The organism is Streptomyces sp. NRRL F-5126 (genome assembly GCF_000721265.1).
Lineage (GTDB): Bacteria > Actinomycetota > Actinomycetes > Streptomycetales > Streptomycetaceae > Streptomyces.
The window spans coordinates 1-57,671 of record NZ_JOFZ01000015.1 but is presented as its reverse complement, the minus strand read 5'-3'; the positions used below and the strand labels follow the sequence as shown (position 1 = coordinate 57,671).

General features: G+C 72.0%; 47 protein-coding genes, 2 tRNA genes and 1 pseudogene (1 of these 50 running past the window's edge). 38 read left to right on the top strand and 12 right to left on the bottom strand.

Annotated elements, in window-relative coordinates; translation table 11 throughout:
• A protein-coding gene (locus tag IH48_RS0129765) for a M48 family metallopeptidase (protein ID WP_030911481.1) crosses the window boundary here: on the bottom strand, nucleotides 1–434 show its 5' end (the start). The gene continues 664 nt to the left of window position 1, outside the view; 434 of the gene's 1,098 nt are visible here — the first part of the coding sequence; the start codon lies at nucleotides 432–434; its stop codon lies beyond the left edge, outside the window.
• Between the two features lie 176 nt (nucleotides 435–610).
• On the opposite strand from IH48_RS0129765, the gene IH48_RS36710 reads away from it, so the two are divergent.
• The 16 genes from IH48_RS36710 (at nucleotide 611) to IH48_RS0129685 (ending at nucleotide 15,685) form a co-directional block, all read left to right on the top strand.
• Complete coding sequence (locus tag IH48_RS36710) at nucleotides 611–778, top strand: hypothetical protein (RefSeq protein ID WP_037843707.1); 168 nt, start codon at nucleotides 611–613, stop codon at nucleotides 776–778.
• Between the two features lie 83 nt (nucleotides 779–861).
• Nucleotides 862–1,011, top strand: coding sequence for a hypothetical protein (locus IH48_RS36705; RefSeq protein ID WP_199810030.1), 150 nt, complete (start codon nucleotides 862–864; stop codon nucleotides 1,009–1,011).
• 38 nt (nucleotides 1,012–1,049) lie between these two features.
• Nucleotides 1,050–1,664, top strand: a complete 615-nt coding sequence (gene nadD, locus IH48_RS0129750) for a nicotinate-nucleotide adenylyltransferase (RefSeq protein WP_030911479.1) — start codon at nucleotides 1,050–1,052, stop codon at nucleotides 1,662–1,664.
• 52 nt (nucleotides 1,665–1,716) lie between these two features.
• Entirely contained in the window at nucleotides 1,717–3,510 is a 1,794-nt protein-coding gene (locus IH48_RS0129745) for an LCP family protein (RefSeq protein ID WP_030911476.1), read from the top strand.
• A gap of 76 nt (nucleotides 3,511–3,586) precedes the next feature.
• Complete coding sequence (gene rsfS / locus IH48_RS0129740) at nucleotides 3,587–4,018, top strand: ribosome silencing factor (RefSeq protein WP_030911473.1); 432 nt, start codon at nucleotides 3,587–3,589, stop codon at nucleotides 4,016–4,018.
• Nucleotides 4,019–4,062: 44 nt separating this feature from the next.
• Nucleotides 4,063–4,698, top strand: a complete 636-nt coding sequence (locus IH48_RS0129735) for a histidine phosphatase family protein (protein WP_030911470.1) — start codon at nucleotides 4,063–4,065, stop codon at nucleotides 4,696–4,698.
• 67 nt (nucleotides 4,699–4,765) lie between these two features.
• A tRNA-Ala gene (locus tag IH48_RS0129730) sits at nucleotides 4,766–4,838 on the top strand.
• 387 nt (nucleotides 4,839–5,225) lie between these two features.
• Nucleotides 5,226–5,459, top strand: coding sequence for a hypothetical protein (locus IH48_RS0129725; protein ID WP_030911466.1), 234 nt, complete (start codon nucleotides 5,226–5,228; stop codon nucleotides 5,457–5,459).
• An 80-nt stretch (nucleotides 5,460–5,539) separates the two neighbouring features.
• Nucleotides 5,540–5,612, top strand: a tRNA-Ala gene (locus tag IH48_RS0129720).
• 265 nt (nucleotides 5,613–5,877) lie between these two features.
• Nucleotides 5,878–8,763, top strand: a complete 2,886-nt coding sequence (gene leuS, locus IH48_RS0129715; protein ID WP_030911463.1) for a leucine--tRNA ligase — start codon at nucleotides 5,878–5,880, stop codon at nucleotides 8,761–8,763.
• A gap of 165 nt (nucleotides 8,764–8,928) precedes the next feature.
• Nucleotides 8,929–9,657 (top strand): hypothetical protein, encoded by a 729-nt coding sequence (locus tag IH48_RS0129710; RefSeq protein WP_030911460.1) that lies wholly within the window; start codon nucleotides 8,929–8,931, stop codon nucleotides 9,655–9,657.
• 99 nt (nucleotides 9,658–9,756) lie between these two features.
• Entirely contained in the window at nucleotides 9,757–10,602 is an 846-nt protein-coding gene (locus tag IH48_RS0129705; protein ID WP_030911457.1) for a DegV family protein, read from the top strand.
• Nucleotides 10,603–10,815: 213 nt separating this feature from the next.
• Complete coding sequence (locus IH48_RS0129700; RefSeq protein ID WP_234434426.1) at nucleotides 10,816–11,862, top strand: ComEA family DNA-binding protein; 1,047 nt, start codon at nucleotides 10,816–10,818, stop codon at nucleotides 11,860–11,862.
• The gene (locus tag IH48_RS0129695; protein ID WP_030911452.1) at nucleotides 11,859–14,333 is read left to right on the top strand and encodes a ComEC/Rec2 family competence protein; all 2,475 of its coding nucleotides are present in this window, start codon (nucleotides 11,859–11,861) and stop codon (nucleotides 14,331–14,333) included. Before IH48_RS0129700 ends, IH48_RS0129695 begins: the two co-directional genes overlap by 4 nt.
• A gap of 160 nt (nucleotides 14,334–14,493) precedes the next feature.
• A complete protein-coding gene (locus IH48_RS0129690; RefSeq protein ID WP_030911449.1) occupies nucleotides 14,494–15,393 on the top strand; it encodes a YceI family protein in 900 nt (299 codons plus the stop codon).
• Between the two features lie 46 nt (nucleotides 15,394–15,439).
• Nucleotides 15,440–15,685, top strand: coding sequence for a hypothetical protein (locus tag IH48_RS0129685; RefSeq protein ID WP_030911446.1), 246 nt, complete (start codon nucleotides 15,440–15,442; stop codon nucleotides 15,683–15,685).
• Nucleotides 15,686–15,714: 29 nt separating this feature from the next.
• Here the strand turns inward: IH48_RS0129685 and IH48_RS0129680 are convergent, their stop codons facing one another.
• The 3 genes from IH48_RS0129680 to sigJ all read right to left on the bottom strand — a co-directional run bounded on the left by IH48_RS0129680 (nucleotide 15,715) and on the right by sigJ (nucleotide 18,453).
• Entirely contained in the window at nucleotides 15,715–16,332 is a 618-nt protein-coding gene (locus IH48_RS0129680) for a helix-turn-helix transcriptional regulator (protein WP_037843702.1), read from the bottom strand.
• A gap of 80 nt (nucleotides 16,333–16,412) precedes the next feature.
• Nucleotides 16,413–17,333 carry an NADP-dependent oxidoreductase gene (locus IH48_RS0129675; protein ID WP_030911441.1) on the bottom strand — a complete coding sequence of 307 codons (921 nt, stop codon included), beginning with the start codon at nucleotides 17,331–17,333 and terminating at the stop codon, nucleotides 16,413–16,415.
• A 223-nt stretch (nucleotides 17,334–17,556) separates the two neighbouring features.
• Entirely contained in the window at nucleotides 17,557–18,453 is an 897-nt protein-coding gene (gene sigJ / locus IH48_RS0129670) for an RNA polymerase sigma factor SigJ (protein WP_030911947.1), read from the bottom strand.
• Between the two features lie 132 nt (nucleotides 18,454–18,585).
• Between sigJ and holA the strand changes: the two genes are divergently transcribed.
• Entirely contained in the window at nucleotides 18,586–19,581 is a 996-nt protein-coding gene (gene holA / locus IH48_RS0129665; protein ID WP_030911438.1) for a DNA polymerase III subunit delta, read from the top strand.
• Nucleotides 19,582–19,805: 224 nt separating this feature from the next.
• Here holA and rpsT read toward each other — a convergent pair whose 3' ends face one another.
• Nucleotides 19,806–20,072: a 30S ribosomal protein S20 gene (gene rpsT / locus IH48_RS0129660; protein ID WP_030911435.1), complete on the bottom strand. Its 267-nt coding sequence runs from the start codon at nucleotides 20,070–20,072 to the stop codon at nucleotides 19,806–19,808.
• 270 nt (nucleotides 20,073–20,342) lie between these two features.
• On the opposite strand from rpsT, the gene lepA reads away from it, so the two are divergent.
• From lepA to hemW, 4 genes are all read left to right on the top strand, one after another.
• Nucleotides 20,343–22,214: a translation elongation factor 4 gene (lepA, locus tag IH48_RS0129655; protein ID WP_030911432.1), complete on the top strand. Its 1,872-nt coding sequence runs from the start codon at nucleotides 20,343–20,345 to the stop codon at nucleotides 22,212–22,214.
• Between the two features lie 927 nt (nucleotides 22,215–23,141).
• Complete coding sequence (locus IH48_RS0129650; protein ID WP_030911430.1) at nucleotides 23,142–25,031, top strand: AMP-dependent synthetase/ligase; 1,890 nt, start codon at nucleotides 23,142–23,144, stop codon at nucleotides 25,029–25,031.
• Nucleotides 25,032–25,247: 216 nt separating this feature from the next.
• Nucleotides 25,248–27,329: a SpoIIE family protein phosphatase gene (locus tag IH48_RS0129645; protein ID WP_030911427.1), complete on the top strand. Its 2,082-nt coding sequence runs from the start codon at nucleotides 25,248–25,250 to the stop codon at nucleotides 27,327–27,329.
• 664 nt (nucleotides 27,330–27,993) lie between these two features.
• Nucleotides 27,994–29,226 (top strand): radical SAM family heme chaperone HemW, encoded by a 1,233-nt coding sequence (gene hemW / locus IH48_RS0129640; protein ID WP_030911424.1) that lies wholly within the window; start codon nucleotides 27,994–27,996, stop codon nucleotides 29,224–29,226.
• 54 nt (nucleotides 29,227–29,280) lie between these two features.
• Here the strand turns inward: hemW and IH48_RS0129635 are convergent, their stop codons facing one another.
• A complete protein-coding gene (locus IH48_RS0129635) occupies nucleotides 29,281–30,111 on the bottom strand; it encodes a DUF3097 domain-containing protein (RefSeq protein ID WP_030911421.1) in 831 nt (276 codons plus the stop codon).
• Between the two features lie 9 nt (nucleotides 30,112–30,120).
• Nucleotides 30,121–30,879, bottom strand: coding sequence for an MBL fold metallo-hydrolase (locus IH48_RS0129630; RefSeq protein ID WP_051840858.1), 759 nt, complete (start codon nucleotides 30,877–30,879; stop codon nucleotides 30,121–30,123).
• A 183-nt stretch (nucleotides 30,880–31,062) separates the two neighbouring features.
• Between IH48_RS0129630 and hrcA the strand changes: the two genes are divergently transcribed.
• The 11 genes from hrcA (at nucleotide 31,063) to IH48_RS0129575 (ending at nucleotide 41,791) form a co-directional block, all read left to right on the top strand.
• Complete coding sequence (gene hrcA / locus IH48_RS0129625) at nucleotides 31,063–32,079, top strand: heat-inducible transcriptional repressor HrcA (protein WP_030911416.1); 1,017 nt, start codon at nucleotides 31,063–31,065, stop codon at nucleotides 32,077–32,079.
• Nucleotides 32,080–33,213, top strand: coding sequence for a molecular chaperone DnaJ (gene dnaJ / locus IH48_RS0129620; protein ID WP_030911413.1), 1,134 nt, complete (start codon nucleotides 32,080–32,082; stop codon nucleotides 33,211–33,213). It abuts the gene before it with no gap.
• 225 nt (nucleotides 33,214–33,438) lie between these two features.
• Nucleotides 33,439–34,512, top strand: coding sequence for a nitronate monooxygenase (locus tag IH48_RS0129615; RefSeq protein ID WP_030911410.1), 1,074 nt, complete (start codon nucleotides 33,439–33,441; stop codon nucleotides 34,510–34,512).
• Nucleotides 34,509–35,255: a 16S rRNA (uracil(1498)-N(3))-methyltransferase gene (locus IH48_RS0129610; protein ID WP_030911407.1), complete on the top strand. Its 747-nt coding sequence runs from the start codon at nucleotides 34,509–34,511 to the stop codon at nucleotides 35,253–35,255. The genes IH48_RS0129615 and IH48_RS0129610 overlap by 4 nt, the downstream gene beginning before the upstream one ends.
• Before the next feature lie 637 nt (nucleotides 35,256–35,892).
• Nucleotides 35,893–36,252, top strand: a complete 360-nt coding sequence (locus IH48_RS0129605; protein WP_030911405.1) for a histidine triad nucleotide-binding protein — start codon at nucleotides 35,893–35,895, stop codon at nucleotides 36,250–36,252.
• A 24-nt stretch (nucleotides 36,253–36,276) separates the two neighbouring features.
• A complete protein-coding gene (locus IH48_RS0129600) occupies nucleotides 36,277–37,188 on the top strand; it encodes a ribonuclease Z (protein WP_030911402.1) in 912 nt (303 codons plus the stop codon).
• Between the two features lie 104 nt (nucleotides 37,189–37,292).
• A complete protein-coding gene (locus tag IH48_RS0129595) occupies nucleotides 37,293–38,423 on the top strand; it encodes a carbohydrate kinase family protein (protein ID WP_030911399.1) in 1,131 nt (376 codons plus the stop codon).
• A 141-nt stretch (nucleotides 38,424–38,564) separates the two neighbouring features.
• Entirely contained in the window at nucleotides 38,565–39,596 is a 1,032-nt protein-coding gene (locus tag IH48_RS0129590) for a PhoH family protein (RefSeq protein WP_051840856.1), read from the top strand.
• Between the two features lie 22 nt (nucleotides 39,597–39,618).
• A complete protein-coding gene (ybeY, locus tag IH48_RS0129585) occupies nucleotides 39,619–40,116 on the top strand; it encodes an rRNA maturation RNase YbeY (RefSeq protein ID WP_030911393.1) in 498 nt (165 codons plus the stop codon).
• Nucleotides 40,113–41,417, top strand: a complete 1,305-nt coding sequence (locus tag IH48_RS0129580) for a hemolysin family protein (RefSeq protein WP_030911390.1) — start codon at nucleotides 40,113–40,115, stop codon at nucleotides 41,415–41,417. Before ybeY ends, IH48_RS0129580 begins: the two co-directional genes overlap by 4 nt.
• Nucleotides 41,418–41,431: 14 nt before the next feature.
• The gene (locus IH48_RS0129575) at nucleotides 41,432–41,791 is read left to right on the top strand and encodes an MmcQ/YjbR family DNA-binding protein (protein ID WP_030911387.1); all 360 of its coding nucleotides are present in this window, start codon (nucleotides 41,432–41,434) and stop codon (nucleotides 41,789–41,791) included.
• Between the two features lie 36 nt (nucleotides 41,792–41,827).
• On the opposite strand, the gene IH48_RS0129570 is transcribed toward IH48_RS0129575, so the two are convergent.
• Nucleotides 41,828–42,247 (bottom strand): MarR family winged helix-turn-helix transcriptional regulator, encoded by a 420-nt coding sequence (locus IH48_RS0129570; protein ID WP_030911384.1) that lies wholly within the window; start codon nucleotides 42,245–42,247, stop codon nucleotides 41,828–41,830.
• Nucleotides 42,248–42,303: 56 nt separating this feature from the next.
• Here IH48_RS0129570 and IH48_RS0129565 point away from each other — a divergent pair, with 56 nt between their 5' ends.
• On the top strand, nucleotides 42,304–42,843 hold the full coding sequence (locus IH48_RS0129565; protein ID WP_051840855.1) for a DUF6790 family protein: 540 nt from the start codon (nucleotides 42,304–42,306) through the stop codon (nucleotides 42,841–42,843).
• Here IH48_RS0129565 and IH48_RS0129560 read toward each other — a convergent pair.
• Together IH48_RS0129560 and IH48_RS0129555 are read right to left on the bottom strand one after the other, a co-directional pair.
• Nucleotides 42,816–43,586 (bottom strand): class I SAM-dependent methyltransferase, encoded by a 771-nt coding sequence (locus IH48_RS0129560; protein WP_037843698.1) that lies wholly within the window; start codon nucleotides 43,584–43,586, stop codon nucleotides 42,816–42,818. The two genes, IH48_RS0129565 and IH48_RS0129560, sit on opposite strands and share 28 nt — an antisense overlap.
• Nucleotides 43,587–43,908: 322 nt before the next feature.
• On the bottom strand, nucleotides 43,909–44,748 hold the full coding sequence (locus IH48_RS0129555; protein WP_030911375.1) for a helix-turn-helix transcriptional regulator: 840 nt from the start codon (nucleotides 44,746–44,748) through the stop codon (nucleotides 43,909–43,911).
• Nucleotides 44,749–44,913: 165 nt separating this feature from the next.
• Here IH48_RS0129555 and IH48_RS0129550 point away from each other — a divergent pair, with 165 nt between their 5' ends.
• Both IH48_RS0129550 and IH48_RS0129545 read left to right on the top strand, forming a co-directional pair.
• Complete coding sequence (locus tag IH48_RS0129550; RefSeq protein ID WP_030911372.1) at nucleotides 44,914–45,666, top strand: SDR family NAD(P)-dependent oxidoreductase; 753 nt, start codon at nucleotides 44,914–44,916, stop codon at nucleotides 45,664–45,666.
• Between the two features lie 102 nt (nucleotides 45,667–45,768).
• A complete protein-coding gene (locus IH48_RS0129545) occupies nucleotides 45,769–46,905 on the top strand; it encodes an FAD-dependent oxidoreductase (protein WP_030911369.1) in 1,137 nt (378 codons plus the stop codon).
• 25 nt (nucleotides 46,906–46,930) lie between these two features.
• Here IH48_RS0129545 and IH48_RS0129540 read toward each other — a convergent pair whose 3' ends face one another.
• The gene (locus IH48_RS0129540; protein ID WP_030911366.1) at nucleotides 46,931–47,374 is read right to left on the bottom strand and encodes a winged helix-turn-helix transcriptional regulator; all 444 of its coding nucleotides are present in this window, start codon (nucleotides 47,372–47,374) and stop codon (nucleotides 46,931–46,933) included.
• A 133-nt stretch (nucleotides 47,375–47,507) separates the two neighbouring features.
• Between IH48_RS0129540 and IH48_RS0129535 the strand changes: the two genes are divergently transcribed.
• Both IH48_RS0129535 and IH48_RS0129530 read left to right on the top strand, forming a co-directional pair.
• Nucleotides 47,508–48,380, top strand: coding sequence for an aldo/keto reductase family oxidoreductase (locus IH48_RS0129535; RefSeq protein WP_030911363.1), 873 nt, complete (start codon nucleotides 47,508–47,510; stop codon nucleotides 48,378–48,380).
• A 46-nt stretch (nucleotides 48,381–48,426) separates the two neighbouring features.
• The gene (locus IH48_RS0129530) at nucleotides 48,427–49,299 is read left to right on the top strand and encodes an aminoglycoside phosphotransferase family protein (protein ID WP_037843696.1); all 873 of its coding nucleotides are present in this window, start codon (nucleotides 48,427–48,429) and stop codon (nucleotides 49,297–49,299) included.
• A 46-nt stretch (nucleotides 49,300–49,345) separates the two neighbouring features.
• Here the strand turns inward: IH48_RS0129530 and IH48_RS0129525 are convergent, their stop codons facing one another.
• A complete protein-coding gene (locus tag IH48_RS0129525) occupies nucleotides 49,346–49,861 on the bottom strand; it encodes a hypothetical protein (RefSeq protein WP_234434425.1) in 516 nt (171 codons plus the stop codon).
• Between the two features lie 367 nt (nucleotides 49,862–50,228).
• Between IH48_RS0129525 and IH48_RS37700 the strand changes: the two are divergent.
• Nucleotides 50,229–57,671, top strand: a pseudogene (locus IH48_RS37700) (DNRLRE domain-containing protein); the annotation flags it as partial.

The following is a 57,671-nucleotide window of genomic DNA, read 5'->3' as shown; positions in this document are numbered from 1 at the left end:
AGCGCGTGGCCCGTCTCGTGGCCCACGACCGCCCGCATCTCCTCCTCGTCGAGCAGCTCGACCAGGCCCGTGGAGACGACGATGATCGGCTCGTCGAGCCCGACACACATGGCGCTCGGCTGCGGGTTCTGCGTGACGTACATCGTCGGGACCTTCTTCAGGTCGAGGACGTACGACGCGTCGAGGAGCATCTCGTGCAGGTGCGGGAACTGCGCCTCGCTCACCCGCACCGAGTCGGAGAGGAACAGCAGCCGCAGGCTGCGCTCGGGCAGCAGGCCGCTGAGCGCCTTGAAGACGGTGTCGAAGCCGCTCAGCTTCCGCAGCGCGACCAGCGCGGAGCGGTCGGCGGGGTGCTCGTAGGCCCGCGAGGAGATGCCGGGGAAGCGCCTGCGCTTCCGCATCGGAACGCCGCTGTGGTCGCTGTCGTCGGTCATGGCCCGTCCCCTTGCTGCGTCACCTGTCCCGTACGGGATCCCGCACGGGATGCCGGCTCGTCCCCCTGCCGGAGAACAGCCTAGGCGCTGGGGCTACCGTGTGGGTGGGGGCAACAGCCGCTTCCCGGTACGTTTCCGGTGCGGCGGTCAGCGAGAGATCGAGGAGCGCACTCGTCATGCAGGCAGCCACCACACTCGCCGCGGCGTTGGCCACCGCGGGCCAGCAGGGCGCCGGTACGGTCCTGCGTGTCGTGATCGTCGTCATGGTTCTCGGCGCGGTCTTCCTCGCCTGGTTCCTGCTGCGCGGCTACGGCGACAACGGCGACAATGGGGGCAACGACTGAGTCGGCATGTGCCCGCCGCGCGGGCCCGCATACGATGTGCCCGAAGTCACCGACCCACCGTCGATCGATAGGTCCTGTTGAAGATGATCGCCTCCGGTACCACCGCACATCTCGCCACCCTCGCCGAGGGCAGCGGCCACGACAGCCTGAGCCCCTACCTGACCGGTGGCGGGGCCCTGTTCGTCCTGTTGTTGCTGCTGTGGGTCACCACGCGCTTCAACCGGGACCGCTGAGCGACGGCCGAAACCACGTGCCAGTAGGCTCTGCGGGCATGGAAGAGCAGCGAGGACCCGCCGCCCCCGGCAGGCGCCGACTCGGCGTGATGGGCGGGACATTCGATCCTGTCCACCACGGCCACCTGGTGGCGGCCAGCGAGGTGGCGGCGCTTTTCCACCTCGACGAGGTGGTCTTCGTGCCGACGGGCGAGCCGTGGCAGAAGAGCCACAAGGCGGTGTCCCCCGCGGAGGACCGCTACCTGATGACGGTCATCGCCACGGCCTCCAACCCGCAGTTCTCGGTCAGCCGTATCGACATCGACCGCGGCGGCCCGACGTACACCATCGACACCCTGCGTGACCTGCGCGAGCTCAACCCGGACGCCGACCTCTTCTTCATCACCGGCGCCGATGCGCTGTCGCAGATCCTCACGTGGCGGGACGCCGAGGAGCTCTTCGCGCTCTCGCATTTCATCGGGGTCACCCGTCCGGGGCATGATCTGACGGACGACGGGCTGCCCAAGGGCGGTGTCTCCCTGGTCGAGGTGCCCGCGCTGGCCATCTCGTCCACGGACTGCCGGGAGCGCGTCGTCAAGGGCAACCCCGTCTGGTACCTGGTGCCGGACGGCGTCGTGCGGTACATCGACAAGCGCCAGCTGTACCGCGCGTGAGCGATCGGGCGCGCGAGCGCCCACGGCAGTCACCCACCGAAGAGGGGCACCGGTGAACGACCAGCAGCAGCCGCCGTACGGTCCTGGTCCATACGACCCGTACAACGGCGGCCCGCGGGTCGTCGGGTACGACGCGTACGGCCGGCCCGTGTACGAGCAGCCCGGCGACGAGCAGCAGGGGTACGGCTACGGATACGACACCGGGCAGCAGCCGACGGTGCCGGGCCAGGACCCCGCAGCCGGCGCCGGAAGCGGGCAGCCCTACGGGTACGGCCCCTACGGGCAGCAGCCGGGGGCTCAGGGGCAGCCGCAGCAGGGCCGTCCGCCCGGGTACGGCGACCCCTACGGGCAGCAGCAGGGCTACGGGTACGGCGGCTACGGCCAGGCAGGCGACTACGGCACGGGGCAGCAGCCCGCCGCTGTCGACACCACCCAGCAGTGGAACATCCCGCAGCAGCAGCAGCAGCAGCAACAACAACAACAGCCGCCGCAGCAGCACGGCACGGGGCAGCGGGAATTCCCCGACCAGGCCGGCGCGGACACCGGGAGCCGGGCGGCCGTGCCCGGCCAGCGCCCCGCACCCGAACAGGAGTACCGCACCGAGCAGTTCTCGTTCATCGAGGAGCCCGACGATGACTCCGAGGACGTCATCGACTGGCTGAAGTTCACCGAGAGCCGCTCCGAGCGGCGCGAGGAGGCCAGGCGGCGCGGCAAGCACCGGTTCGTCGCGCTGCTCGTCGTCCTCGCCGTCGTGGTGGTCGGCGGTGCCGGCTACCTCTGGTACGCGGGCAAGCTGCCGGGCGTGGGCGCGACGGCGAAGAAGCAGTCGGCGGCGTCAGGCGGCCCGCAGAAGCGCGACGTCATCGTGGTGCACCTGCACAACACGGCCGACAAGAGCACCTCGACGGCCCTGCTGGTCAACAACGAGACGACGGGGGAGGGCAGCACGGTCCTGCTGCCGAACTCCCTGGCCGTGACCAACGACGACGGCACGGTCACCACCCTCGGCAAGTCCGTGGACGAGGACGGCTCCGACGGCACGCGCACGGCACTCGGCAACCTGCTCGGCACCAAGGTCGCCGGCACGTGGCGGCTCGACACCCCGTACCTGGAGAACCTCGTCGACCTGGTCGGCAACATCGGCGTCACCACCGACACCGACGTGCCCGACACGAAGAAGGGCACCGCGCCCCTCGTCCACAAGGGCGCCGACCAGACCCTCAGCGGCAAGGCGGCCGTCGCGTACGCCACTTACCGTGCGCCGGGCGAGAGCGACGACAAGCAGCTCGAACGGTTCGGCGAGGTCATGCAGGCCACGCTGCGGAAGATGTCGAGCGACCCGAAGGCCGCGACCGTCACCGTGCAGACGCTTGCGCAGATCCTCGACCCGTCGCTGACCGACAGCGATCTCGGCGCGGCCCTCGCGAAACTCGCCGACCACGCGAAGAAGGACCGGTACAAGACCGTGGTCCTGCCCGTCGGGACCGACGGGCAGCTCGACTCGCGGGGCGAGAGCGAGGTCAAGCAGATCCTCGGCGGCTCGGTGAAGGCCTCGGACCCGTCGGGCTTCCTGCGGGTCGGTGTGAAGAACGCCACGGGCGGGAAGTCGGCCACGGAGACCGCACGCGTGAAGCTCGTGAACGCGGGCTACACCGTGGTCGACAGCGGCACGGGCGCCACGGCCGCCTCGTCCTCGGTCACGTACGCGGACCCGAAGGAGAAGGCGAAGGCCGCCGGGGTCGCCAAGACGCTGGGGCTGCCGGCGGGCGCTGTCAGGAAGGGCTCCGCGGGCAACGCCGATGTCGCCGTCGTCCTCGGCGAGGACTTCAAGCAGAAGCTCGGCTGAGACGGTCGCGGGGCGCGGCCTGTCAGTGGTCCGTGAGACCCTGGACTTCTCCACGACCACCGACGAAAGCCTGCTTGTGACCGCTACCGACCGTGCCGTCCAGCTCGTCGAGACCGCCGCCCAGGCGGCCGCCGACCGTCTCGCGCACGACATCATCGCCTACGACGTCAGTGACGTCCTGTCGATCACCGATGCCTTCCTGCTCGCCTCCGCGCCCAACGACCGGCAGGTCAAGTCGATCGTGGACGAGATCGAGGCGCGGCTCCAGAAGGAGTGCGGTGCCAAGCCCGTACGCCGCGAGGGCGACCGCGACGCGCGCTGGATCCTGCTCGACTACGTGGATGTCGTCGTCCACGTCCAGCACAACGAGGAGCGGGTCTTCTACGCCCTCGAGCGGCTCTGGAAGGACTGCCCCGAGCTGCCGCTCCCCGAGGACGCGGCGAAGACGAAGGGCAGGCGCGAGGAGCACGCGGCGCTGTCCGCGGAGGCCGACGGGGACGCGAGCTGAGCGCGTACGGCGCCAGCCCGCCCGCGTCCGCCGCGGAGGCGCCCCTGCGCGACCGCAGGATCGTGCTGTGGCGGCACGGGCAGACCCGGTGGAACGTCGAGGGCAGGTTCCAGGGCTCCACGGACATCGAGCTGACGGACGTCGGGATCCAGCAGGCCAGGCGTGCCGCGGGGCAGCTCGCGCAGCTGAAGCCGCACGCGATCGTCTCGTCCGACCTGCGCCGCGCCGCCGCGACGGCCGCGTGGCTCGCCGCCGAGACGGGCCTCCATGTGACGCACGACGCCGGCCTGCGTGAGACGTACGCGGGCGACTGGCAGGGCCTCACGCACACCGAGATCAACGAGCGGTACGGCGACGAGTACCTGGCGTGGAAGCGCGGCGAGCCCGTGCGCCGCGGCGGCGGGGAGCTGGAGACCGAAGTCGCCGACCGGGCCGCACCGGTCGTGCTGCGCCACGCGGACGCGCTGCCGGACGGCGGCACGCTCGTCGTGGTCAGCCACGGCGGCGCGATCCGCACCACGATCGGCCGGCTGCTCGGCATCGAGGCCCGCCACTGGGAGGGCCTCGGCGGGCTGACCAACTGCTTCTGGTCGGTGCTCGGCGAAGGGGTGCGCGGCTGGCGCCTGCTTGAGCACAACGCGGGCTCGCTGCCCGAGCCGGTCCTGGGCGACGACGACTGATTTCACTTTCCGGCGGCCCGCAGGCTAAGGTTCTTCTTGTCCGCGGCGCGCAGCGCACAGGACACACGGGGCTATAGCTCAGTTGGTAGAGCGCCTGCATGGCATGCAGGAGGTCAGGAGTTCAATTCTCCTTAGCTCCACGGTTCCTACGCAGACAGCGCCCCCGATCCGTTCACGGTTCGGGGGCGCTGCGCGTTTCCCCTCCCGGTGTTCCGCCCGTCCCGCGGCCGAGCGTGGCCGTGCGTATAACGACCCGGCTGTCAGCGGCGTGAGGGGGGCCGATTGCGGCTGCCCCACGCGGCCCCGCCATGGCAGAATCGGACCGCCGGAGGGGACGGTCGGCCGGGACGGGAGGAGAGCACGATGTCCGCCAGCAGCATCGACGATGATGCACTGCGTGCCGGAACGGACGGGTCCGCCCGTCTCAACTGCCCCTCCTGCGGCTCGTCCCATGTGGCACAGGTGCTCGGTGACAACGGTGGAGTCTCATACGTGTGCACGGCCTGCGGCCACAGCTGGAGCTAGTGATGGGCGCACACAGGCGTACCTGCGACTGGTGCGGCAGCGGCACGCCCATTGTCAGGGACATGGACCCGCTGAACCTCGCCTACCAGTACTGGTGCGAGGAGTGCGCGCGGGCACTGATCATAAAGGGCGACCCGATCGAGACGTACCGCGAGCTGGAGGGCGAGCCGATCTACGGACGGCTGCTCGACGAGCACTGCACGCTGAAGCGCTTCTACTCGTTCGCGCGGGCCTGACGCCGTTCGCGCGGGCCTGACGCCGGGGCCGACGAATTGGTGATCCAGCCTGGTCACCGTGTACTGTTGCCCCATCGCACGGGGCTATAGCTCAGTTGGTAGAGCGCCTGCATGGCATGCAGGAGGTCAGGAGTTCAATTCTCCTTAGCTCCACAATCGGTGTACTCGGCGTGAGGGCCCGCCCCCCAGGGGACGGGCCCTCACGCATGCGCCGTGCGGCCCTTGCGGCGGCTGCGGTAACCTGTGCGCATGCGTGCCGTACGCCTTCTGCTTAGCGAGCCGCGCTGATCAGTACCGGCGGATGAGAGATCCCGTCAAAATCAGCGCGGCGTCCCCTCCTGTGCGAGGGGTTTTTTCGTTCCCGCGGCAGAAACGACTGGGACCCGCGGCAGAGACGACCGATGGAGCTTCTGAGGACATGAGCGAGACGAACCCGGCTGCCGCCGGCGCGGAGAACACCGCGCCCCACCGCTACACGGCCGCCATGGCCGCCGACATCGAGGCGCGCTGGCAGGACTTCTGGGACGCCGACGGCACGTACGAAGCGCCCAACCCGAGCGGTGACCTGGCCGGCGACCCGGCGATCGTGGCCAGGCCCAAGCGGTACGTCATGGACATGTTCCCGTACCCGTCGGGCGTCGGCCTGCACGTAGGGCACCCCCTCGGCTTCATCGCCACCGACGTGTACGCGCGCCACCAGCGGATGACGGGCCACAACGTGCTGCACACGCTGGGCTTCGACGCCTTCGGCCTGCCCGCTGAGCAGCACGCCGTCGCCACCGGCACCCACCCCAGGGTCTCCACCGAGGCCGCCATGGAGAACATGACGCGGCAGTTGCGCCGCCTGGGTCTCGGCCACGACAAGCGGCGCGCGGTCGCGACGATCGACCCGGAGTTCTACCGCTGGACGCAGTGGATCTTCGTGCAGATCTTCCATTCCTGGTACGACCCGGCCGCGGGCAAGGCGCGGCCCGTCGAGACGCTCGTCGCCCAGTTCGAGCGGGGGCAGCGGCCGACTCCCGACGGGCGGCCCTGGTCGGCGCTCGGTGACGCCGAGCGCGCCGACGTGCTGGGGCGGTACCGGCTGGCGTACGCCTCGGACGCGCCGGTCAACTGGTGCCCCGGGCTCGGCACCGTGCTGGCCAACGAGGAGGTCACCGCGGACGGCCGCTCCGAGCGCGGCAACTACCCGGTGTTCAAGAAGAAGCTGCGCCAGTGGAACATGCGGATCACCGCGTACGCCGACCGGCTGATCGACGACCTGGACGCCCTGGACTGGCCCGAGGCCATCAAGCTCCAGCAGCGCAACTGGATCGGCCGCAGCGAGGGCGCGCGCGTCGACTTCCCGGTGGGCGGCGCGGGCGACGCGATCACCGTCTTCACCACGCGCCAGGACACGCTGTTCGGCGCCACGTACATGGTGCTCGCGCCCGAGCACGACCTGGTCGACAAGATCGTGCCCGCCGCCTGGCCCGCCGACACGCACGAGGTATGGACGGGCGGCCACGCGACCCCGGCCGACGCCGTCGACGCCTACCGCAAGCAGGCGGCCTCGAAGTCGGACGTCGAGCGTCAGGCGGAGGCCAAGGACAAGACGGGCGTCTTCACCGGCGCGTTCGCAACCAACCCCGTCAGCGGCGACCAGGTGCCCGTCTTCATCGCCGACTACGTCCTGATGGGCTACGGCACCGGCGCGATCATGGCCGTGCCCGCCCACGACAGCCGCGACTTCGCCTTCGCGCGCGCCTTCGAGCTCCCGATGCGCTGCGTCGTGCAGCCGACCGACGGCCGCTCCACCGACCCGGCCGCATGGGACGACGCGTTCGCCTCCTACGACGCCGTGCTGGTCAACTCCACGGGCACGGACATCGCCCTCGACGGCCTCGGCGTCGTCGAGGCCAAGGCCCGCATCACCGCCTGGCTCGCCGAGACCGGCATCGGCGAGGGCACAGTCAACTACCGGCTGCGCGACTGGCTGTTCAGCCGCCAGCGGTACTGGGGCGAGCCCTTCCCGATCGTCTACGACGAGGAGGGCACCGCGCACGCGCTGCCCGAGTCGATGCTGCCGCTCGAACTGCCCGAGGTCGACGACTACTCGCCGCGCACGTTCGACGCGGACGACGCCGACACCGAGCCCGAGACGCCGCTGTCGCGCAACGAGGACTGGGTCGAAGTCGACCTGGACCTGGGCGACGGACGGGGCGTCAGGCGCTACCGCCGCGAGACGAACACCATGCCCAACTGGGCGGGTTCCTGCTGGTACATGCTGCGCTACCTGGACCCGACCAACACCGCCGAGGCCGTCGACCCCGCCGTCGAGCGGTACTGGATGGGGCCGCGTGAGGGCATGCCGCACGGCGGCGTCGACCTGTACGTGGGCGGGGCGGAGCACGCCGTGCTCCACCTGCTGTACTCCCGCATGTGGATCAAGGTGCTGTTCGACCTGGGGCACATCTCGGCCTCCGAGCCGTTCCACAAGCTGTACAACCAGGGCATGATCCAGGCGTTCGTCCACCGCGACAAGCGCGGCATCGCCGTACCCGCGGCCGAGGTCGAGGAGCGCGACGGCGCCTACTACTACGAGGGCGAGAAGGTCAGCCGGCTGCTCGGCAAGATGGGCAAGTCGCTGAAGAACGCCGTCACGCCCGACGAGATCAGCGCCGAGTACGGCACGGACACGCTGCGCCTCTACGAGATGGCCATGGGCCCGCTCGACGTGTCCAGGCCCTGGGACACGCGCGCGGTCGTCGGCCAGTACCGGCTGCTGCAGCGGCTGTGGCGCAACGTCGTGGACGAGGCGACCGGCGACGTCACCGTGGTGGACGCCGAAGCCGGCGAGGAGACCCTGCGCGCGCTGCACAAGGCGATCGACGGGGTCACCCAGGACCTGGAGGCGCTGCGGTTCAACACCGCGGTCGCCAAGATCACCGAGCTGAACAACCACCTGACGAAGACGGCGGCCCCGGTCGCACGGTCCGTGGCCGAGCGGCTCGTGCTGCTCGTCGCGCCGTTCGCCCCGCACATCGCCGAGGAGCTGTGGCACCGGCTCGGCCACACCGACACCGTCGTCCACCAGGACTTCCCCGTCGCGGACCCGGCGTACGTCGTGGACGAGACGGTGACGTGCGTGGTGCAGGTCAAGGGCAAGGTGAAGGCGCGCCTCGACGTGCCGCCCTCGGTGTCCGACGCCGATCTCGAGGCGCTGGCGCTCGCCCAGCCCGGGGTGGTGGCGGCGCTGGGCGGCGCGGGGATCAGGAAGGTGATCGTCCGCGCGCCGAAGCTCGTGAACATCGTGCCGGCGTAGGCCCTTCGCCTCTGCCGGGCGGCCCCTGCGCCCGGCTCGTCAGGGGCCTCCCCTACGGGGCGGTTGGGGGTTCTGGAGGAACCCGCGGCCGCCCCGCTGCGTTTACCGTGGAAGGGGCCGCTGAGGCCCGGACCGACCGGGCCGCGACCGTTTCGGAGGGCACCCATGGAAGCCGTGCTGCTCATCGTGGTGCTGCTCTTCGTCGCCGCGGTCGTGGTGGGTGCGTACGCGACGGTGAAGGCGGTCGGGGCCGCCAAGCGGGGCGTGGACCGCACGATCGCGCAGGCGCGCCGTTCCGTCGAGGACACGACGCTGCGCGCCAAGAGCTTCGGGCAACCCGGCATGGCCGGCGAGCTCGCGCAGCTCAGGCTGCGGCTGCGGACGTCCATGCGGTCGACGCAGGAGGCGCTGTACGCGGGCGTCGCCGCCGACGCGTCGCTTGAGGAGTCGGCACGCCTCTTCGAACGGCTCAGCGCCCACGGACACGAGCTCGAGGGTCACCTCAAACACGCCGAGCGCGACCCGGACCGCGCGACGGTCGGCGCCCACCTTCAGGAGCTGCGGGAGCGCACGGAGCAGATCACGCGCGCCGCGGACTCGCTGCGGTGGGCGATCAGGGACAGGGCCAGGAAGTTCGCGGACGACGACCTGGCGGCACTGAGCGCGGACATCGATGTGGAGTCGGGAGCGCTGCGCCACTGGGCGCCCGTCGAGGAGCACGAGGGCCCACGGGAGTGGGGCCCGGCCGGCGCGGGGAGCACCGAGGCGGTGGAGGCGGCGGACGCCGCCGGGCCCGAGGCGATCGGCCCTTCCGACCCCCGGCGCTTCGCAGCCGGGAATCCGTTGCGCAAGGAGGCGTGGCGCACGCGGAAACGGCCGGAGGCGTCCGGCTGAGCCCGGGGCGGGGGGTTCGTACGGATACTGGTAGCGATGGTTCCGGTTCTCCGAGGCCCCGGCTGCCTGAGCAGCGCCGCTGCGGGTAACCTCCGGAGCATGTCCCGCCATGTCGCCATCGTCACCGATTCCACGGCCTACCTGCCGCCGCTGACGTCGCGGCACTACGGCATCACGGCGGTGCCCCTGACCGTCGTGCTCGGCGACAAGGCGTTCGAGGACGGCAGCGAGATCTCCGCGACGGCCGTGGCGGAGGCGTTGCGCAAGCGCAGGTCGGTGACCACTTCGCGGCCGAGCCCCGAGGCGTTCGCGGTCGCGTACCGCAAGGCGGCCGAGGCCGGGGCGAGCGGCATAGTGTCGCTGCACCTGTCGGCGGAGTTCTCCGGCACGTACGACGCGGCCGTGCTCGCGGCGCGCGACGCGCCCGTGCCCGTGCGGGTGGTGGACACGGGGATGGTGGCCATGGCACTCGGCTTCTGCGCCGTGGCCGCGGCCGAGGCCGCCGAGGGCGACGGCGGTCTCGAAGAGGCCGTCGCGGCCGCCGAGAGGCGCGCGAAGGCGACCTCCGCGTACTTCTACGTCGACACGCTCGACTATCTGCGCAGGGGCGGCAGGATCGGCGCCGCGCAGGCACTGCTGGGATCGGCGCTCGCGGTGAAGCCGCTGCTGCACCTGGACGGCGGGCGCATCGAGCTGCTGGAGAAGGTGCGCACCGCGTCCAAGGCGCTCGGGCGGCTCCGGGACATCGTGGTGGAGCGGGCCGGCGGGGGAGAGGTGGACATCGCCGTGCACCATCTCGCGGCTCCCGAGCGCGCCGCCGCGCTCGCCGAGCAGCTCGCCGACCGCGTGCCGGGCCTCGTGGAGCTGCACGTCAGCGAGGTGGGAGCGGTGATCGGCGCGCACACGGGGCCGGGGCTGCTCGGAGCGGTGGTCTCGCCCCGGTAGGGCGCTGCGGCGGGGCGGGCGCGTCACCCGCCGGGGTGGCCGAGTTGTCCACAACGGGCTGGTCGTCCACAGATCTCGACCAAGATCATCGCGAGCCGCGGCGGATACCTAACGTGTTGAGGCATGACCCTCCGTGTGCGGCCCCGCGCCCAGCCCCGACCTCTGCCCGCTCGTCCCGCGGCCACCCGTTCCGCCGGCGGTGGCTCCGGCCGGGTGCCTCGCTCTTCCCGGGCGCTCGTGCGTGCGCGCGAGAGGCAGGCGCGCGCGAGCGGGGAAGAGGCGGACACGGCGCTGATGCCCCCGCTGAAGCCGCCTGCCGGGCCGGACAGCGCGCGCCGCCGCGCGGACGCGCTGCTGGGAGGGGGCGCGGCAGCCGCATCGGCAGCTGCGCCCGGCGCCGAGTCCGACGCCGCGTGCGAGCCCGAGCCCGAGCCCCCGCCACTGGCGCGGGACGGTGGCGCGTCCTTCGGCGCGCTGGGCCGCCGCGAGCGCTTCACGCTCGCGCTGCGGGACCGGCTGCCGGTGTGGGTGAGGCTGCGGTTCGGGATCGAGCCGAGGGCACTGGCGGCGCTCGGCGCCGTGCTCGCGGTGGCGGCGCTGCTGGCCGTCCACCACTTCTGGGTGGCGCGGCCGAAAGCCGTCAGCGCCCCGCGGACGGTGGGCAGCGTGCGCGAGGCGGCGCCGTCCCCGGCCACCGCCGCCTCCAACGCGCCCCCGGCCTTGTCCGAGGGCGGCGGCCGGGGCGGGGCCCTGCCGTCGGCCGCCGCGGGGCCCGCGTCATCGGCGGGACCGCCCGCCAGGATTGTGGTGGACGTGGCGGGCGAGGTCCGCCACCCCGGCGTGTTCCGGCTGCCCACCGGCTCGCGGGTGGAGGACGCGCTGCGCGAGGCCGGAGGGGCGAAGAAGGGCACGGACCTCACGGGCATCAACAGGGCCCGCCTGCTGACGGACGGAGAGCAGGTCGTCGTCGGCGGCCCCGGCGGCGCCCCGGCCGTCTCGTCCGGTGGCGCGGGCGCGGGCGCGGGCGGTGGCGCGGGCGGGGGCGCCGCGCCACCGGGGGCCTCCACCGGACCCGTCAGCCTGAACTCCGCCACGAAGGACCAGCTCGACACGCTGCCGGGCGTGGGGCCCGTGCTGGCGCAGCACATCCTCGACTACCGCGCGCAGAACGGCGGGTTCCGTTCCGTCGACGAACTGCGCGAGGTCGATGGGATCGGTGACAAGCGCTTCGCCGATCTGGAACCGCTGGTGCGCCTGTGAAGCGTCGCGAGGGCCCGACCGCAGCGGACGGGCAGGGTCCCGGCCGCCTCGATCGCCTCGGCGAGGGCCCGGCCGACGCGCGGCTCGTGCCGCCCGCGCTCGCCGCATGGGGAGCTGCTGCCCTCGCCGTCGGCCTGCCGGCGCGCTGGACGGCCGCCGCCGTGGCCGGCTGCCTCGCGGCGGCGGCTGCGCTCTGGGCCCGGCGCTCCCGCACCTGGTGTCCCGTACTCGTGGCCGTGCTCTGCTGCGCGGCGGCGGGCGCGGTGTCGGCGGGACTGCACGCGGCGGACGTCCACCGCGGGCCGGTGCCCGCCCTCGCGGAGCGCTACGGGAGCGCCGCCGTCGAGGTGACCGTCTCGTCCGACCCGCGGCCGGTGCGGCAGAAGGTCACGGGCGACCATCTGGCGGCCGCGTCGCTGATGTTCGACGCGCGCGTCGTCAAGGTGTCCCCGCGCGCCGGGCCCGCCGTCGAGGTCGCCACGCCCGTCCTCGTGTTCGTGACGCCCGGCGGCCACACGGCGGCATGGCAGCGGCTGCTGCCGTCGACACGGCTGCGCCTCACGGCGCGGTTCGAGCCGCCGTTCCCGGACGACGCCACCCATGCGGCGATCCTGAGGCCCGCGCGCTCGGGGGCGCCGCCGGCCGTGGCCGGGCGGCCGACCTGGGCGCAACGCACCGCGGGCGGACTGCGGGCCGGGCTCAGGAAGGCCACGGCCCCGCTCCCGTCCGACGCGCGTGCGCTGCTGCCAGGACTGGTGGTCGGCGACACCTCAAGGATCACGGCGGAACTCGACGCCGCGTTCCAAGCCACCGACCTCACGCACCTCACCGCCGTCTCGGGAAGCAACCTCAGCCTTGTGCTGTCGCTGCTCATCGGCCCGCCCGCGCTCGCGCTGCGGGCGGAAAGACGGGGCCTCGCCGCCCGGTTGGGCATCCCCCTGCGGGTGACGGCACTGCTCGGCGGGGCGGTGGCCCTGGCGTTCGTCGTGGTCTGCCGTCCGGACCCGAGCGTGCTGCGGGCCGCCGCCTGCGGTCTTGTGACGCTGCTCGCCATCGCCACCGGCCGGCGCAGGTCGCTGATCCCGGCGCTGGCCGCGGCCGTACTGGCACTCGTGCTGTACGACCCGTGGCTGGCGCGCAGCTACGGCTTCGCGCTGTCGGTGCTGGCCACGGGTGCGCTGCTGACGATCGGGCCGCGGTGGAGCGCCGCGCTCGTGCGGCGCGGCGTGCCGGAGCGGCTCGCGGAGGTGCTCGCGGCGGCAGGCGCCGCGCAGGCCGTGTGCGCTCCGGTGGTCGCGGTGTTCGCCGCACGCGTCGGCCTGGTGGCGGTGCCGTGCAACCTCGCGGCCGAGCCGGCCGTGGCGTCCGCGACGGTGCTGGGGTTCGCGGCCCTGGCCACCGCGCCCGTCGCGATGCCGCTCGCCCACGTGCTGGCCCGGTGCGCGGGGTGGCCCGCCGGCTGGATCGCCGGGGTCGCACGAGCCGGGGCCGCGCTGCCCGGCGCGCAGCTGGCGTGGCCGGGCGGCTGGGCGAGTGGTGCGCTGCTGGCCGGGGTGACGGTCGCGCTGCTGCTGGTGGCGCGCGGGCTCAGGCACCGGCCCTGGACGGCGGCGGTGTGCGCGGTGCTGCTGCTCCTGGCGCTGCTTCGGCCGCCGGCGGTCACCCGGCTCGTGACGGGCTGGCCGCCGCCCGGCTGGTCCTACGCGATGTGCGACGTGGGCCAGGGGGACGCGACGGTACTCGCCGCCGGGCCGGGCAGCGCCGTCGTCGTGGACGCGGGCCCCGACGCGGCGCTCGTGGATCGCTGCCTGCGGCAACTCGGGGTGGAGCGGATTCCGCTGCTGGTACTCACCCACTTCCACGCCGACCATGTGACCGGGCTGCCCGGGGTGTTGCACGGGCGCTCCGTCGGGCAGATCGAGACGACGACGTTTTACGAGCCCGCGGGTGAGGCGGCGTTCGTCCGGCGCACGGCGGCCGCGGCCGGGGTGCCGGTGGCGCCCGCGGTGGCCGGGGAGCGGCGCGAGGTGGGGCCGCTGTCCTGGCGGGTGCTCTGGCCGCGCGCCGGTCCTGGGCCCGTGACGGAGGAGCCCAACGACTCCAGCGTCACCATGCTGGTGACCGTCGATCGCGGCCCCACGCTGCTGCTGCCTGGAGACCTCGAGCCGTTCGCGCAGCGGGCGCTGCTGAGGTCGTACCCCGCTCTGCCGCGTGTGGACGTCCTGAAAGTCGCCCACCACGGCTCCGCCCACCAGGACGCGCGTCTGATGCGCGTGCTGAGCCCGCGTCTCGCGCTGATCTCGTGCGGCACGGGCAACCCGTACGGGCATCCGTCACCGCGTACGGTGGGTGCGCTGCGGGCCTGGGGCGCGACGGTTCTGCGGACCGACAAGGACGGCGAGATCGCCGTCACGGGAAGCGGGAGGACGCTGCGCGCGGTGTCCCGGACAGCGGACCGGCCGACGGGATGAAGGACGCGTCTGCCATCATCGGCCGGACGGGAAACCGAACGACGGGCTTCCGTTCCTGCCGCCGGGTTTGCCCGGTACAGCACAACAGTGATCGAATGCCTATTCGTTCAGGAGCCGTGGGCGGGCTCCTGGCCAGTCAAGAGCCCAGGGGTATCACGACATGATCAGCCGCTTGTTCGGCCGGCGGACGTCCGCGGACCAGAAGAACCCGTTCTCGGGACTCTCGGTGCCACCGGGAGCCGGGCTGCTGACCTGCCGTGTCCTCAGCCCCGTGCGCGAGCCCGTCGTGAACGCCGAGTTCACGGTCACCGACGCCGGGGGCCGCAAGGTCGTCAGCGGCGAGACCGACCCGTTCGGCGGCGTGACGGCCATGGTGCCCAAGGGCGAGTACCGGCTCGCCATCACCGCCGACAGCTACAGCCCCTACCGGGCGAGCGCGTCGATCACCGAGGACGTCCAGCTGGCGTCGCTCGGGGACATCACGCTGCAGGACGCGCCGCCGCAGCCTCAGCCCACGCCCGGCGACTGGGAGATCGAACCGGCCCACTCGCGCGTCGGCTTCGTGGCACGGCACATCGGACTCGCCCGCGTCTACGGCCGGTTCGACAACTTCGCCGGCGCGATACGCATCGGCGAGTCGATGGAGGACTCGGCGATGCACGTCGTCATCGACGCCTCGTCGATCGACACCAACGTGCGGATGCGCGACGACCACCTGCGCTCGGGGGACTTCCTCGACGTCGAGAACTACCCGACGATGGAGTTCTACAGCGACCGCTTCCAGCACCGCGGCGGCGACAACTGGCTCATCACCGGCGCCCTGACGCTGCACGGCGTCACCCGCACGGTCACCCTCGACGCCGTGTACGGCGGTGTCCGCGTCGGCATGGAGAACGAGACGCGCGCGGCCGTGCGCGCCACCGCGGAGCTGCACCGCGAGGACTACACCATCAACTGGCAGACCATGCTGGCCCGTGGTATCGCCGCCGTCGGTTCGAGCATCAAGGTCGAGCTGGAGATCCAGATCGTGCCCAAGGGCACCGAGCTGCAGTTCAAGTAGGGGACGGGCGGGACGGCCCGGCGGACGGGAGCGCGGGGCACGGCACATGGACGACGTGACACACCTGCTGGTGCTGCCCGACCGCGAGTCGGCCGACGAGGCGGCTGAGCAGCTGGCGGACCGCTTCGGCACCACCCGGGAACCGCAGGTCGTACGCGACGCCCTGGCCGGCGAGGACGACGCCGAGGACGCGCAGTGGCTCGTCGTCGTGGCCGACCCCGAGGGCCGCATCGACCGGGCCGAACTGGAGGCGTACGCCGCGGCCTGGGACGGCTGGGTCGAGGCGCCCTAGCCGAGCGGCATCGCGCTCGGCGGCGTTCGTCACTCGCGCGGCTCGCGACCGTCCCCGCGGTCGCCGGCGCCGTCCGCGGCCTCGCGGGCCTCTTGCTGGTGGCCTCGGCGGGCATCGCGGTCGAAGATGCCCATGATCTCGCACGGCCCGCGCTCGGCGCCGATCGCGTGCGGCATCATCGTGGGGAACTCCGCGGCCTGGTTGGTCTCGACGCGGATCCGGCTGTGGCCGAGCATGAGGACGGCGGTGCCCGACAGGACCACCAGCCATTCGCGGCCGGGATGGGCGCGCATGCGGGCGGGGTCGTCCGGCGGCGGGTCGGTCATCCGCCGGCGCATCACGCTGACGCCGGGGTCACCCTTGACGGCCCACCGCATCAGGCCGTGAACGCCGTCGATCACCGGGCTGGTGACGACATCGTCGGAGGCGTTCTCCACGAGCTGGTCGAGCGATGTGTCCAGGGCGCGGGCGAGGGTCACGAGCTGATCCAGCGCGAGGCGGCGCCGGCCGTTCTCGATGCGGCTGAGCGAGGACTGGCTCATATTGGCGCGGCCGGCCAGTTCTTCCAGGGACCAGCCCTGGGCGACCCGCAGGGCCCGGATCCGTTTGCGTACGAGGCTGTCAAGATCCGCATTTTCTTGCGTCATGGGCAGTACTGTATGCCTTTCCCGCAATGCGGTCGGCGGACCACCGGTGATCCGTGCTCCGATCACCGGTGGTCTCCGGTTCAGCCTTCCGTGACGCGGATGATCGCCTTGCCCGGGGTGCGCGTGGCGGGGGTGAACGCGGCGGGTGCTTCGGCGAGCGGCCGTACGGAGCCGACGACCGGCTTGATCCGGCCGTCCCTCACGCGCCGGACGAGGTCGGCGAGCCGGGCACGGTCGGGTTCGACGACGAAGAAGACCGCCCGGCCGTCCTCGGGCCGAACGTTCGGCGGCATGGCGATGGTGACGAGCGTGCCGCCGGCCCGGACCAGAGCGGCCGATCGGTCGAGAATGTCTCCGCCGATCACATCGAACACGACGTCGGCCTGGCCGGCGTCCTCCAGCTTCTCCGTGCCCAGGTCCAGGAAGGTGTCGACGCCCAGTGCGAGCGCCCTGTCCCGATCGGCGGACCGGCCGGTGCCGATGACACGGGCGCCGGCCTCGCGGGCGAGTTGTACCGCGATCGAGCCGACGCCGCCCCCGGCGCCGTGGATCAGGACGGTCTGGCCCGTGCCCAGGCGGCCGTGGTCGAACAGTCCCTGCCAGGCGGTCAGCCCGGAGATCGGCAGGGCGGCGGCCAGGGTGTGGTCGATGTCCGCAGGCAGCGGTGCGATATTGCGGGCCTCCACCGCGACGTATTCGGCGAGCGAGCCGTTGCGGGTCCAGTCGGCCATGCCGAACACCCGCTGGCCGACGCTCACGCCGGTCGTGCCGAACCCCAGCTCTTCGACGACACCCGAGAACTCGTGTCCGGGCACGCTCGGCGTCCGGTCGCGGCCCGCACGATCGGTCCACGTGGCCGGCCAGTCCAGCTCTCCGGGGGTGAAGCCCGCCGCGTGCACCCGCACGACGACGTCGTTCTCGGCCATGTGGGGGTAGGGCAGGTCCGCCAGGGCCAACCCGGCGAGACCGGCCTCACGGTCGCGGACGGTAACGGCTTGCATACATGTCCTTTCCGGTCAGGAGGCGACCCGAATGCGCGACCCTTCACACGCGAGCCTCGTCGCGGCTCGTGATCCGGGGAGATGCGGTAGGGGGATGCGGTAGATGGATCCTTGCCATTCCGCCTGATCGATCTCACCTGCTGGCGCGCATTCCCTCGGCTGCCTCGCTGCCTCGTTCCGATTCTCATCAGGGAGACGAGGCAGCCCCCCGGGACGTGACGGCTCAGAGGTGGGAGAGCTTGTCCGGGTTGATGACCCTGCGGTAGGCGGTGATCAGACCGTCCGCGATCTGCAGCGTGTCCACGGAGTAGACACGCCCCTCCCGGCGGAACGCCAGGGAGAGTTCGCCGCCGACCTCGACGAGGTCGATGCGGTCAGGACGCCACTGGCGGCCGACACGCACCATCACCTCGGCGACGCGCTCGCCGCCGTGGATGGGCTTGCGCGCCGCGGCGGCCTTGTCGCCGCCGTCGGTGACGTAGACGGCGTCCGGGTGCAGCAGCCTGACCAGGCCGGCCAGGTCCCCGGCCTCGTAGGCAGCGCGGAAGACCGCGAGGACGCGTTCGCGTTCCGCCTTCGACGCCTGCGGCATGGACTGCTTCGCCTTGGCCACCCGCCGTCGCGCCCGGGAGGCGAGCTGCCGGGCACCCGGCACGGAGACGTCCAGCACTTCGGCGATTCGGCCGAACGCGAGACCGAAGACGTCGTGCAGGACGAGGGCCACCCTCTCCGGCGGGGACAGTTCCTCCATGATCAGGAGCATCGCCGAGCCGACGGACTCGTCGACGAGGACCGGCTGCGACGCGTCCGGCCCGGTCAGCAGCGGCTCCGGCAGCCACGGCCCGACATAGGTCTCCCGACGGAAACGGGCGCTCTTGAGAATGTCGTACGACCGGCGCGCGGCCACCGTCACCAGCCAGGCCCGCAGGTCATCGATGCCCCGCAGATCGGCTCCTGCCGCCCGCAGCCACACATCCTGGGTCACGTCCTCGGCGTCTGCCACGCTGCCGAGCAGCCGGTAGGCCGCGCCGAATACCGCGGGCCTGTGCCTCTCCCATCCGGCTTCGAGCGGGTCCTCCCGCTCGGACCGTCGGGGGCCGTGCCCGTCACCCGTACAGATCGCAACCTCCTGCGGCTCGCGGATCCAGCGTAGCCATCCGGACTCGGGATCCTCGCAGACAGCCGCGCCGGCCCGGACACCCGGACCCGCCCCGGCGGCCCGTTGTCGGTGGGGCGTGCCATGCTGACAGCGATGGCCACCAAGAACGCACGCGACGACGACCCGCTCGCCCCCCTCACCCTCGCCGTGGGCCAGGAGGACCTGCTGCTCGACCGCGCCGTGCAGCAGGTCGTCGCCGCGGCGCGCGCGGCCGATCAGGACACTGACGTGCGCGACCTGACGTCGGACCAGCTCCAGCCGGGCACACTCGCCGAGTTGACCAGCCCGTCGCTGTTCGCCGAGCGCAAGGTCATCGTCGTGCGCGGCGCGCAGGACCTGTCCGCCGAGACGGTCAAGGACCTCAAGGCCCACTTCGGCGCGCCCGTCGAGGAGATCACGCTCGTGCTGCTGCACGCGGGCGGCGCCAAGGGCAAGGCCGTCCTCGACGCGGCCCGCAAGGCAGGGGCGCGCGAGGTGGCCTGCCCGAAGACGACGAAGCCCGCGGAGCGGCTCGGTTTCGTACGGTCCGAATTCCGCGCCCTGGGCCGCTCGGCCACGCCCGAGGCGTGCCAGGCCCTGGTCGACGCCATCGGCAGCGATCTGCGCGAGCTGGCGAGCGCGGCGTCCCAGCTCTGCGCCGATGTCGAGGGCACGATCGACGAGGCGGTCGTCGGCCGCTACTACACGGGCCGCGCGGAGGCATCGAGCTTCACCGTCGCGGACCGCGCGGTCGAGGGCAGGGCGGCGGAGGCGCTTGAGGCGCTGCGCTGGTCGCTGTCGACGGGCGTGGCTCCCGTACTCATCACCAGCGCGCTCGCGCAGGGCGTGCGCGCCATCGGCAAGCTGTCCTCAGCGCGCGGCGGCCGCCCGGCGGACCTGGCGCGCGAGCTCGGCATGCCGCCGTGGAAGATCGACCGGGTGCGCCGGCAGATGCGCGGCTGGACGCCGGACGGTGTCGCCACCGCGCTGCGTGCGGTGGCCGAGGCGGACGCGGGCGTCAAGGGCGGCGGTGACGACCCGGAGTACGCGCTGGAGAAGGCGGTCGTGACGATCGCACGAGCCGCCCGCCCGGCCCATCAGGGCCGCTGAGCCCGCCCGAGCTACTGAGCCCACCGGGCCGCCGGCCGCCGTGCATGCGTGAGGCCCCCGGCCTTGGGTGGCTGGGGGCCTCACGTGTACATCCGGTGGATCCGCACCCGCGTGGCGAACGCAGTCGGTGCGCGGATCCGGGTGCCGGCAGGGGCGGGAGAGAGGGGCCCGCCGGGTCCCGCCGGCGTCGATCAGACGATCGGGTCAAGCACGAGCGAGAGCGCTCAGCCCTGGATGCCGTTCACCGTCGCGGCCAGCGCCGACTTCTTGTTGGCGGCGGCGTTCTTGTGGATGACACCCTTCGACGCGGCCTTGTCGAGCTCGCGCGCGGCGAGGCGGGCGGCGGCGGTGGCCTTCTCCACGTCACCGGCGGCCGCGGCCTCGCGGGTCCTGCGGATCGCCGTCTTCAGGGAGGACTTGACGGCCTTGTTGCGCAGGTGCGCCTTCTCGTTCGTCTTGTTCCGCTTGATCTGGGACTTGATGTTCGCCACGAAAGAGCCTTTGCAGGTTCGGATGATCTTCTTCGGTGAGCGTCGCGCGCACGAGGCACGAGACACAGCTGTTCAGGCTAGCAGCCCCGATATGACCGGCCCAAATCGGTCGCGGGGCGCCTGCCGTGGGACGATGGTGTTTCTGCGTATCGATCCGATCCGATGTCGACCCGAGACAAGGCGACACGCCCCAAGGACAGCATCCGCGGACAGTGTCCGCACCAGGATCAGTACCCGTAAGGCGAAGCCACTCAAGAATCAGGACCCTGCGTGCCCGCGACCCCTGTCAACGTGCCCGAGCCCAGCCGCACGGACCCCGCGCTGATCCGTAACTTCTGCATCATCGCGCACATCGATCACGGCAAGTCCACGCTCGCCGACCGGATGCTCCAGCTCACCGGTGTCGTCGATCAGCGGCAGATGCGCGCCCAGTACCTCGACCGCATGGACATCGAGCGCGAGCGCGGCATCACCATCAAGTCCCAGGCCGTCCGGCTGCCCTGGGCGCCCACCGCGGGCGAGGGGCACGGCACGACCCACATCCTCAACATGATCGACACCCCCGGGCACGTCGACTTCACCTACGAGGTCTCCCGGTCGCTCGCCGCCTGCGAGGGCACGATCCTGCTGGTCGACGCCGCGCAGGGCATCGAGGCGCAGACCCTCGCCAACCTCTACCTGGCGATGGAGAACGACCTCACGATCATCCCTGTGCTCAACAAGATCGACCTGCCGGCGGCGCAGCCCGAGAAGTTCTCCGAGGAGCTCGCGAACCTGATCGGCTGCTCGCCCGACGACGTGCTGAAGGTGTCGGCCAAGACCGGCCTCGGCGTGGACCTGCTGCTCGACAAGGTCGTCGCGGACATCCCGGCGCCGGTAGGCGTCGCCGACGCGCCGGCCCGCGCGATGATCTTCGACTCCGTCTACGACTCGTACCGCGGCGTCGTCACGTACGTCCGCGTGGTCGACGGACAGCTCAACAAGCGCGAACGCATCAGGATGATGTCGACGGGCGCGACGCACGAGCTGCTGGAGATCGGCACCAACTCGCCGGAGATGCGGGCGGCCGACGGGCTCGGCGTCGGCGAGGTCGGCTACCTGATCACCGGTGTGAAGGACGTACGGCAGTCCAAGGTCGGCGACACCATCACCTCGCAGGCCAAGGGCGCGACCGAGCCGCTGGGCGGCTACAAGGACCCGCGGCCCATGGTCTTCTCCGGGCTCTACCCGCTGGACGGCTCCGACTACCCGGAGCTGCGCGACGCCCTGGAGAAGCTGCAGCTCAACGACGCGGCCCTCGTCTACGAGCCGGAGACGTCCGCCGCACTCGGCTTCGGTTTCCGCGTCGGCTTCCTCGGCCTGCTGCACCTCGACGTGATCAGGGAGCGACTGGAGCGCGAGTTCGGCCTCGACCTGATCGCGACGGCGCCGAACGTCGTCTACCGGGTGGTGATGGAGGACGGCAAGGAGCACACCGTCACCAACCCGAGCGAGTTCCCCGAAGGCAAGATCGACGAGGTGTTCGAGCCGGTCGTGCGGGCCACGATCCTCGCGCCGAGCGAGTTCATCGGCTCGATCATGGAGCTCTGCCAGGGCCGGCGCGGCACGCTGCTCGGCATGGACTACCTCTCCGAGGACCGGGTCGAGATCCGCTACACGCTGCCGCTCGCGGAGATCGTCTTCGACTTCTTCGACCAGCTGAAGTCCAAGACGCGCGGGTACGCGTCGCTCGACTACGAGCCCACGGGCGAGCAGTCCGCCCAGCTGGTGAAGGTCGACATCCTGCTGCACGGCGACAAGGTGGACGCCTTCTCCGCGATCACGCACCGCGACCAGGCGTACGCCTACGGCGTGCGGCTCGTCGCCAAGCTCCGCGAGCTGATCCCGAGGCAGGCGTTCGAGGTGCCGGTGCAGGCGGCGATCGGCTCCCGCGTCATCGCGCGCGAGACGATCCGCGCCATCCGCAAGGACGTACTCGCGAAGTGCTACGGCGGCGACATCTCCCGCAAGCGGAAGCTGCTGGAGAAGCAGAAGGAGGGCAAGAAGCGGATGAAGATGGTCGGCAGCGTGGAGGTGCCGCAGGAGGCGTTCATCGCGGTGCTGTCCAGCGACGACTCCGGGTCGGGCAAGACGAAGAAGTAACACGCGTGGGCGCGCCGCCCTCGCCGGCCGCGCCCACGCTTTGCGACGACCGCACCGCACCACGCTTTGCGTCGACCGCGCCGCACCACGCCTTGCGTCGACCGCGCCGCACCATGGGTCGGCGTGCCACGACCGCGCCCCCGGCGCCCGCGCCGGCCGGGCAGCGGCCCCGGGCCCGGGCCGTGCTTGTTCGAGCGGCACCGGCACCGGGTCCCCGGACCCCGCTGTGAGCCGCGGGCCCGCCCCGGCTCGCGGCGGGCCCCATATCCGGGGCGGAGCCCCTGGCTCCGCCCCGGCACTACGCGTCGGCGCGCCATGAGCGTGGCCCCGGCGCCCGCGTCGCCCCAAACCGTGGCTCGTTCCCGCGGCACCGGCCCCCGCGCGCCGCTGCCGCGGGCATGCGCCCCGGGTTCGCGCGGTCCCGAACACGCCGCCCGTGCCCACGCGTCGGGTCGGCCGCGCCCACACCGCCTCGGCGCCCGCGCGCGCCGCCGTCGGCTCCGTGGTCCTGCCCATTCGAGCGGCACCGGCACCCTGCACCCCGCTGCCGCCGGGCGCCACGGGCGCGCTCCGGAACCGGCCTCCGGCGGGCGGCGGGGCTCCGAAGCCCGGTCGCCCCCGGCCCGAGTGCGCGCGGCTCGCGCCTGGCCACCGGCCGGTACCGCGCCTTCCGCGCCTCGCCGCAGGCGCGGTCCGGACGTCAGGCGGGCCGCGCGGAGACCCCCGCGGCCCGCCGACCGTTCGTGCATCCTCCCTGCGCCGCCCCCTCACGGGTGTGTGGGAAATGTCGCCCCCCTTACGCCTGTGCCACCTGGGGCCTAGTCTGATTACCGCCCGGTAGCTACTCGTCGGTCAGTTACCGGAACGCCATACGTCTCTTGATCAGATGCATCGTGCGGTGCGACCCGTACGGTTCCGGAGGAAGCCGTGAGCGACACAGACAACTTGATCGAGAACCGGCCGCCCTCCGTGGCGACCCTCTTCATTGAGCGCGTGGCGGCCACGCCTGACGCGGAGGCGTTCCGGTACCCCGTTCCCCCCGCGTCGGGCCAGGGGCCCGACGAGTGGAAGTCGCTCACCTGGGGCGAGACCGCCGAGCGCGTCTACCACATCTCGGCCGGCCTCGTCGCGCTCGGCGTGCGGCCCGAGGAGCGCGTCGCGCTCGCCTCGGCCACCCGCATCGAGTGGATACTCGCCGACTTCGGCGTGATGTGCGCGGGCGCGGCCACGACGACCATCTACCCGTCGACCAACGCCGACGAGTCCGTCTTCATCCTGTCCGACTCCGGCAGCCGCGTGCTGATCGCCGAGGACGCGAGCCAGCTCGCCAAGGTGCGGGCGCACCGCGCCGAGCTGCCCGACCTCGCGCACGTCGTGGTGATCGAGGCGGCGGACGCGAAGCCGGCCGAGTCCGACCCCGAGGGCTGGGTACTCTCGCTCGACGACCTGGAGAAGCTCGGCGCCGAGGAGCTCGCGGCCCGCCCCGACGTCGTCAGGCAGCGGATCGGCGCCCTCAGGCCCGACCAGCTCGCGACGCTCATCTACACGTCGGGCACGACCGGCAGGCCCAAGGGCGTCAGGCTGCGGCACGACTCGTGGTCGTACATGGCGAAGGCCATGGCGGCGACCGGGCTGATCTCCAAGGACGACGTGCAGTACCTGTGGCTGCCGCTCGCCCACGTCTTCGGCAAGATGCTCACCTCGGGGCAGATCGAGGTCGGCCACGTCACCGCCGTCGACGGCCGCGTCGACAAGATCATCGAGAACCTGCCGATCGTGCGGCCGACGTACATGGCCGCGGTGCCGCGCATATTCGAGAAGGTCTACAACGGCGTCGCCGCCAAGGCGCGCGCGGGCGGGGCCGCCAAGTACAAGATCTTCCAGTGGGCCGCGGCCGTCGCCCGTGAGACGTCGAAGGTCTCCCAGGACAATTTCCGGCACACGGGCAACGAGTCCGTCCCCTTCGGCCTCGCCGCCAAGCACAAGGTGGCCGACGCGCTGGTGTACGCGAAGATCCGCGAGGCGTTCGGCGGCAGGCTCCGCGCGGCCGTCTCCGGCTCCGCCGCACTCGCCCCCGAGATCAACTACTTCTTCTCGGGCGCGGGCATCCCCATCCTGGAGGGCTACGGGCTGACGGAGACGAGCGCGGCCTGCTTCGTCAACCCGGGCGTCGCGATGCGCACGGGCACGGTCGGCAAGCCCATGCCGGGCACCGAGGTGCGCATCGCGGCGGACGGCGAGGTCCTCATCCGCAACCCCGCGATCATGGTCGGCTACCACGGCCTGGACGAGAAGACCGCCGAGGTCCTGGAGCCGGACGGCTGGTTCCACACGGGCGACATCGGGGAGCTCTCCACCGACGGGTACCTGAAAATCACCGACCGCAAGAAGGACCTCATCAAGACGTCCGGCGGCAAGTACATCTCGCCCGCCGAGGTGGAGAGCCAGTTCAAGGCGGTGTGCCCGTTCGTCTCGAACATCCTCGTCGTCGGGGGCGGACGCAACTTCTGCAGCGCGCTCATCACGCTGGAGGAGCCCACGATCATGGAGTGGGCCGCGGAGCACGGCCTGGGCGGCAAGACGTACGCGCAGGTCATGGAGGCCTCCGAGACGCAGCGGCTGATCGACGGGTACGTCCAGCGCCTGAACGACGGGCTCCAGCGCTGGCAGGCCATCAGGAAGTTCCGCCTGCTGCCCCGCGACCTCGACATCGAGCACGGCGAGCTGACGCCGAGCCTCAAGCTGAAGCGCCCGGTCGTGGAGCGCGAGTACGGCGACCTGATCGAGGACATGTACGCGGGCACGCGCGAGAAGTGAGAGCGTGCGCGCGAGAGGAGTGACGCGCGGTGCGGCGCCGGGCCACTGCCCCGGCGCCGCGGGCTGTCCCGATGCGTAATCTCTGCCCTTTTCGGTGACTTGGCGTGCACGGGCGGGGTCTGTCTGCCACCCTTGCTTGGTCACCCACAGGACCGACGAGGCGTGCCGTGACCGGCACAGCGCACACGCAGCAGACAACCGGACACGGGAGCCGCAGTGGGGCCCTTTCCGATCCAGCGTGCGACCGACCCCGGCAACCCGAGCGGGGAGCCGCAGGGGGCGGACGCGCCGCCCTCCGTCCGTATCAGCCTGGAGAGCGACCCGGTCGCGCCCGCGGAGGCGCGGCGGCTCGTGCGCGCGGCCCTCGCGGAATGGGCGGCGCTCGGGCTGCTCGGCGCGTGCGCCTTCTGCGGCACGCGGGCCGGCGGCGAACCTCCGCCGCCCGGTCCTGGAGGCGGCGAGGACGCCGCCGGATGCGCGCCCGGCGCCCACAGCACGGACCTGCTCGCGGACGACGCGGCCCTGGTCGCGGACGAACTGGTCACCAACGCCGTCGTGCACGCGGGCACCAGCGTCGAGGTGCGCTGCCGCCTCCACGAGCGGGCCACGGCCGGCACACCGGGCACCGGCGGCGCGGCAGCGCAGTCCGACGGCGCGGCAGCGCAGTCCGACGGGGGGCCGCACGGCGCGGACGAGGAGCTCGTCGGGCTGCTCGTCGAGGTCTCCGACCACCACCCGTCGCGTGCGCCCGCCGACCCGGGCACACCGTACGGACAGGCCGGTGGACAGGCCCCCGAGTACGGCCGCGGCCTCCAGATCGTCGCCTCGCTCGCCGAGTGCTGGGGCGTCACGTACAGGACCGGGCTCAAGACCGTCTGGGCCCGCATCCCGCTGGACGGCGCGGGCGCCCTCGGCAGGCCGCCCGTCCGCGCGGACGAGGAGGCGGCCGGAGCCGTCCGCGGCTCGGCACGCGACGAGGCCGACTGGCGCGGGCACGGCGCGCTGTCCTTCCTCGCGGAGACGTCGGACCTGCTGGCGGGCCAGCTCGACGAGGAACTGGTCGCGGCGCTGGCGGGCCAGCTCCTGGTGCCGCGGCTCGCCGACTGGTGCGCCGTGTGGCTGGACGGGGCGGGCACGGCGCCGCGCCTCGCGGGAGCCTGGCACGCGGACGAGTCGCGGCTCGACGCGCTGCGCGCCGCGCTGGAGAAGAACCCGCCGGGTCCTGGCGACCCGCCGTATCCGGGCGTCACCGAGATGCGGGGACCCGCGGCCGACGGCGACCCGGGCGTGGCGCTGGCCTGCCGGCTCGTCACGAACGGCAGGCCCGTCGGCACCCTCGTGCTCGGCAGACCCGGCAAGGCGGCCGTGTCCGACGCGATCGTCACGCTCGTCGAGGACTTCGCGCGCCGCGTGGCACTCGCCATCGGCGCGGCACGCCGCTACACGCGGCAGGCCACCATCAGCCGCGTGCTCCAGCGCGGTCTGCTGCCCAGCCAGGTGGCACGGATCCCGGGCGTCGCGAGCGGCCTCGTCTACGAGCCGAGCGACGAGGGGCTGGCGGGCGGCGACTTCTACGACGTGTTCCACTGCCCGGGCGACCGCTGGTGCTTCATGCTCGGTGACGTGCAGGGCAGCGGCCCCGAGGCCGCGGTCGTCACGGGTCTCGCCCGGCCCTGGCTCCGGCTGCTCGGCCGCGAGGGGTACCGCGTGGGCGAGGTGCTCGACCGGCTGAACAGGCTGCTGCTCGACGACGCGACGGAGGCCGCGGAGGCGGCGTCCGCGCTGGCCGCCGTGAGCGCGGCGGAGACGATGGCGGCGGGAGAGGCCGTGGCGGCGGGGCTGCCGGTCGCCGGCGCGTCCGACGGCTACCATCCGCGTTTCCTCTCCCTGCTCTACGGGGAGCTCGTGCCGCTGCCCGTCGGCGGCAAGGGCGGCGGAGCCCGGTGCACGCTGGCCAGCGCGGGCCACCCGCTGCCGCTCCTGCTCCGTCCTGACGGGACCGTGCGGCAGGCGGCCGAGCCCCAACTGCTGCTCGGCATCGCGGAGAACAGCCCGTACCAGAGCCATACCTTCGACCTGGAGCCGGGCGACACGCTGCTGTGCGTGACCGACGGCGTGACCGAGCGCCGCTCCGGCGGCCGGATGCTGGACGACGGCGACGGGCTCGCGCATGCCCTGGCCTCCTGCGTGGGGCTGAGCGCCGAACGGGTGGCGGGGCGCATCAGGAGTGTCGTGCACGACTTCGACGGGGCACCGCCGGACGACGACCTGGCCCTGCTCGTCTTCCAGGCGGAGTGAGCGGCGCGCACGCGCGCCGAGCGCTCAGGACCGGCCACGTGGCAGGTACCGGCCGCTGAGGCGGGCCGGCTGTGCGGCCAAGTCCGGTCACGCGGCCTGGGCCGGCCCGTCGCCCGGGCCTGTGACGTACGGCGCGGCGCCGCTGCACGGAGAGCAGGCGCGCGGCAGGCATCGGCCGCTGAGGTGCGCGAACCACGCCGCCAGGAGGGCACGAGGGCCCGGGTCGGCCCGGCGGTCGGGCGCCGGGCGGCACACGCGGCCCGTCGGGGCCGGGCCCGGGTAGCCGGTACGGCGCGTGCCGTCCGGTGTGCGGGTAGACGCGGTGGGTGCTGGTCGCCGATGTACGCGGGGCGCGCCGCGGTGTCCTGCGCTCGGCCGGGCCGGGCACAGGGTCGGGCCTGCGGGAGCGTCGGCGTAAGCGGGCCGGGCACGGTCCCGGGACCCTCGCGGCGCCTCGGGGCCGGGCGCCGGTTGCCGGTACGGCGCGTGCCGCCCGGTGTGCGGGCACACGCGGCGGGTGCCGGTCGCCGATGTACGCGGGGCGCGCCGCGGTGTCCCGCGCCCGGCCGGGACGTGGCACAGGGCCGGGAACGGGAACGGGAACGGGAACGGGCCGGGATCGACCCGGCCAGGGCCGGGCGGCGCGTGCGGGACAATGGAGCCCATGCCCTCCGCACTGCCAGACGGCGACCCCGTCCCCACCACGGGCGAGCTGCCGCCGCACGCCCTCGACGGCGCGGCCGACCGTCCCCTCGGCTTCTACCTGCACGTGCCGTACTGCGCGACCCGCTGCGGCTACTGCGACTTCAACACCTACACCGCCACCGAGCTGCGCGGCTCCGGAGGCGTGCTCGCCTCGCGCGACAACTACGCCGACACCCTGGCCGACGAGGTCCGCCTCGCCCGCAAGGTGCTCGGCGACGACCCGCGCCCGGTGCGCACGGTCTTCGTCGGCGGCGGCACGCCCACCCTGCTGGACGCGGCCGACCTCGTGCGGATGCTCGCGGTCGTGCGCGACGAGTTCGGCCTCGCGGATGACGCCGAGGTCACAACCGAGGCCAACCCGGAGTCCGTCGGCCCCGCCTACCTCGCGGTCCTGCGGGAGGGCGGCTTCAACCGCGTCTCGTTCGGCATGCAGAGCGCGCGGCAGCACGTGCTGAGCGTCCTCGACCGCACGCACACGCCCGGCCGCCCCGAGCGCTGCGTCGCCGAGGCGCGCGACGCGGGTTTCGAGCACGTCAACCTCGACCTGATCTACGGCACGCCGGGCGAGAGCGACGACGACTGGCGCGCCTCGCTGGCCGCGGCGATCGGCGCGGGCCCCGACCACGTGTCCGCCTACGCCCTGATCGTCGAGGAGGGCACGCGCCTCGCCCGCCGCATCAGGCGCGGCGAGGTCCCCATGACGGACGACGACGAGCACGCGGACCGCTACCTCATCGCGGAGGAGGCGCTGTCGGCCGCGGGCTACTCCTGGTACGAGGTGTCCAACTGGGCCACCACCGAGCCCGCGCGCTGCCTGCACAACGAGCTGTACTGGCGCGGCGCCGACTGGTGGGGCGCGGGCCCGGGCGCCCACAGCCACGTCGGCGGCGTGCGCTGGTGGAACGTGAAGCACCCCGGCGCCTACGCGGCGGCACTCGCGGACGGCCGCTCGCCGGGCGCGGGCCGCGAACTGCTCACGGCGGAGGACCGCCGCGTCGAGCGCGTCATGCTGGAGCTGCGGCTGCGGGAGGGCGTCCCGCTGGCGCTGCTCCACGAGGACGGCCTGACGGCGGCGCGCCGAGCCGTGCGGGACGGCCTGCTGGAACCGGCCCCGCACGAGGCGGGCCGCGCGGTGCTCACCCTGCGCGGCCGACTGCTGGCGGACGCGGTGATCAGGGACCTGGTGGACTGATCCCACTCCCGTAGCCGCGCCCGCGCCCGCGCCCGCCGCCGAGGCCCGCAGGCCTCACGGGCCCTCGGGGCCGCCGATGGTGACGAAGTCGATCAGTTCCTCCACCCGGCCGAGCAGCGCCGGCTCCAGGTCCCTGTACGAGTGGACCGACGCGAGGATGCGCTGCCACGCCGCGCCCGTGTTCTCCGGCCAGCCGAGGGCGCGGCACACCCCCGTCTTCCAGTCCTCGCCCCTCGGCACCCTCGGCCAGGCGCCGATGCCGACCGACGACGGCTTCACGGCCTCCCACACGTCGATGTACGGGTGGCCCGCCACCAGCACGTGCTCGCCCGAGGCGTCGGCGGCGATGCGGGACTCCTTCGTGCCGGGCACGAGGTGGTCGACCAGGACGCCGAGACGCGCGTCAGGCCCCGGGGCGAAGTCCGCGACGATCGCGGGCAGGTCGTCCACGCCGCCGAGGTACTCCACGACGACGCCCTCCACGCGCAGGTCGTCGCCCCAGACCTTCTCGACGAGCTCCGCGTCGTGCCGGCCCTCCACGTAGATGCGGCCCGCACGCGCGACGCGCGCCCGCGCGCCCGGCACCGCGACCGAGCCGGACGCGGTACGGGACGGAGCCGCGGGCGCCGCGGGACCCGGGCGCACGAGCGTGACGGGCCTGCCCTCCAGCAGGAACCCGGCCGGCTCCATCGGGAAGACGCGGTGCTTGCCGAAGCGGTCCTCCAGGGTGACCGTCGGCCCCTGCGCGGTCTTCTCGCAGCGGATCACCGCACCGCAGAACCCCGTCGACACCTCCTCGACCACCATCTCGGGCTCCGCGGGAACCTCGGGAACGGGCGTGGAGCGCTTCCACGGGGGCGTCAGGTCAGGGCTGTAGCTGCGCACGCACCGACCCTATGCGCTCCCGGCGCCGAACGCCGCCGCCAGCGCGGCGCGTTGCTCGCGGACGAATGCCGCGTCCACCACCGCGCCGTGCCCCGGCACGTAGCGCGCGGCCTCGCCGCCGAGTGCCAGCAGGCCGTCGAGCGCGTCGGGCCAGCGGCCCGGCAGCGCGTCGGGACCGGCCTGCGCAGGACCCGACTCCTCCACCAGATCGCCGCAGAACAGCACCGGGGGACCGGTGCGCGGGCGCACCAGCACCGCCAGGTCGCCCGCCGTGTGGCCGGGGCCCGCGTCCACCAGGAGCGCCACGGTGCCGCCGCCGAGGTCCAGCTCGTACGGGCGTGAGACCTTGACCCCGGGCGCACGGAGCGCGGCTGTCGCCGCCGCGGCGTCCTCCCGCGCCACGCCGTGGCCGACCGCGTCCGCGTACAGCGCGGCCCGGCCCGCCGCGCCCGCCAGCTCGCGGGCCGCGCCCGGGGCGGCGATGACCTCGGCGTCCGCGAAGGCGCCCGCGCCGAGAACGTGGTCGAAGTGCGGGTGCGTGAGTGCGAGGTGCGTCACCCGCCCGCCGCCCAGCAGGCGCTCCGCCGCACCCCGCAGCGCCGCGCCCTCGCCGAGCGTCGAGCCCGCGTCGACGAGCAGCGCGCCCGCGGCGCCCACCACGAGCCCCGCCGTGCAGTCCCAGCCGGGCAGCCTGCACCGGCCGACGCCCGGCGCCAGCTCCTCCCAGCCCTCCGCGGCCCAGCCGGGCGCGCCGCCGCCGTCCACCATCGAGCTCTCCTCCGTCCTCGGGCCCCGTACGTGCCCCTGTGGTGCCTTTCGCTCGAACACTGCCTTGCTACGCCCGCACCCCACAGCCGTACACTGACCCGGAAGGGGCTGGCACTCCACCGGATCGAGTGCCAAACAGGGTCGTAAAGGGCGACGAACGACGACGGCTGGAGGTGTGCGCCGGTGCTCAGCGAACGCAGACTCGAAGTGCTGCGTGCCATCGTCCAGGACTACGTCGGCACGGAGGAGCCCGTCGGCTCCAAGGCGCTCACCGAGCGGCACCGCCTCGGCGTGTCGCCCGCGACGATCCGCAACGACATGGCCGTCCTGGAGGACGAGGGCTACATCGCCCAGCCGCACACGAGCGCGGGCCGCATCCCCACCGACAAGGGGTACCGGCTGTTCGTGGACAAGCTGGCGGGCGTCAAGCCGCTGTCCTCGCCCGAGCGCCGCGCGATCCAGAACTTCCTGGAGGGCGCGGTCGACCTGGACGACGTCGTGGGCCGCACCGTGCGGCTGCTCGCACAGCTCACCCGGCAGGTCGCCGTCGTCCAGTATCCGTCGCTGACGCGCTCGACGGTGCGTCACGTGGAACTGCTCTCCCTCGCGCCGGCCCGGCTGACGCTCGTCCTGATCACCGACACGGGCCGCGTCGAGCAGCGCATGATCGACTGCCCGGCCCCGTTCGGCGAGGTCGCGCTCGCGGATCTGCGGGCGCGGCTCAACAGCCGGGTCGTGGGGCGCCGCTTCGCGGACGTGCCGCGGCTCGTGCAGGACCTCCCCGACTCCTTCGAGGCGGAGGATCGTGCCACCGTCTCCACCGTCCTCGCGACGCTGCTGGAGAACCTGGTCGAGGAGACCGAGGAGCGCCTGTTGATCGGCGGCACGGCGAACCTCACCCGGTTCGGGCACGACTTCCCCCTGATGATCAGGCCCGTGCTCGAGGCGCTTGAGGAGCACGTCGTGCTGCTCAAGCTGCTCGGCGAGGCGGGCCAGCCGGGCATGACGGTACGCATCGGGCACGAGAACGCCCACGAGGGCCTCGCGTCCACATCCGTCGTCGCCGTCGGCTACGGTTCGGGCGACGAGGCAGTCGCCAAACTCGGCGTGGTCGGACCGACCCGCATGGACTACCCGGGAACGATGGGAGCGGTACGCGCAGTGGCACGTTACGTCGGACAGATCCTGGCGGAGTCGTAAGTGGCCACGGACTACTACGCCGTACTCGGCGTGCGCCGCGACGCCTCCCAGGACGAGATCAAGAAGGCGTTCAGGAGGCTCGCGCGCGAGCTGCACCCGGACGTCAACCCCGATCCCAAGACGCAGGAGCGTTTCAAGGAGATCAACGCCGCCTACGAGGTGCTGTCCGACCCGCAGAAGAAGCAGGTCTACGACCTCGGCGGCGACCCGCTCTCCGGAAACGGCGGGGGAGCGGGCGGCTTCGGCGCCGGCGGCTTCGGCAACTTCTCGGACATCATGGACGCGTTCTTCGGCACGTCGTCGCAGCGCGGGCCGCGCTCGCGCACGCGCCGCGGCCAGGACGCGATGATCCGTCTGGAGATCGAGCTGGGCGAGGCGGCCTTCGGGACGACCAAGGAGATCCAGGTCGACACGGCCGTCGTCTGCACCACGTGCAACGGCGAGGGCGCCGCGCCCGGCACATCGGCGCAGACGTGCGACATGTGCCGCGGCCGCGGCGAGGTCTCGCAGGTGACGCGGTCGTTCCTCGGCCAGGTCATGACGTCGCGCCCGTGCCCGCAGTGCCAGGGCTTCGGCACGGTCGTGCCCACCCCGTGCCCCGAGTGCGCGGGCGACGGGCGGGTGCGCTCGCGCCGCACGCTCACCGTCAAGATCCCGGCCGGTGTCGACGACGGCATGAAGATCCAGCTCGCGGGCGAGGGCGAGGTCGGCCCTGGCGGCGGCCCCGCCGGGGACCTGTTCGTGGAGATCCACGAGCAGCCGCACGGCATCTTCCAGCGGCGCGGCGACGACCTGCACTGCACGGTGACGATCCCCATGACGGCGGCCTCGCTCGGCACGAAGTGCCCGCTGGAGACGCTGGACGGCGTGGAGGAGATCGACGTGCGCCCGGGCACGCAGTCGGGCCAGTCGATCCCGCTGCACGGCCGCGGCGTGACCCACCTGCGCGGCGGCGGGCGCGGCGACCTCGTCGTGCACGTCGAGGTGACGACACCGTCGAAGCTGGACCCGGAGCAGGAGCACCTGCTGCGCGAACTGGCCAAGCTGCGCGGCGAAGAGCGGCCGACGGGCCAGTTCCAGCCCGGCCAGCAGGGGCTGTTCTCCCGGCTGAAGGACGCCTTCAACGGCCGCTAGGCGGCACGGGCACGTTCGTACGCACGGGACCGGCGCGGGCTGCGGCTCGCGCCGGTCCCGTGCGCCTGCGCGTGGCCGGTTCTCGTCGCCGCCGGGCGCCTGCCGCCGGTCTCAAAGGGGGCGATTTGGTCCTTGCGAACCGCTGCGACCGGTGGCCCTGTCTTTGGCATATGCCAGATGCGGTAGCGATTCGGCGTGCTGATCCGGACATGGCACGATGCGTGCATGCCCTCCACGCTGACCGATCTCTTTCGGTATCCGATCGTGCAGGCCCCCATGGCAGGCGGAGCGTCCTGCCCCCAGCTGGCCGCCGCCGTGTCCGACGCGGGCGGCCTCGGCTTCCTCGCCGCCGGCTACAAGACGGCGGACGGCATGTACGAGGAGATCAAGCACCTGCGCGGGCTCACGGGCGCCCCCTTCGGCGTGAACGTCTTCATGCCGCAGACCCGGCACGCGGACCGCGCCGCCGTGGAGCTGTTCCGCAGTCAACTCGCGGGCGAGGCCGACTGGTACGACACGGCGCTCGGGGACCCCGATCGGGGATGGGACGACGGCCACGAGGCCAAGCTCGCCATACTGCTCGACGATCCGGTGCCGGCCGTGTCGTTCACCTTCGGCTGCCCGCCCCGCAGCGTGTTCGACAGGTTCCGCCGCGCCGGCACGTTCACGATGGTCACCGTCACGACCCCCGAGGAGGCGCGCACCGCCCAGGCCGCGGGCGCCGACGCGGTCTGCGCGCAGGGCGTCGAGGCAGGCGGCCACCAGGGCACGCACAAGGACGAGCCCTCGGCCGACGGCGCGGGCATCGGCCTGATGTCCCTCGTCGTCCAGGTCAGGGACGCCGTCGACCTGCCCGTGCTCGCGGCCGGCGGGCTCATGCGCGGCCACCAGGTCGCCGCGGTGCTCGCGCTCGGCGCGGACGCCGCGCAACTCGGCACCGCGTTCCTCGTGACACCCGAGTCGGGCGCCGACGAGCTGCACAAACACGCCATGACCGACCCGCTGTTCGCGCGTACCGAGCTGACGCGCGCCTTCTCGGGCCGCCCCGCGCGCGGGCTCGTGAACCGTTTCATGCGCGAGCACGGCCCGTACGCGCCGCAGGCCTATCCCGAGGTGCACCACCTCACCTCGCCGCTGCGCAGGGCCGCCGCGAGGGCGGGCGACCCGCAGGGCATGGCGCTGTGGGCGGGGCAGGGCCACGGGATGGCGCGCGCGCTGCCCGCGGGGCAGCTCGTCGGGGTGCTCGCCGCGGAGACCGACGCGGCGCGAGCCGCGATGTCGCTCGGCAACGCGTCATGACGGCGCCGGTGTTCGTGGTGGGCGCCGATGTCGCGCTGCGCCCGGGCACGGTCGTGCTCGACGGGCCCGAGGGCCGCCACGCCGTGTCCGTGCGGCGGCTGCGCGCCGGCGAGGAGGTCGTCCTCACCGACGGCGCGGGCACCGGCGCCTACGGCACCGTCCAGGCCGTGCAGGGCAAGGACCGCCTCGACGTCGCCGTCACGGACGTGCGCACGGAGGACGTGCCGGCGCCGCGCGTCACCGTCGTGCAGGCGCTGCCGAAGGGCGACCGTGGCGAGCTGGCCGTCGAGACGATGACCGAGACCGGCGTCGACGCGATCGTCCCGTGGCAGGCGGGGCGCTGCGTCACGCGGTGGAAGGGCGAGCGCGGCGCCAAGTCGCTGGCGAAATGGCGCTCGACGGCGCGCGAGGCGGGCAAGCAGTCGCGCCGCCTGCGCTTCCCCGACGTCGCGGACGCGGCGTCGACACGCGACGTCGCCGCGCTGCTCGCCACCGCGGACTTCGCGGCCGTGCTGCACGAGGACGGCGGCGTCGCCGCGCCACTCGCCACCGCGGAACTGCCGCGCACAGGGCACCTGGTGCTCGTCGTAGGACCCGAAGGCGGCGTCACTCCCGAGGAGTTGGCGGAATTCGCGGACGCTGGCGCCCTGCCGCACCGCCTGGGCGCGAGCGTCCTGCGCACGTCGACGGCGGGCACGGCGGCCCTCGCGGTCCTGCTGGCCCGCACGGGCCGCTGGTCCTGACCGCGTATCGCCTGCGGCGCGCGGCCCGCTGGTGGTGACGGGCCTCAGCTGCCTGCACCGCCGGTTGGCCCTGGCCGGGCGCCGTCCGTCTCGGTTCGGGCCTGCGGTGCCCTGCCCGTACAGGGCGCCCGGCGTGCGGCCGCCGCACGCCGGGCGGCGGTATCGGTTTCCGTGACGTCGCGCTGCCCGCCTGTGGCGGCGTGGGCCGCTGGTGGTGACGGGACGCAGCTGCCTGAACCGCCGGTTGGCCCTGGCCGGGCGCCGCCCGTCTCGGCCGGGGCCGCCAGTGTCCTGACCGCGCGTGGGCGCGCCCCGGTCGCATCCCGCGTTGCCACTTGCCGCCTGTGGCATGCACAGGCCGCTGCTCGCGAGGGACCCGGTTGCTCGCACGGGGCGCGGGCCCCTGATTCGCGCGGCCACCGTCGTCCCGGCCGCCTGGCACAGCCACCCGCCCGCACGTGGCCTCGCGTCCCCCGCGGCCCCGCCGGGGCTGGTCCCGATCGTGCGGCCGCCTGCGCCGCGGGCCGCGTGCCCCGCGGCCCGGCGGCCGGCGGCCGCACCCGCGGCTGAGTGGAACGTCCGCCGGCGTGGCCGGATACGATGCCGTCCTACGGACGTGAGGAGTGAGGACCCGGCCATGGCGGGAGAACCACAGGCGGACTGCCTGTTCTGCAAGATCGTCGCGGGGGACGTGCCTGCCACGGTCGTGCGCGAGAGCGCGACCACCGTCGCCTTCCGCGACATAAACCCGCAGGCCCCGACGCACGTCCTCGTCATCCCCAGGGCCCACTACGCCGACGCCGCCGCCCTCGCGGCCGCCGAGCCGGACATCGCCGCCGACGTGCTGCGCGAGGCCGCCGAGGTCGCCGCAGGCGACAAGGTGGACGAGGGCGGCTACCGGATCGTGTTCAACACCGGGGGCGGCGCCGGCCAGACGGTCTTCCACGTGCACGCCCACGTACTCGGCGGACGCGGCTTCAACTGGCCCCCCGGATAGCCGGGCAGGGACGGGACGGTCGCCGTGTCCGTACGCGAACTCGTCGTGCTGGGCACCGCGAGCCAGGTGCCCACACGCCACCGCAACCACAACGGCTACCTGCTGCGCTGGGACGGCGAAGGCCTGCTGTTCGACCCGGGCGAGGGCACGCAGCGGCAGATGCTGCGCGCCGGGGTGTCCGCGCACGACGTCGACCGCCTCTGCGTGACGCACTTCCACGGTGACCACTCGCTCGGGCTCGCCGGGGTGATCCAGCGCATCAACCTCGACCGCGTGCCCCACCGGGTCACCGCCCACTACCCGGCGAGCGGGCAGCGCTACTACGAGCGGCTCGCGCACGCGACCGCCTTCCGCGAGACCGTCGCGATCGCGCGGGGCCCGGTCGAGGGCGACGGGCTCGTCACGCTCGCCGAGACACCCGCGTACACGCTGTGCGCGCACCGCCTCTCGCACCCGGTCGAGGCGTACGGCTACCGGCTCACCGAGCCCGACGGCCGCACGATGCTGCCGGACCGGCTCGCCGCGCACGGCGTCGCGGGCCCCGACGTGGGGCGGCTGCTGCGCGACGGCGAGCTGCGGGGAGTGCGGCTCGACGACGTCAGCCGCGTGCGCCGCGGACAGCGGTTCGCCTTCGTGATGGACACGCGGCTGTGCGACGGCGTGCACGCACTGGCGGACGGCTGCGACCTGCTCGTCGCCGAGTCCACGTTCCTCGACGAGGACGCGGACCTGGCCGCGGACTTCGGCCACCTGACCGCGGGCCAGGCGGGCGCGGTCGCCCGCGACGCGCGCGTGCGCCACCTCGTGCTGACGCACTTCTCGCAGCGCTACGACGACCCCGCCGCGTTCGGCCGCCAGGCGCGCGCGGCGGGCTTCACCGGCGAGATCACGGTCGCGGCCGACCTCATGCGCGTCCCCCTGCCGAAACGCCGCTAGCCGCCGCTCACCGCCGCCGCCCGCCGCGGCCCCTCGCGGCCCGCCTCTTACAACCGTCCTCATCGGGCAGACTGGCCGGAAAGCACGCGTACCAGGAGCCCGCCGTGACCCCACGAGACCGCACCGGAGAGACGACAGCCCGCAGCGGCGCCGCGGAGCCGGGCATCGACCCGCTCGGCGGGCTGCGCGGGCGGGGCGACCCCGACTGCGACGTGTACCTGACCGGCACCGTCTTCCTCGACATCATCTTCACCGGCCTCGACAGCGCACCCGTGCGCGGCACCGAGTCCTGGGCGCGCGGCATGGGATCGAGCCCGGGCGGCGTCGCCAACATGGCGACCGCCCTCGCCAGGCTCGGCCTGCGGACGTCACTGTCCGCCGCGTTCGGCGACGACCACTACGGCGAGTACTGCAAGGACGCGCTCGAACAGGGCGAGGGCATCGACCTCTCCAGGTCGCGCACCGTGCCCGGCTGGCACTCCCCGGTCACCGTCTCCATGGCCTACGAGGGCGAGCGCACGATGGTCTCGCACGGCCACGAGGCGCCCCCGCCCGACGGCGCCCTGCCCGAATGCCCGCCGCGCGCGCGTGCCGCCGTGGCCTCGCTCGTCCCCGGCCGCAGGCAGGACTGGATCGCCAGGGCGGCGGGCGGGGGCGCGCGCGTCTTCGCGGACGTCGGCTGGGACGACACCGGCAGCTGGGACCTGCGCCGCCTCGCGGACCTGGAGCACTGCGAGGCGTTCCTGCCCAACGCGGCCGAGGCGATGCGCTACACCGGCACCGAGTGCCCGCGCGCCGCCGCGCGCGCCCTCACCGAGCACGTGCCCGTCGCGGTCGTCACGCTCGGCGCGGACGGCGCCTACGCCGTCGACGGCGGCACGGGCGAGACCGCCGAGGTCCCGGCGATCGCCGTCGAGGCGCTCGACCCCACGGGCGCGGGCGACGTCTTCATGGCCGGGTTCATCACCGGCTCGCTCGCGGGCTGGCCGCTCGCCGACCGGCTCGCGTTCGCGGGGCTCACCGCGGCCCTGTCCGTCCAGGAGTTCGGCGGCTCGCTCTCGGCGCCCGGCTGGGCCGAGGTCGCCGCCTGGTGGAGCTACGTGCGCGACGACGCCGGCCAGGACCCGGGCGGCCTGCGCCGCTACGACTTCCTGTCCTCGCTGCTGCCCGCTCCCGCCAGGCCCTGGCCGCTGCGGCGCGCGGTCCCGACGATCGGCTTCCGCCGCTCGACGTGACGGCGCGGCCCGCCGCCCGTCCGGCCGGTGTCGAAAAGTCCTTCGGGCTTGTCGGTGCGGGGTCGTACGCTGGTAGTCCAGAGGTTGTCGAGCAGCGAGAACCCTGCAACGGGAGGTATGTGCAGGCCACAGCGCCGGCCCATGAATCGGACATCCACAGCCCAGCAGCCCTCGCAGGACCGGACCACGGCACGGTTCACCGTCCCCGCCAAGCACCCGATGGTGACGGTCCTCGGTTCCGGGGATTCGCTCCTCCGTGTGATCGAGACGGCGTTCCCGTCCGCCGACATCCATGTGAGGGGCAACGAGATCAGCGCCTCGGGCAGCGCGGCCGACGTCGCCCTGATCCAGCGCGTGTTCGACGAGATGATGCTGGTGCTCCGCACCGGTCAGCCGATGACGGAGGACGCAGTGGAACGTTCCATCGCCATGCTCAAGGCGAGCGAGAACGGCGGTGCGGACGGCCAGGAGACGCCGGCCGAGGTGCTCACGCAGAACATCCTGTCCAACCGTGGCCGCACGATCCGCCCGAAGACGCTCAACCAGAAGCGCTACGTCGACGCGATCGACAAGCACACGGTCGTCTTCGGCATCGGCCCCGCCGGCACCGGCAAGACATACCTCGCCATGGCCAAGGCGGTGCAGGCCCTGCAGTCCAAGCAGGTCACCCGGATCATCCTGACCAGGCCCGCCGTCGAGGCCGGTGAGCGGCTCGGCTTCCTGCCCGGCACGCTCTACGAGAAGATCGACCCCTACCTGCGGCCCCTGTACGACGCGCTGCACGACATGCTCGACCCGGAGTCCATCCCGCGCCTGATGGCGGCGGGCACCATCGAGGTCGCCCCGCTCGCCTACATGCGCGGCCGTACGCTCAACGACGCCTTCATCATCCTGGACGAGGCGCAGAACACGAGCCCCGAGCAGATGAAGATGTTCCTGACACGCCTCGGCTTCGACTCGAAGATCGTCATCACGGGCGACGTCACCCAGGTCGACCTGCCCGGCGGCACCAAGAGCGGCCTGCGGCAGGTCCAGGACATCCTGGAAGGCGTCGACGACGTGCACTTCTCCCGCCTCTCGTCGCAGGATGTCGTACGGCACAAGCTCGTCGGCCGTATCGTCGACGCCTACGAGAAGTACGACAGCCGCACAGGCAACGAGCCGCGGCACTGACCGGGGAGTGTCCCAGCGCACCATGTCGATCGACGTCAACAACGAGTCAGGAACCGAGGTCGACGAGCAGGCGATCCTCGACATCGCCCGCTACGCGCTCGGCAGGATGCGTATCCACCCGCTCTCCGAGCTTTCGGTGATCGTGGTGGACGAGGCCGCCATCGAGCAGCTCCACATCCAGTGGATGGACCTGCCGGGACCCACGGACGTGCTGTCCTTCCCGATGGACGAGCTGCGCCCGCCGGGCAAGGACGAGGAGGAGCCCCCGCAGGGGCTGCTCGGCGACATCGTGCTGTGCCCCGAGGTCGCGCTCAAGCAGGGGCAGGAGGCGCCCACGCGCCACACCATGGACGAGGAGCTCCAGCTGCTCACCGTCCACGGCGTGCTGCACCTGCTCGGCTACGACCACGAGATGCCCGACGAGAAGGCCGAGATGTTCGGCCTCCAGGCGGCCATCGTGGACGGCTGGCGGGCGGAGCGCGGCCTGACGGGCCCGTCGCCCGCGCCCACCGTGTCGTGAGCACGTCGCTGATCCTCGGGGCCGTCGCGCTCGTCGTCGTGGCCTGGCTCGCCGCCTGCGCGGAGGCGGGCCTGGCCCGCATCTCCGCGTTCCGAGCCGCCGAGGCGGTGCGGAACGGCCGCAGGGGTGCGGCGAAGCTCGCGCAGGTCGCGTCCGACCCCACGCGCTACCTCAACATGGCGCTGCTGGTGCGGGTGGCGTGCGAGATGGCGGCCGCCGCGTTCGTCACGTACGGGTGCGTCGAGGAGTTCGACGCCACGTGGGAGGCGCTGCTGGTCGCGATCGGCGTGATGGTGCTCGTCTCGTACGTGGCGGTCGGTGTGTCGCCCCGTACGATCGGCCGCCAGCACCCGGTGAACACGTCGACGGCCGCCGCGTACGTCCTGCTGCCGCTGGCCCGGTTCATGGGGCCCGTGCCGGCACTGCTGATCCTCCTCGGCAACGCGCTCACGCCCGGCAAGGGGTTCCGCAAGGGCCCGTTCGCCAGCGAGGCCGAGCTGCGGGCCCTGGTCGACCTGGCGGAGCAGGAGTCGCTGATCGAGGACGAGGAGCGCCGGATGGTGCACTCGGTCTTCGAGCTGGGCGACACGCTGGTGCGCGAGGTGATGGTGCCGCGCACGGACCTCGTCGCGATCGAGCGGTACAAGACGATCCGTCAGGCCACGACGCTCGCCCTGCGCTCGGGCTTCTCCCGCATCCCGGTGACGGGGGAGAACGAGGACGACGTCGTCGGCATCGTCTACCTGAAGGACCTCGTCAGGAAGACGCACGTGAACCGCGACTCGGAGGCCGACCCGGTCTCCACCGCGATGCGTCCGGCCGCGTTCGTGCCGGACACGAAGAACGCGGGCGACCTGCTGCGCGAGATGCAGCAGGAGCGCAACCACGTGGCGGTCGTCATCGACGAGTACGGCGGCACGGCCGGCATCGTCACGATCGAGGACATCCTGGAGGAGATCGTCGGCGAGATCACCGACGAGTACGACAGGGAGCAGCCGCCCGTCGAGGAGATCGGCGACGGCTCGTACCGGGTGACGGCGCGCCTCGACATCGGGGACCTGGGCGAGCTGTTCGGCCTCGACGAGTTCGACGACGAGGACGTGGAGACGGTCGGCGGGCTGCTCGCGAAGGCGCTCGGCCGGGTGCCGATCGCGGGCGCCACGGCGCAGATCGACCTGCCGGACGGCCGCAGGCTGCGCCTGACGGCGGAGGATCCGGCGGGCCGCCGCAACAAGATCCTCACGATCCTCGCGGAGCCGCTGCCGGCGGCCGCGGACCACGGGGAGCGGGTGACGCCATGACGCCGTCGGGCACGATGACCGCGCAGCGGCTGAGGTCCTTCTGCCTCGGCCTCGCGGGCGCGGCCGAGGACACCCCGTTCCCGCAGGCACCGGGGCTCACGGTGTTCAAGGTCGAGGGCAAGATCTTCGCGTTCTGCGCGCTGGACGAACTGCCGCTGACGGTCTCGCTCAAGTGCGACCCGGAGGAGGCCCTGCGGCTGCGCGAGGCGTACCCGTCGATCGTCCCGGGCTGGCACCTCAACAAGCGGCACTGGAACTCGGTCACGGTCGGCGAACTGCCGCGGCGCATGGTGCGCGAGCTGATCGAGGACTCGTACGACCTGGTGGTCGCGGGCCTGCCGAGGGCGGTACGGCTCCGCCTCGACCGGCCCTGAGCGCGGGCGCCGACGTGCGTACCCGGCTTCCCGCCGTCACTCCGGCGTGAGGATCTCGGCCAGGCGGAGAGTGTCATCGAGGTAGCGCTCGTAGGGGAACCCGGCCGCGATGAGAGCGGCCTTGAACTCGTCGTGCAGAGGCCTCCCCTCCGTGCGGAAGGCCTCCTCGCCCGCACTGGTGATGCGCACGAGGCGGCGCCGCCCGTGGTCGGGGTCGGGAACGACCTCCACCAGGCCGTCCGCCTCAAGGGGCCGCAGGGCCCGGCTCACCGCCGGGTCGGACACCGAGAGCGCCTGTGCGAGCCGGTGCTGCGTCGTCGGCTGGATGCCCTCAAGCGCGCCCAAGAGGCGCAACTGGCTGTAGCCCAGGCGGCCGTCGTGGCCGGCGCGCTTGCGGGTGGCGTCGCCGAGCAGCATGACCACGCGGTGCAGGAGATCTGCGAGTCCTTCGTCCACGCCACCATCCTACTCGAATCTTGCGCGATTAATATTAACCATGCAACACTCAAGCCATGGACACTCTCTCGTACGTCGCGAAGTCGGCGACTCCCATGCTGTTCCTCCTGGTGGCGGTCGTCGGGGCGCTCGTGGGCACCCGCAGGCACCCCGAGCGGACGCCCGCCGAGACCTGGGTGCGCTGGTGGGCCGTCAGCGCGCTGGGCTGCGGAAGCCTGTGGATGACGCTCTCCTTCCTGCTGATGCCCGCCACCATGGCCGACGCGATCGGCTTCACCAGGACCCCGTTCATGTTCGAGATCGCCTTCGCCAACCTGGCGCTCGCCGTCCTGGCCTTCCGCGCCAGGACCGCCCCGGCCCGGGAACGGCTCACCGCGGGACTCGCCGCCGGGGCGTTCCTGTGGGGCGCCACGATCGGGCACCTCTACCAGTGGTTCGCGAACGGCGACCACCACGCCGGCAACACCGGGGGCATCCTCGTCTACGACGTACTGGTCCCGGCGATCATGATCGTCCTGGCGCGGCGCGCCGGGCACTCCCGGCGCGAGCCGGCCGTCGCGGCGTCCGGTCAGTCGCCCGCGATCAGCACGCGGTAGCCGTAGTCGACGGCCTCGCGCGCCAGCAGGCCGGCGTGGCGGCGCGCCCAGGTGCCGGAGTCCAGGTCGGCGCGCAGCCGCGCCATCGCGGGCTCCACGACGTCCGCGGGCAACTGCGCGAACGTCGAGTTGGCGGCACGCACGGCGGGGTCGAGGAACCGCTCGGGGCGGCGCCAGTACGCCGTCTGGAACCCGTCGGTGAAGTCGTGCGGGATGGGGAACGCCAGGACGGTGTGCGCGCCCATCAGCCCGGCCACCTCGGCGACGGGCCGGAACCTGGCCTCCTCCATCGCCCTGATCTCCGGCAGGTACTCGGCCAGAAGCCACAGCTCGGGCCGGTGTGCCACGTCCCACGTGAACACCACCTGGCGCCGTGCGACGCGCCGCAGTTCGGCGAGGCCGCGCGCGAGGTCCGTCCAGTGGTGCACGGTCATCACGGCCGTCGCCGCGTCGAACGCCCCGTCGGGGAAGGGCAGTTCCTCGGCGCATGCCTGCACCTTCCGCCCGCCCGGGTGCTGGCCGAGCATCACCCGCGACGGCTCGACGGCGGTGACGTCGAGGTCGCCGGGCTCGTACGACCCGGCGCCCGCACCGACGTTGACGACGGTCCTGGCACCGTCGAGCGCGCGCCGCAGCACCGCCGCGAGCCGGGGGTCGGGCCTGCGCACGTCGCGGTACCCGACGCCGATCCGGTCGTACACGGGCACCGCGGCCGGCGCGGGGCCGGCGGGAGTCGCGTTCACGCCCCCATCCCACCAGCACGCGCGCCCGCGCACCAGAGCGCCTCCGTGCCCGCTGACGGGCAGGCGGCCCGTCGCAGGCTCTCGGTAGCGGTGGGTTCGCGTATTCACGTGTCGCGAGTTCGAGGGCGGCCCGCCCGGCGGCCGGGGCGGCCGTGTTCGGTGTTCTCGGCACACCAGGCGTCGATGTCGAGCCGGCCGCAGGACGCGAGAGAGCTGTGCCGCTCGGCGGCGAAACGTCGGACGCCGGCCGTGAGGTGACTTCGCTCGGCGCGGGCTCGCGGCCGGTGGAGCCTGGCCCCGTGTCCGAGCGCCGGCACGTTCGTCACAGGTGCGTCGTCCGGCGCAGCAGGCGGTCGATGTTCTCGCGGCTGCGCCTGTCGGTGGGGGTCTGGACGACGAGGCGGACGCCGGGATGGTCGGTCAGTTCCATGCCGGTGGCACGCAGGGTCACTTCGCCGATCCCCGTGATGTCGTAGCGCTTGTCGCACAGGTGGGGTGGGGCGACGTCGTGCGTGGCCCAGAGCCGGGAGAACAGCGGGCTCGCGGCGCACAGACGGGCGACGAAGTCCTGCCATCGCGGGTCGCCCAGGTTCTGGCTGTAGCGATAGCGGAACCCTGCCACGGCCTCGGGCGCCTGCTCGTCCCGGTTGACGATGCGGTGCTGCCCCTCCGGTACCGCGAAGAGGTGCCAGAGGGTGTTGCGCTCGCCGGGCGGAGCACTCACCAGCGCCGGGTGCAGGGCGGCGTATGCGCCGTTCCAGCGCAGCACGTCGGTGCGGGCGTCGACCAGCATGGCGGGCAATGGGTCCAGGGCTCCCAGGACGGTGTCGAGGTGGCCGGGGAGCTCGGTCGGCGGATCGTTGCCGGCCGGGGGCCGGGGGACCTCTGCCAGACGGTAGAGGTGGTCGCGCTCGGCGGCCTCCAGAAACAGCGTGCGGGCCACCGCGTCGAGCACCTGCGGGCTGACGTTGATCGGCCGCCCCTGCTCCAGCCACGTGTACCAGGTGATGCCGACACCGGCCAGCTGGGCGACCTCCTCGCGGCGCAGCCCGGGGGTGCGCCGGCGCACCCCCGGGAGGATGCCGACGTCCTCGGGTGAGACCCGCGCGCGTCGTGAGCGCAGGAACTCACGCAGTTCGGTCCGGTTCGTGGTCGTCGGCACCTGTCCACTCTGCCAGAGCCGGGGAACCGTCCGCCTGGTGCTGCCGGCACCAGTACCAGCGGGCTCTTGGCACCGGTGTCCGCATCAGGCACAGGCTCGTACCGCCTGTGTTCCTCAGGACGTTCCCTTCGGAACGGCTACCCGGATGAACGGACGACGAGTTCCATGAGCAACGCGTTTGACAACAAGGTCGCGGTCGTGACGGGCGGGAGCGCCGGTATCGGGCACGCCACCGCACGGAAGATCGCCGAAGCGAGCGGTACCGTCTACATCACCGGACGGGACCAGGACGCCGTGACGGCGACGGCCGCGGACATACCGGGTGATGTCATCGGAGTGCGGGCCGACTCGCGCTCGGCCGACGACCTCGACCGGCTCTTCGCGCAGGTCGAGCGGCGCAGTGGCCGGCTGGACGTGCTGGTCGTCAATGCGGCGGCGATCGCGACCGCACCGCTGGGAACCATCACCGAGGACATCATCAGGACGGTCTTCGACGTCAACATCACCGGCACGGTCATGACCGTCCAGAAGGCGCTGCCGCTGCTGGCGGACGGTGGCGTCATCGTCCTCACCGGCTCGATGGCCGCGCACAAGGCGTCGCGCGGGCGGAGTGTCTACGCGGCCTCCAAGGCCGGGGTACGCGCCCTCGCCCGTACCTGGGCCCTTGAGCTGACCCCACGCGCGATCCGGGTGAACGTGGTGAGCCCGGGCCCGACGGATACGCCCGGTATCGCACAGCTGGCTGCCACTGCCGAGGAACGCGAGGCGCTCATCGCCACGATGGCCACAGGGACCCCGATGACCCGGGCCGGTACGGCGGAAGAGGCCGCCGCCGTCATCGCATTCGTCGCCTCGGACGCGGCCTCCCACGTCAATGGCGCCGACTACCAGGTCGACGGCGGATACGGCCAGGTCTGACGCCCTCGCGGGGCCGTCACGAACCACCCGTTGGAGAACTGTGTTCGTTGGTGGAACAATGTTCGTTATAGTGTGCGGGCGACCCACGCGAAAGGAATCACCATGACGACCCCGGTCTCGATCATCGGCGCGGGCCTCGGCGGACTCACGCTCGCCCGGATCCTGCACCTGCACAACATCCCCGCCACCGTCTACGAGGCGGAGGGGTCGCCTGGCGTCCGCACGCAGGGAGGGCAGCTCGACCTCCACGAGGAAGACGGCCAACTCGCCCTGGAGATGGCCGGGCTCACCGAGGAGTACCGCTCGATCATCCACCGGGGCGGCGGCGCACGGCGTGTCGTCGATGAGCGGGGGCGAGTGGTCGTCGACCGTCCTGACGACGGCTCCCTGGAACGGCCGGAGACGCTGCGCGGCGACATCCGCCGCATCCTGCTCGAATCACTGCCGCCCGGCACGCTGCGATGGGGCAAGAAGCTCGTCGCGGCGGCCCCCGTCGGGAGCGGACGGCACGAGCTGTCGTTCGCGGACGGCTCGTCGGCCGTCTCCGACGTCCTCGTGGGCGCCGACGGTGTCTGGTCCAAGGTCCGGCCGCTCCTTTCGGACGAGCGGCCGGTGTACTCGGGCATGAGCTACGTCGACACCTGCCTCCACGACGTCGGCACGGCCCACCCGCGTGTGGCCGGCCTCGTCGGGGACGGCGCCCTCTACGCCCTGGTCCCGGGCAAGGGATTCCTCGCCCACCGCGAGCCCCATGACGTCGTCCACACCTACGTCGTGCTGCACCGTCCGGCGGAGTGGTTCGGCGCGATCGACTTCGCCGACGCCCCGGCCGCGAAGGCGCGGATCGCCGCGGAGTTCGACGGCTGGGCGCCGGAACTGCGGGCCCTGATCACCGACGGCGAGTCCGCGCCCGTCCTGCGCGGCATCCACGAGCTGCCCGACGACCACCGCTGGGACCGGGTCCCCGGCGTCACGCTCATCGGCGACGCGGCGCACGCGACCGTTCCCGGAGGAGACGGAGCCAATCTCGCGATGCTCGACGGCGCCGAACTCGGCACCGCGATCGCGGCCCACCCCGGCGATATCGAGCGGGCACTGGCCGACCACGAGAGCGCGATGTTCCCCCGGAGCCGGAAGGCGGCCACCGAAGCCCACCGCACCATCGAGTTCATCTTCGGCGCGGACGCCCCCGCCGGGGTCATCAGCCTGTTCTCGGGACGTGAAGACGCCCCGGCCTGAGCCGGCGGGGCGCCCACCGAGACCGTCACGAGGTGCGTACGTCGTACTCCTCGCGGTGTGCGAAGACCTCGTCCATGTGGGACTGCGCCCAGTACCTGAGGTGCCGGGTCAGCTCATGCAGCGAGAGCCCGAGGCCCGTCAGCTCGTAGGAGACGGTGACGGGGACCGTCGGTGTCACGGTGCGGGTGAGCAGGCCGTCGCGTTCGAGCGACCGCAGGGTCTGGGTCAGCATCTTCTGGCTGACCCCTGCCAGCAGCCGCGAGATCTCGGAGTAGCGCATCGCCCTCGCGCCCGCCCTCGCGCCGTCCGACGCTCCGGGCCGCGCGGACGCGTCGCCGCCCAGCGCGCACAGAACGAGCACGACCCACTTGTTCGAGATGCGGTCGAGCAGCTGACGACTGGGGCACGCAGCCAGGAACGCGTCGTACTCCGCCTTGGTACGGGCCTTCCCGCCTGCCTTCGTCGTCACTGCTTACCCAGCCTCTCCCCATTGCACCGGTTACGCACTCGAAAGTGCCTACTTCCCGTAGGGAAGCAGCTCTCCAATACTGATGCGGGGAGGCAGGAAACGCCACCCCTGGTCTGCGACGAAAGGCGCCATGATGCACACATCCCCCACCCCGCTCCCCGGCGGCACCTGGACCCTGGGCGACGCGGAAGTCACGCGGTTCGGCTACGGCGCGATGCAGCTCACCGGCCCGTGGGTCATGGGGCCGCCGGCCGACCACAACGGCGCCCTTGACGTGCTGCGCACCGTGGCCGACCTCGGCATCACCCACATCGACACCAGCGACGCCTACGGTCCCCGCGTCACCAACGCGCTGATCCGCGAAGCCCTGCACCCCTACCCGGACTCCCTGTTCATCGCCACCAAGGTGGGGGCGAACCGCGACGCGCAGGGCGGCTGGCCCACGGCCCGGCGGCCCGAAGACCTGCGCAAGCAGGTACACGAGAACCTCGCATCCCTCGGGGTCGAGGCACTCGACCTGGTCAACATGCGCATGGGCGACGCCGAAGGCCCTCAACCCGGTTCGCTCGCCGAGGCGTTCGGAACGCTCGCCGAACTCCAGCGGGAGGGCCTGATCCGGCACCTCGGAGTCAGCAACGCAACCGAGGAACAGGTCGCCGAGGCGCGCGGCATCGCGCCGATCGTCTGCGTGCAGAACATGTACAACCTGGCCCACCGCCAGGACGACGCCCTCGTCGACCGGCTCGCCGCCGACGGCATCGCCTACGTGCCGTTCTTCCCGCTCGGAGGCTTCACACCGCTGCAGTCCGAGGCGCTCTCGGTGGTCGCGGCCCGCCTGGGCGCCACGCCGATGTCCGTCGCACTGGCCTGGCTGCTGCGGCGCTCGCCGAACATCCTGCTCATCCCCGGCACGTCGTCGGTCGCGCACCTGCGCGAGAACATCGCGGGCGCGGGCCTCTCCCTCTCCGAGGCGGACGTGGCCGAGCTGGACGGCATCGGCCGCTGAAAACCGCTGTGCGTGCCACTGGCGAGCTGGGTAGGGTCCGGGCCTGATGATGCACGCTGACGAAGTTCGAACCGACGCCGACCTGGTGCGGCGGCTGATCGCGCAGCAGTTCCCGCAGTGGGCCGACCTGCCCGTCGAGGTGGTGCACCCACCGGGCACCGACAACGCCGTGTACCGGCTCGGCCACGACATGGCGGTGCGCCTGCCGCGAACCGCCGCCGCCGTGGGGCAGTTGGAGTTCGAGCACGATCAGCTGCCCCGGCTGGCCGCGCTGTTGCCCGTGGCCGTCCCCCGGACGATCGCACTGGGACACCCGGGCCTCGGGTACCCGTACCGGTGGGCCGTCAGCCACTGGACGCAGGGCGCGCACCCGAAGGACGCGGAGCGTGAGGACCACCGGTTCGCCTCGGACCTCGGGGAGTTCGTCGCGGCGATGCGCGCCGCCGACTCCACCGGGGCGCGGCGGGGCTACCGGACCGGTTCGCTTCGTACACGTGACGCCGACGTACGTGAGTGGACGGCGAAGGCGGCGGACGTCCTCGACGTTCCCGCCGTTCTCGCGGCCTGGGAGCGTGCCCTGGACCAGCCGGAGTGGGACGGGCCTCCCCAGTGGACGCACGGCGACCTCATCCCCGGCAACGTCCTGGTCAGCGGCGGCCGGCTCCGCGCCGTGATCGACTTCGGCGCGGCGGGCGCGGGCGACCCGGCCTGCGACGCCATCCCGGCGTGGACACTGCTCAACGCGCGGACCCGGCCGACCTTCCGCACCGCGGCCGGGTTCGACGACGCGACCTGGGCACGCGGCAGGGGCTGGGCGCTCACGTTCGTCAGCGGCATCGACTACTACCGGCACACCAACCCGCCCATGGCGGAGCTGGGACGCCGCGCGGTCGCCGAGGTTCTCGCGGAGGCGCCGTAATCGCGCCAGAGCGCTGCACGTCAACCGCCCTCCGACCGTTCGCGAACTACCGCTTCGGCCCCTTGGGCAGGGTGGCGGTGCAGGTGGCACGGCCGTAGGGGCCGCTGGCGGTGGCGCTTTGGGCGTGCTTGCCGTGGATGGCGAGGCTGCAGTGTGCCTGGCCGCCATTGTGGCCGAGGACGATGCTGATGATGGGCTGCTTCCCGAGCGGGACGTCGACGGTGGTGTGCCAGGGCAGGTGGGCGGCGTGGACGACCGTGGCCCGGCCGGACGCGCTGCGGGCTTGGTAGGTGAGTTCGGCGGTTCCGGTGCCGGTCACTTCGTAGGTGACGGGCGCCGTGGGGGTGCGGTGGTGTGCCGTGCTGCCGTCATCGCTGCCGGTGTGGAGGACTCCGTAGAGGACGAGGGCGGCGCAGGCGGCCAGCACGGCGATGCCCGCGATGAGGCCGGCGCGGTCGCCGCCGGGCCTTTTCCCCGTCGCGGCGGCGTATTCGTCCTCGCTGGCCGAATTCGCCTCGGTGGCCGGGTCGGCTGTCGCCGCTGCCGGGTTGTTTCCCCCCACGAATGGCCCCCTTCGGGAATCTCGACCGCCGGGTAGTCGGATTGAATCGGACCGGTTGTACACCACTGGGAACGGCCATTTCCAGTGGACAAATATATCGGACATTCTCCCTGGTCGTGTTCTGTCCCGTTCTGGGTGCACAAGATGCCAAGTGGCGGCAAAATCCCAGCCGTTGACATGGCACCACCCGTGTGACTAGAAATCCGCCGCTACTTCCTGTGGCCTGCGTGTTCTGCAGGCGGCACGAGTTGTCGGTTGTCGATTTCCGTATCGGTCACGCAGGGGAAGGTTTGACGTGAGACCCAGACTGGGCAGGCTTTTCGTGTGCCTGGTGGCGGCCGCGGTGACGAGTACCGCGCTGCCCCAGATGGCCTATGCGGCGCCCGCTGACCATGGTGACGGCAAGGGAATAGTCGACACCGTCAAAGGCTGGTTCGGGGATGACGGCAAGGCGAGCGCGAAGCCCCCGTCACACGACGCCCTGGGGATTGCGGACCGGCAGAAGCTGCCGCCGGGCAGGAAGGCGCCGAAGGCGCATCGGGTACGGGAGCTGACGGGTAAGCGGACCGCTTCGGCGCGGTATTGGAAGCTGTCGGACGGCACGACGCAGGCCGAGCTGTCCGCCGTGCCGCTTGACTACCACTCGGCGGCCGGCTGGAAGGCGATCGACACGAAGGTCGCCGCGAGCGGCCGCTCCGGTTACCGGTACGCGAACACCACCAACCTGGCCCGCTCCTACTTCGGTTCACGCAGTGGGAGCCTGCTGCGTTTCGAGGCCGACGCCCGGCACACCGTCACGCTGGGTCTGGCCGGCGCGGACAGGGCGCTCTCGCCGGTGGCCAAGGGCGACACCGTTACGTACAAGAATCTGACGGCCGGCGGCGCCGATGTGACCTACCGGGTCGGGCGTGGTGCGGTGAAGGAGAACATCGTCCTCGACCGGGCCCCACGCGGCCCGGTCTCCTTCACGTTCAACCTCAAGACGCACGGGCTGACGCCCCGGCAGAACAAGGACGGCTCGATCGGCCTGTACGGCGGCAGCGAGACGGGCCGTCCCGTGCTGGTGATCCCGGCCGCGGTGATGTTCCAGGCCCCGAAGAACACCGACTCCCCGGTGGCCGACATGTCGCACGGCCGCGTGGCGCAGAAGCTGACTCGGCACGGTTCGTCGTGGCAGGTCACGCTGAGTCCGGATGCGAAGTGGCTGGCCGCGAAGGACCGCCGGTTCCCGGTGACGGTCGACCCGACGGTGATGATCGCGCCGACCCCGTCCACCTCGCAGGACGTGATGGTGGACTCCACCCGGCCGACGATCAACCTCGACGGCACCTGGCAACTCGGCGTCGGCACCACGCAGACGGGCACGCTGCGCTCCCTGCTGAAGTTCCCCCTCTCCAGCATCCCCGCGGGCACGGACATCTCCTCGGCGAAGCTGGGCGTGTACTACAACCAGGTCCACACCTCCAACACCCACGACGTGGTGATCGAGGCGCACCGGGCGACGGGTTCGTGGGACGCGTCGACGGCCACGTGGGCGAACACGAGCGGCCTGTCGGGCGAACTGTCGGGCACGACGGTGAGCGTGGACGACGGCGACGCGGGTACGGCGGCGAAGGGCTCGTGGCCGTACTCGGGCAACACCACGTACACGCCGTTCGCCATCAACGGCGACTACGCGTACAACAAGGACTCGGTCGCCGGGGACACCTACACCTGGCAGCCGACCGTCCCGGCGTCTGGCTCCTACCGGGTGGACGTGCACACCATCCCGGCCAGTGACCGGGCGACGGACGCGCCGTACACGGTGAACTACGACGGGGGCACCTACCACGGCACCGTCGACCAGTCCGCGGGCAGCGGCGGGGTGTGGCGGTCGCTGATCGGCGGCACGCCGCTGCCGTTCGCGGCGGGCACGGCGGGCAAGGTCGTGCTGGGTGACGGGCCCGCCTCGACGTCGACCGCGGTGGTCGCGGACGCGGTGCGGCTGGTCGAGCCGGGCACCACGCTGACGAAGCCGGCCGGCAGCTACGACCAGTGGCACCAGTTCGCGGTCACGGACACCGTGCGAAAGTGGATCGACGGCACGGCTGCGAACGACGGGTTCGTGCTGCAGGCAGCGGACGAGTCCACCCTGGGGCAGGGCGGACCGCTGTACGAGGCGGCGGAGTTCGGGTACGGCGGGGAGACGGCCACCTACCCGAAGCTGACCGTCGTCTACGGCACGCCCGGCGTGGCAGTGAAGGCGCCCACCGTGATCCACGCGACTGGTGCGGAGCTGTCCTGGCCCGCCTACACCAACACCACCGGGGACCCGGGCAACGACCTGGCCGAGTACCAGGTCCACCGCAGCGTCTTCCAGGGCTTCACCCCGTCGGCGGCCACACTGATCGCCCCGGTCGCGGCCGGAACCACCACCTTCACCGACACCACCGCGGTGCCCACCGCCGCCGATGCCACCGACCCGTTCCACGCCGTGTACTACGAGGTCGCGGTCAAGACGAAGAGCGGGAAGATCATCGGCGGCCCTGTGCAGCTGGCGGAGCTGCCGAAGGCCGGGCAGACCACACAGATCATCCAATCAGGGCAGACGGACACCACCCTGTCCTCCGCGCAGCCGTCCACCGGCCACGACACCATCGCCTCCGACGGCGTGGGCCAGCACTGGCTGGAGGTCGGCGACAACTCCGCCACCTACGGCACCACCAGGGCTGCCCTGAAGTTCCCGACCGGCTCGCTGCCGTCGACGGCACGCGTGATCAGCGCACGCTTCCAGGCCTGGTCGACGATCACTACGAACACCGGCGGTGGACAGGCCACCTACGAACTCCACGCCCTCAGCCGCAACTTCGACGAGGCCGGCGCGACATGGAACGGCGCCGCCTCGGGTACGGCGTGGACCACACCCGGCGGTGACTACTCCGGCACGGTCTCGGACACGGTGGCCTCCATCACCAACGACCCGGTCCGGCACTGGTGGGACGCCACCTCACTGGCCCAGCAGTGGATCACCACCCCCGCATCGAACCACGGCGTCCTGCTGAAGGTGGCCAACGAATCCGCGTCGGGCCCGCAGGAACGCAGCGTCTTCGCGTCCTCGGAAACCTCCGAGCCGCAACTGCGCCCGCAGTTGGACGTCACCTATGTGGACGCCACCACGGCCTCGACGTACTACGTGCCCTCCACGCCGGAGAGGATGACGCCGGGAACGACGTACAACGTCGACGTCACCGTCACCAACACCACCAACAGCACGTGGACGGCGGCAGACCAGGCACTGTCCTACCGCTGGACCCTGCCCGACGGCACGGACGTCACCAACGGCGGCAACCAGATCAAGACCGTCCTCCCGCAGGACCTCTCCCCGGGCGAGACGGCCACCATCCACGCTCAGGTCAAGGCCCCCACCAACGCCGACTCCGGCAACCCGACGAACACCCGCACCCAGTACTCACTGACCTGGGACCTCTACAACAAGACCAACGCCACCTGGAACTCGGCGACCGGAGGCGTCGCGGGCCTGGCGCAGGACATCACCATCGAGGACCCGACCTCCGACACCCTCGGTCTTGAGAAGTTCTACTCCTACACCGGCAAGAACACCGGCGCCGGCTCGACGGTGATGAACAACCTCGCCTCCGGCAACACGGTGTGGTCGTACAACGCCTTCACCAACCCCGGACGTGGTCTGACGACCTTCGCCCGCCTCGCCTACAACTCCCTCGACACCAGCGACACGGTGTCCGGCGCGGGCTGGTCCATGCAGTTGGCCGGACCCATACGCCTCGGTGCGCCGCTGGACTTCCACCCCAACCCGCACCCCACCGAGATACGCCTGGCCGACGGGGACGGCACCACCCACGTCTTCACCCAGCAGGCCGACGGCACGTGGAAGGCGCCCGCCGGAGTCCACTACCGCATCACCGCGAAGCCCGGCCTGGACTGTACCCCCAGCAAGGACCCGGTACCGGACGCCTGGACGCTGCTGAGCCCTGATGGCACGCGGTTCCTGTTCGGCTGCGACGGCTATCTCACGTCCACCGTGGACAAGAACGGCAACACGCAGACGTTCACGTACACCGAGCGGAAGTCCAACAACAAGCCGACCAAGTTCCTCAAGTACGTCACCGACCCGGCAGGCCGCCAGTCGCTCACGGTCGACTACTGGCAGAAGGGCCAGTCGGGCTACCAGTACGTGGACGACTCAGGCGTTCTGACGACGGACACCGGCAAGCTCAACAACTCCAAGATCTACGACCACATCAAGTCGATCACGGATATCTCCGGCCGGAAGATCTCCTTCTACTACACGGCCAAGGGTCTGCTCGGCCAGTTCGTGGACGGTGCGGCTCCGCCCAGCCGAAGACGTTCAACTTCACGTACGACGCGACGCAGGGGAACAAGAACGTCAAGCTGGTGTCGGCCACCGACCCGCGCGGCCATGCCACGAAGCTCGCGTACTACGAGCCGAAGTCCGGGGACGACCCCGCCTACCACTGGTGGACCAAGACCATCACCGACCGCCTCGGCGGCAACACCGACTTCGCGTATGCGGCGGACGCGGCGAACAGCAAGTTCGTCGACACCACCGTCACGGACGCCCAGGCACACGCCACCCACTACGTCACGGATGACTTCGCCCGGCCCGTCCAGACGACGAATGCCAAGTCCGAGACGACGAAGATGTCGTGGGACGCGGACAACAACGTCACCTACCTGGAGGAAGCCAACGGCGCCAAAACCGCGTACTGCTACGACCCCAAGACCGGCTACCCACTCTGGCAACGCGACGCGGAGAACAACACCTCGGGGGTCCCTGACCAGACGACCACCTGCGTAGCGGACACCTCCAAATGGCCGGCGAACGCGGCGACCTACGAGTACCAGACCCGCGCCGACGGCTACGCGGCCGACCTGTACCGCAAGACGTCCCCGGAAGGGCGCGCCTGGCAGTTCGGCTACGACACCTTCGGCAACCTGACCTCGGTCACCGACCCCAAGGGCGTCGCCACCACCACGGTCGACGGTGACTACACCACGACGTACGCCTACAACACCTACGGGGAACTGACCAAGGCGACCGACGCCGACAACAACCCCACCGGCTACAGCGACTTCGGCCCGACCGGCAACCCGGCCACCATCACCGACGCGCTCAACGAGCCGACGACATACGTCTACGACGAACGCGGCCAGGTCACCCAGGTCACCGACGCGCTCGGCAAGAAGACCACCCAGAGCTACGACACGTTCGGACGTCCCCTCATCTCCACGGTCCCGAAGGACCAGGACACAGGCGACCTGATCACCACCCCCGCTCCGGTCTACGACGCCAACGACAACGTCACCACGTCGACGGCGCCCAACGGCGCCGTCTCCACGGCCGTCTACGACGCGGCAGACGAGATCACCTCCGCCACGGCGCCCAAGGACACCAGCACGTCGGACGATCGGAAGACGACCTACACCTACGACAAGGTCGGCAACCTCAAGACCACCACCGAGCCCGACGGCACCCTCACCACCACCGACAGCGCCGACTACGTCACGACGAACAACTACGACGCGATCAACCAGCTGACTTCGGTGGTCAACGCCCAGGGCGACACCATCTCCTACACGTACGACAACGTCGGCAACACCACCACGGTCATCGACCCCATCAAGAACGCCACAACCGACACCACCGACTACACGACGAAGACGGCCTACGACCTGGACCACCGCGTCACGGCGGTGACGGACGCGGCCGGCCACACGACAAGGAAGGCATACGACAAGGACGGCCTCGTCACGTCGAGCACCGACGCGGCCGGCAACACCACGCTGACCACCTACGACGAGCGCGGGAAGGTCGCACAGGTCCAGGTGCCGCACGAGGGCACCTCGCCGATCACGTACCGCACCACCAAGTACGAGTACGACCAGGTCGGCAACACCATCAAGGTCCTCACGCCTCGTTCGGTGGACGCGGGTTCGACGGACGCGTTCACCCAGCGCACCGACTACGACGCGCTGAACCGCCCGGTCAAGCGGTACCAGCCCTACGACCCGGCGGACGCCCGCTACAACGACCCGAACGTCTACACCCAGACCAGCTATGACGCCGCAGGCCGGGTCAAGTCGACGTCACTGCCCCCGTCCGAGGGCCAGACGGTCCGCAACACCACCAGGTACGCCTACTTCGACAACGGCTGGACCAAGTCGTCCACCGACCCGTGGTCCATCCTCACCACCTACGACTACAGCGACCTGGGGCAGCAGACGACCCGGACGCTCACGTCAGCGGGCGGTTCCTCCAACCGCACGATGAACTGGTCCTACTACCCGGACGGCAAGCTCAAGTCGCGCTCCGACGACGGTGTGCCGGTCGGCAAGGACGTGGTTCTGGCCGACAACTCCGACACCCAGTCCACGTCGGCCACGGGAACCTGGCAGACCGCCGACATCACAGGCGAGCAGGGCTACAACCACGCCACCCACGCCGCCGGAACCGGCAGCGACACGTTCACCTGGACGCTCGACATCCCGTCGGACGGCACGTACGAGGCCTTCGTGAAGTACCCGGCAGTGCCGGGCGCGGCCACGGACGCGAAGTACACGGTGACGCACGACGGCGGCACGACCGACAAGACGGTCGACCAGACGTCGGGCACGGGTACCTGGGTCTCCCTCGGCTCCTACAGCTTCAAGCAGGGCAACGCGGCCAAGCTGCAACTGGCCGAGAACAGCGGCGGCACCGTCGTGGCGGACGGAGTGAAACTCGTCCGCGACAACTCCGCCGACACCGACAACGAGCAGAAGACGTTCACGTACGCGTACGACGCGAACGGCAACCTCACGTCGATCGACGACGCCTCCTCCGGGGCGAAGATCGACAACTACGGCATCGCCTACACGGGCCTCAACCAGGTCAAGAAGGTCACCGAATCGCTGGCCGGCACGGCCAAGACGTCCACCTCGTACACGTACGACGCGGACGGCCAGCCGAAGACGGTCGACCACCCCGGCCAGTACTCGGCATACGCCTACGACCTGCGCAACCTGGTCAACACGGTCTCGGTGGGCACTTCGTCCACGGACACGTCACCGAAGGTCACCGCGTACACGTACACCGACCGTGGTCAGACGCTGCAGCAGACGAAGGCCAACGACAACACCGTCGACTACAGCTACTACCTCGACGGCCCGGTCCACACCACCACCGAGCAGAAGACCGACGGCACCCTCGTCGCCTCACACACCTACGCCTACGACCCGAACGGCAACAAGGCGCAGGACGTGGCGAAGAAGATGAACGCCGACGACCACACGGCGTACCTCTCCTCGACCACCGACTACACCTACGACCCGGCCGACCGCCTGGCCAAGGCGGTGAAGACCGGCAACGGCGCCGACACGGAAACCTACGTCCACGACGACAACGCCAACGTCATCAACCAGACCGTCAAGGGCACCACGACCACCTACACCTACGACCGCAACCGCCTGCTCACGGCCACGCAAGTCCGAGAAGGCCGACGACACGGGCGCGCTGAAGTCGACGACGTACACCTTCGACCCGTCCGACGGCTACTACGGCTACAACAGCCACACCGACGTCGAAACCCTCACCGACAACACCGGCGACACCAAGGCCACCTACGGCTACACCGCCTACGGCGCCGACGACAAGTCCGAGTTCACCGGCATCGACAAACCCGACTCCACCGACCCGACGAAGGAGACGTACAACCCCTACCGCTTCAACGCGAAGCGCTGGGACGCCCAGTCCGGCACCTACGACATGGGCTTCCGCAACTACGACCCCGGC

What these genes read in the sequence shown, in the direction of transcription:
- IH48_RS0129535 (WP_030911363.1), top strand. Translation starts at nt 47,508, where the DNA reads ATGCACACATCCCCCACCCCGCTCCCCGGCGGCACCTGGACCCTGGGC.
- ybeY (WP_030911393.1), top strand. Translation starts at nt 39,619, where the DNA reads ATGTCGATCGACGTCAACAACGAGTCAGGAACCGAGGTCGACGAGCAG.
- IH48_RS0129590 (WP_051840856.1), top strand. Translation starts at nt 38,565, where the DNA reads ATGAATCGGACATCCACAGCCCAGCAGCCCTCGCAGGACCGGACCACG.
- IH48_RS0129530 (WP_037843696.1), top strand. Translation starts at nt 48,427, where the DNA reads ATGATGCACGCTGACGAAGTTCGAACCGACGCCGACCTGGTGCGGCGG.
- IH48_RS0129615 (WP_030911410.1), top strand. Translation starts at nt 33,439, where the DNA reads ATGCCCTCCACGCTGACCGATCTCTTTCGGTATCCGATCGTGCAGGCC.
- IH48_RS36705 (WP_199810030.1), top strand. Translation starts at nt 862, where the DNA reads ATGATCGCCTCCGGTACCACCGCACATCTCGCCACCCTCGCCGAGGGC.
- IH48_RS0129630 (WP_051840858.1), bottom strand. Translation starts at nt 30,879, where the DNA reads ATGGTGGACGGCGGCGGCGCGCCCGGCTGGGCCGCGGAGGGCTGGGAG.
- IH48_RS0129710 (WP_030911460.1), top strand. Translation starts at nt 8,929, where the DNA reads ATGGAAGCCGTGCTGCTCATCGTGGTGCTGCTCTTCGTCGCCGCGGTC.
- IH48_RS0129545 (WP_030911369.1), top strand. Translation starts at nt 45,769, where the DNA reads ATGACGACCCCGGTCTCGATCATCGGCGCGGGCCTCGGCGGACTCACG.
- IH48_RS0129680 (WP_037843702.1), bottom strand. Translation starts at nt 16,332, where the DNA reads ATGACGCAAGAAAATGCGGATCTTGACAGCCTCGTACGCAAACGGATC.
- hemW (WP_030911424.1), top strand. Translation starts at nt 27,994, where the DNA reads ATGCCCTCCGCACTGCCAGACGGCGACCCCGTCCCCACCACGGGCGAG.
- IH48_RS0129610 (WP_030911407.1), top strand. Translation starts at nt 34,509, where the DNA reads ATGACGGCGCCGGTGTTCGTGGTGGGCGCCGATGTCGCGCTGCGCCCG.
- IH48_RS0129550 (WP_030911372.1), top strand. Translation starts at nt 44,914, where the DNA reads ATGAGCAACGCGTTTGACAACAAGGTCGCGGTCGTGACGGGCGGGAGC.
- IH48_RS0129705 (WP_030911457.1), top strand. Translation starts at nt 9,757, where the DNA reads ATGTCCCGCCATGTCGCCATCGTCACCGATTCCACGGCCTACCTGCCG.
- IH48_RS0129675 (WP_030911441.1), bottom strand. Translation starts at nt 17,333, where the DNA reads ATGCAAGCCGTTACCGTCCGCGACCGTGAGGCCGGTCTCGCCGGGTTG.
- holA (WP_030911438.1), top strand. Translation starts at nt 18,586, where the DNA reads ATGGCCACCAAGAACGCACGCGACGACGACCCGCTCGCCCCCCTCACC.
- leuS (WP_030911463.1), top strand. Translation starts at nt 5,878, where the DNA reads ATGAGCGAGACGAACCCGGCTGCCGCCGGCGCGGAGAACACCGCGCCC.
- IH48_RS0129685 (WP_030911446.1), top strand. Translation starts at nt 15,440, where the DNA reads ATGGACGACGTGACACACCTGCTGGTGCTGCCCGACCGCGAGTCGGCC.
- IH48_RS0129575 (WP_030911387.1), top strand. Translation starts at nt 41,432, where the DNA reads ATGACCGCGCAGCGGCTGAGGTCCTTCTGCCTCGGCCTCGCGGGCGCG.
- IH48_RS36710 (WP_037843707.1), top strand. Translation starts at nt 611, where the DNA reads ATGCAGGCAGCCACCACACTCGCCGCGGCGTTGGCCACCGCGGGCCAG.
- IH48_RS0129605 (WP_030911405.1), top strand. Translation starts at nt 35,893, where the DNA reads ATGGCGGGAGAACCACAGGCGGACTGCCTGTTCTGCAAGATCGTCGCG.
- IH48_RS0129565 (WP_051840855.1), top strand. Translation starts at nt 42,304, where the DNA reads ATGGACACTCTCTCGTACGTCGCGAAGTCGGCGACTCCCATGCTGTTC.
- nadD (WP_030911479.1), top strand. Translation starts at nt 1,050, where the DNA reads ATGGAAGAGCAGCGAGGACCCGCCGCCCCCGGCAGGCGCCGACTCGGC.
- IH48_RS0129725 (WP_030911466.1), top strand. Translation starts at nt 5,226, where the DNA reads ATGGGCGCACACAGGCGTACCTGCGACTGGTGCGGCAGCGGCACGCCC.
- IH48_RS0129690 (WP_030911449.1), top strand. Translation starts at nt 14,494, where the DNA reads ATGATCAGCCGCTTGTTCGGCCGGCGGACGTCCGCGGACCAGAAGAAC.